Below are 57671 nucleotides of genomic sequence, written 5' to 3' on the forward strand. Positions count from 1 at the left end.
CCTTCGATCGCAATGCTGCGGCTTACTTGTTCGTCCCCGAGCAACTCGATCGCGCCGGACCTCTCGAAAAAGGACACGCTCCCTTTTCATCTAAGAACACCGATCCCAAGGCTTGCAGCTTGCAGATGATTCCCGCACCCGCCGATTATATACGAGGGGTCGAACAAGCGCTAGAACGGATTGAGCGATCGGAGTTACTTAAAGTCGTACTCTCTCGCTCCCTAGAGTTGTCACTTCCCGAAACCGTCGATTTGGGTGGGTTACTGTCTAACTTGGCACATAATAACCGTTATGGTTACACCTACCTGCTTAATTTGCCCCCATCCCCACCCTTTGGCTTAGCTGGGACGACCGACGTGCGAACGTTGATTGGAGCGAGTCCGGAATTATTAGTGCGCCGTCGCGGCATGCAGGTCGAAGCAAACCCCCTCGCGGGATCGGCTCCTCGCAGTGGCGATTTGGCAACGGATCGAGAGCGCGCCCGCGCCCTCATGCAGTCGGAAAAAGATCGCCGCGAACACGCCGTCGTGGTGGATGCGATCGCAGAGATATTACGACCTTTATGTTGCGAATTAGATATTCCCGCCAATCCTTGCCTCCTGCAAACCGATAGCATGATGCACCTTTCGACCTGCTTGCGGGGCAAGTTGCGCGATCCCAAGCCCTGTTCCCTCTCACTGGCTCTAGCTCTGCATCCCACCCCAGCAATCTGCGGCTCTCCGACCTCGAAGGCGTATTCGGCTATTCAAGAGATCGAATCGTTTTCTAGGCAGTATTTTACCGGCATAGTGGGCTGGGTCGATCGGCAGGGCAATGGAGAATGGGCGATCGCGATTCGCTGTGGAGAAGCGATCGGCGATCGCCTGCGATTGTACGCAGGGGCTGGTATTGTAGCCGGCTCCTCCCCAGAAAAAGAGCTTGCCGAGACCTCAGCGAAACTTCGCACCATGTTAAAAGCCGTGGGCTTAGAGCAGCTTTTGGAGGTGAGCGCATGAGCATATTAGCTTCCCCCATGCCAGACTGCCCTCTCTGGCCGTCGGAGTATGCCGATCGCTATCGGCGCTTGGGTTATTGGCAGAATCAGAACTTCGGTCAGATGCTACGCCAGCAGGCACGACAGCACGATCGGCGCATTGCCTTGGTTGGGAGCGATCGGCGTTGGAGTTATGAAGAACTCGATCGGCGTGCCGATGAATTGGCAGCAGGATTCCAGTCATTAGGCATTGAGGCAGGCGATCGCGTTGTGGTCCAACTGCCCAATATTCCAGAGTTTTTTGCCGTCTTCTTTGCCTTGGCGCGGTTGGGGGCTTTGCCAGTTTTGGCGCTGCCGGCCCACCGTCAGACCGAGATATCCGGCTTTTTCAGCCAAACTGAGGCAGTCGCCTACATCATCGCCGATCGCAGTAGAGGCTTCGACTATCGAAAACTGGCCCGCCAGATGCACCCTCAGATCGAGTCCTTGCAGCACATTATCGTAGTAGGTGAGGCGCAAGAGTTTTGTCCCCTCGATTGCCTCTATCTGACACCAACAATCCTGCCCGATCCCGATGCTGAGGCAGTGGCCTTTTTTCAGCTTTCAGGAGGCAGCACCGGGCTTCCAAAGCTCATCCCTCGCACTCATGCCGATTACCTGTATAGCGTGCGAGTTAGCGCCGAAATCTGTCAGCTTACCTCTGACAGCGTTTATCTGGTGGCTTTGCCAGTCTCTCATAATTTTCCCCTCAGTTCCCCGGGCAGTTTGGGGACGCTCTTTGCTGGGGGTCGGGTTGTGCTGGCCGGCCATCCCAATCCTGACGAAGCCTTTGCGCCGATCGCTCGGGAACAGGTCACGATTACCGCCCTCGTGCCGCCTCTGGTTCCGATTTGGCTGGAGGCGACGACAACACGCAGCCACGATCTTTCCAGTCTTCAAGTGTTGCAAGTGGGGGGAGCCAAACTCTCCGGAGAGGTCGCGCGGCGCATTACTCCGACATTGGGCTGTCGTCTCCAGCAGGTGTTTGGTATGGCAGAAGGACTGGTGTGTTACACGCGACTTGACGATCCCTTAGATATCATTCTCTCCACCCAAGGGCGACCGCTTTCCCCTGCCGATGAAATTCGGGTAGTTGACGATCGCGATCGACCGGTTTCCCTCGGAGAAGTGGGGCATTTGCTGACCCGAGGCCCTTACACGATTCGCGGCTACTATCGCGCTCCCGAACAGAATCAACGGGCATTCACCGCCGATGGGTTTTACCGCACTGGCGATCGCGTGCGCTTGACTCCAACGGGATACCTCGTTGTAGAGGGACGCGCTAAGGAGCAAATCAACCGAGGGGGAGAAAAGATTAGCGGCGAGGAAGTAGAGAACCATCTCCTCGCGCATCCCCAGATTCACAATGCTGCGGTGATTGCATTGCCGGATCCTTTTCTAGGGGAAGCGATTTGCGCTTGTTTGGTGAGTTGCGATCGCTCTCGCAACGAGATTGCTCTCGAACAAATAAGAGCATTTCTGCGCGATCGCGGACTGGCCGATTATAAAATCCCCGATCGCCTGACATGGTTGCCCGCTTTGCCTCAAACCGGTGCGGGCAAGGTCGATAAGAAAACCTTGCGCGCTACCCTAACGCAACCCCAAAAAGCCTCCCATAACTGATAACTGATAACTGATAACTGATAACTGAAATGACCATTCCTAAAATTTCACCCTACCCCATGCCCACAGAGGAAGTATTCCCCTTAAATCGGGTCGATTGGCAAATTGACCCCAGCCGCACCGCCCTGCTGATCCACGATATGCAGCGCTATTTTCTCAATTTCTTCGATGCGAATGCAGCGCCGATTCCCGATTTGCTCCAGAATGTCACTGCTGTGAGAGAGCTTTGCCGATCGCACGGTATGCCGATTTTTTATACGGCGCAACCGGCTCAACAATCCGAGACGGAGCGGGGTTTACTCAATGACTTTTGGGGACCGGGCTTGAGCGCTCAACCTCAGCAAGAAGAACTCCCAGAACTCCTCCAACCTGCTGCCGGCGAACGAGTATTGACAAAGTGGCGTTACAGTGGATTCCAGCGCACGGACTTGCAATCGTTGCTGCAACAGAGCGGTCGCGATCGACTCATTATTTGCGGGATATACGGTCACATCGGCTGTATGATGACCGCCTGCGATGCGTTTATGAACGATATTCAAGCGTTCTTAGTGGGGGATGCGATCGCGGATTTCTCCTTGAATCACCATCATATGGCGATGAACTATGTCGCCCAGCGCTGCGGGATGACGATAACGAGCCAGCAGCTTGCAACTATGCTGGCCGATGCCTCTGAGATTCGCGATCTCGACTCGATTTATGTTGCCGTCACCATGTCTCTCCGAGAACAATTGGCGGAGTTATTGCAACAACCCCCAGAAACTTTTGGAGCAGAAGAAAATTTGTTGGAGTGGGGTCTCGATTCGATTCGCCTGATGATGCTAGTAGAACGGTGGCGGTGCAAAGGTACAGAAGTGAGTTTTGCTGACTTGGCAGAGCAGCCGACAATCGCCGCTTGGTCGCAACTTCTCACTCGCTCGCAACCCAACGCTCAACTGGTCGCGAGCGATCGCGCATAGAGAGGAGGTCAATATGATTATCAGCGATCGACAACAAGGTCTCTGGCCGCTCTCTGCGGCTCAACAGGGGATTTGGTTCGGACAACTGCTGTATCCCGGGAGTCCTCTCTACAATACGGCGGAGTGCTTAGAAATTAAGGGATCTCTAGATCCGGTGTTGTTTGAGCGATCGCTAGGGCAAATGGTAGCAGAGGCGGAGACCCTAAATCTTCGTTTTTCGTCATCGGGGGAACAGCCGATGCAGTTCTTAGATACCGATCGACCTTGGCAACTGCAACATCTCGATTTTAGTACGGCGGCTCATCCCCACCAAATAGCTCTAGACTGGATGCAGCGCGATTTAAAACGAGCGATCGATCCAAGCACCGATAAACTGTTTTCCCAAGCCCTCATCTGCCTCGCGCCGGATTGCCACTATTGGTATCAACGCATTCACCATATCGCGATCGATGGTTATGGTACGTCGCTGTTGATGCGACGGCTGGCAGAAATTTATACCGCTTTCAGTCAGGGGAAATCCTTCTCTCCTAGTCCTTTTGGTGGACTTCAGACTTGGCTCGAAGAGGATAGCGTTTATCAAACTTCCGAGCAGAAACTGCGCGATCGCGCCTATTGGCTCGAATCTCTCGCGGGAGCGCCCGAGCCAGTTGGTTTCAGCGATCGCACTGCCCCAATCGCTGCCTCTAGCCTGCGCCACAGCGATGAGTTTTCCTCGGCAGCGTTTCTGGCTTTACAAGGCGTTGCCCGACAACTGGGGGCATCTTGGCCTGATTTCCTCTTGGCCGTGACGGCAGTCTACCTGCATCGCGTCACGGGAGCGAGAGATTTGCTCCTGGGCGTGCCAATGATGGGGCGCTTGGGTTCCGCAGCATTGCGGATTCCAGCGATGGTAATGAATATCGTCCCCCTAAGGGTGTCGGTGAGTCCTGAGGTTCAATTTGCTCGGGTCGTGGAACAGATCGGGGTGCGACTGCGGGAGATTAGTTCCCATCACCGCTATCGGTACGAGCAACTTCGCCGGGATTTGCAGCGCATGAGGGGCGATCGCCGTCTCTTCGGCCCGGTTGTGAATATCATGCCCTTTGACCAAATGTTCTACTTCGGTGATGCTCTTGGTCGGGTGCGAAATATCTCCGCCGGCCCCGTGGAAGACCTCGCTTTCAATATCCGCACCCAAGCTGGCGGTCAAGCTCTCAAGATCGCCTTGGATGGCAATCCCGCTTGCTATTCTCGCGACGATCTGGCTCGACATCACCAAAATTGGTTGGCAGTGTTACAAGCCGCTTTAGTACAGCCCGATTTAACGGTTGGGACGACATCTCCTTCGCGGGCAGTTGGGGAGCCAATCTCGAAGGCACTCATCCGAGGCAAACCTCTCACATCTCTCCCAAGTTGCATCCTCGATCGATTTGTGGAGCAAGCTCGCCGACAACCCCAAGCCCCCGCAATCATGGCGGAAAACTCGAGCCTGTCTTACGGCGAACTGCTGCACCGAGCGCAGGATCTGGCAGCCAGACTGGTAGCAGCAGGAGTGAAACCGGGACAACTGGTGGCAATTTGTTTGCCTCGTAGTCCGGAAGCGATCGCGGCCATTTTGGGAGTTTTATTCTCGGGAGCGGCTTATCTTGCTCTCGACCCGGAAGCCTCACCCGCTCGTAATGCCAGTTTAGTTAAAGATGCACGACCCGTTCTGTCGATCGTGCCAACCGCTTGCGAGCCATTATCCCAGCCCGACCTACCGCCCCTGTTCCGGTTGGACAATTTGCCTCCTCTTCTCGGAGCAGTCACGTTAAACTCGCCACCCGATGATGCACTCGCTTATATTATCTACACCTCTGGGTCTACAGGCAATCCCAAAGGGGTCATGGTAGAACATCGGGCTTTGGCTCACTTTGTGGCGGCGGCGCTACAGGAATACGGCATTCAACCCGGCGATCGCCTGCTGCAATTTGCCGCCCTGCATTTTGATGCCAGCATCGAAGAAATTTTCCTCGCTCTCTGTAGTGGTGCAACTTTAGTGCTGCGCGGAAAATCGATGCTCGAGTCGCTACCGGGTTTTCTGCGAACCTGCGAGGAGCAACAGATCTCGGTACTGGATTTACCCACGGCTTTTTGGCACGAATTGGCCTTTTGCTTGGGAAATGGTCGAGGGAGCTTACCCAACAGCGTGCGGCTAGCGATTATTGGTGGGGAAGCCGCCCACCCGGAACGGGTTCGCCAATGGCATGAGGCAGTGGGCGATCGAGTGAGGTTGCTCAACACCTACGGTCCGAGCGAGACGACGGTGGTGGCAACCTCTGCGACCTTAAAGCCCAACCCTGACGATCGCGGCACGATTCCCATCGGTCGCCCTCTACCCGGGGTCGATGTTGTCGTACTGGATCCGGAGAAGCGTCCGGTTTCCAGAGGGCAAGCGGGGGAATTGTACGTGCTGGGGCCAACCCTTGCTCGCGGCTATTGGGGGCGATCGCAGCTCACGCGCGATCGCTTTGTCCGCCTCAGCCAATTTCCCGGCCAGCCTCGGGCCTATGCTACAGGCGATCGCGTTCGTCTCGACGAAGCGGGCCAGCTCGTCTTTCTGGGTCGCCTTGATGATGGATTCAAAATTAGCGGTCACCGCATCGATCCTATCGAAATCGAGTCACTGCTAGCTGAGATTCCCTGCATTCGGGAAGTTGCGGTTATCGGTCTTAGCTTGTCGGCAGGGAATAAGCGCCTGTGTGCCTATTTGGTAGCGGATTCCCCTTATCCCTCGGCGCGATCGCTACGCCAACACCTCTCCCAAAAATTGCCCGCTGCAGTTATACCCACTGGGTTCAACTTTACCGATGCCTTGCCTAAAACCTCCTCTGGCAAAGTCGATCGCAAGGTGCTGCGCGATCTCCCTCCCACGGAGTTCGCCGAGCCGATTTCCACGACAGCATCGCCTCTAGAAGCCGCGATCCTGAACATTTGGGAAGACATTTTAGGGCATCGAGGTATAACCGTGCAGGATGACTTTTTTGCCTTGGGAGGACAGTCCCTACAGACGATTCAGGTCGCAAATTGGCTCGGGACGCAACTGGGGCGCGAAATTCCCATCGCTACTCTCTTTCGCCATCCCACAGCAGCCCAGCTTGCTCGGGCGTTAAGCCAACAAGCCGAATTTACTCCAGAGCAACTAGACTCACCCACTGAAATCCCTTCCCGATCCGGGCCTTTCGCCCCTCTGCTGGCGATCGCCGATGGACAGAACCTACCGCTATTTTGCATTCACCCCGTTGCAGGCCTCAGTTGGTGCTACTTAGGGCTGGCTCGATATCTCGACACCTCACATCCTATTTATGGCTTACAGTCACCCTATTTGGAGACAGGAATTCCAGTTTCTCAGTCGCCTCGAGCGGGTTGGGGACAGATCGTCACTCAGTATATCGAGCTAGTGCGTCAAGTCCAGCCTCGGGGGTCGTATCGTCTCTTGGGTTGGTCGTTGGGGGGAACGATCGCCCAAGCCATGGCCGCCCAACTCCAAGCGGAGGGGGACGAGGTGGAACAGTTGATCCTGCTGGATGCCTATCCGAGTCTGGCTTTCAAACAGCGCAGTTCTCCCAATGAAGCAGAGGTGATGGCGTTCCTGTTACAAGCAACGGGCGTGGGGGATACCGATCTGAGTCTGGTTCTGCAAAGTCCCGAGAGGGCGATCGCGCAGTTGCGTCAAGGGGCTTGGGGGTCACAGTTCGATCGCTCCCGGTTGCAAGCATTGCAAGCGATCGTTCGCTATCACCTCGAGTTGATTCGCCAAGCTCCTTCTCCGCGACCCTACCTTGGCGATCTGGTCTTTTTTACGGCCAAGCAGGGGCAGAGGGAAGCAAACCTCACTCATACAGTATGGCAACCTTTTGTGAGCGGTTCGATCCGGAATTACGACCTCGATGCAGAACACAGCAGAATTTTGACCGGGGACTGCTTGCAAACCGTCGCTCGGGCGATCGCGACCCACCTCCAAACACCGAACAGTAACTTCAATTAACAATCAAAAATGACTACAACATCCTTGAACTGGAGTCAGATCGACACGGCAAAATCCCAATCTTTTATTGATTACTTGGACACCGCTACGGCGCAAGCCGAAATGCAGAGGTACAAACGAAAAACCTACGATCTCGTCGGTGCAAAATCTAATGCTGTGCTGTTGGATGTTGGCTGTGGCACGGGAGAGGATGCTTTGGCTCTGGCGGAACGAGTCGGAAGTGGCGGGCGCGTAGTTGGTGTAGACTATAGTGCGACTCTCATCGAAGAAGCCCACACTCGGGTTACATCCAGAGACCTTCCTCTCACTTTTCAAATTGGTGATGCACATCATTTGGCGTTTAGCGATAATCACTTCGATGGTTGCCGCAGCGATCGCCTATTTATGCACTTGGAGCAGCCGCAACAAGCTCTGGCAGAAATGATCCGCGTGACTCGTCCGGGGGGACGTATTGTAGTGCGGGAGCCAGATTGGGAAACGTTGACGATCGATCATCGCGATCTCACTCTGACACACCAAATTCTCACTCTGCATTTCACACAAGCCATCCGCCATCGGGCGATCGGACGGGAACTCTATCGTCTTTTTCGCCAAGCCGGACTCGCAGGAGTTGCCGTAGCCGACGCATCTACCCTGATCCTAACGGATTTTGCGACGGCTAATCGCCTGTATGGTTTGGAGGATGCGGCGACCCGAGCTAAGGCGCATTTGCCGGAGTTAAGCGAGCCGATCGCGGCTTGGCTGGGGGATTTACAGGAAAGCGATCGCGATGGGACGTTCTTTAGTGCCGTCACTGGCTTTACAGTTGTGGGCTGTAAACCGATGAAAACCGATTGAGCATTTTTTGAATAATTTTGAATTGACCTAAGATTCTGGGTTAGTTGCTCGATCGTGTGGCTTTGTTGAAGATTTTGGCTGTTGCAGTATTTTAGAATCTCTATACTAGAAATTGGAGTATCGAGACAAAGGAGAACTTATCTCATGGAGCTAATACTCGCAGCAGCTTTAGCCACATTTACAGTTATTACGACGAAGGCATTAGAAAAAACTGGCGAACAACTGGGAGAGACGGTTATCGATAAAACGGGTCAATTTCTGGCTTCATTGCGGCAGAAATCGCCAGAAACGGTGAACGCGATCGAAGTTGCTCCACAAGATTTAGATTATGGGAAAACGGTGGAAATCGTGAAGGAGTTTGCAGATCGCGATCCTCAATTCGCTCAACTTCTGCAAGAGTTGATTGCAGTCGCACAAACCGATCCGAATCCCAAACTTTCTCATTTTATCTCTCAGCAACCGACGGTTTACAATGCTCAAAAGCTGGCGGAAAACATTAAAAATGTTTTTCAAGGCAATACAATTATCGGCGGTAACTTTTGACTGGAGTCGCCCGCAGGTAATCGGGTCAATTTTTTTCCGATCGAACAATGGCGAGAAATCTGTAAAGCGAATCTTGCCCAACAAAAGCAGCTAACCACTAATCCTTTTACTAATGCTTCGGGGATTGCACCGCAGTTGGATGAGGTTTATGTCCCTTTGGCAATTTTAGAGCGCAAAAAATCCAAATCTCGGTTAATGGGGCAACCCGAAGAAGAAAAGGAGGAAGAAAAACTCATTCCTATTGCCGAAGAACAGTTTTTTGAAGAGGTGTTGCGACAAGGGAAAAGCGAAATCAGTCAAGGGCGCAGAATCGCGATTATTGGCGAACCGGGATCGGGGAAAACCACGCGGTTGCAGAAGATCGCGGATTGGATTTTAGCGGAAAATTTGGGGTTGCCGATCTGGATTTCTTTGGCAGATTTGCAACAACCCACCATCACTCACTATATCGAGGATTGCTGGCTCAAACAAACGGGACAAAATCTCGCCATTGATGCGATCGCTCAACACAAAAACCGGATTTGGCTGTTGTTGGATGGGTTGGATGAAATGACCTCGCGGCTGGAAATGCGCCATGTTTCGGCATTGTTGGGGGGATGGGTGCGAGATGCGCGGGTGGTAGTGACTTGTCGGGTGAATGTTTGGGAGGGCGATCGCAATGCTTTTTCGGGGTTTGATGTCTTTCGCAATTTGGAGTTTAACTCGGAACAGGTGAAGGATTATATTTGCCGTTGGTTTGTGGGAATGGGAGATGCAAGGATGGGGGAGAGTTTGGAGACGGCATTGGCAGAGTCGGAAAATGCCCGTTTGACCGCGTTAATTCAGAATCCTTTGCGGTTGTGGATGTTGTGTCAAATTTGGCGATCGGGGGGCAGTTTGCCGGAAACACAGGCAGGATTATACGGGCAGTTTGTGGATTGGGTGTATCGTTGGAAGGCGGATGAGGAGATTTTAGATCGACGAGAGGATATTGATAAGGCGTTAGGGCGGTTGGCGTTGGCGGTGATGGAACAAAAAGATGAGTTTTCGCGGTTTCGCTTGCGGGAAAGTTGGGTGCGAGAGGTTTTGGGGAGTCGCTTTCCGGTGGTGATGCAGTTGGGGTGGTTGAATCGGGTGCAACGGTCTCCCGAGGCGATTTGCGTGTTTTATCATGCCACGTTTCAGGAGTATTTTGCAGCGTTGGCGGTGGCAGATTGGGATTATTTTTTACCTCGCGATCATCGTAATTTTCCGGTGGTAGGGAAAGAATATCGGATTTTTACATCCCAGTGGAAACAGGTGATTTTATTGTGGTTGGGGCGTGTAGATATTGCGGATGAGCAGAAGGAGGGGTTTATTAAAGCGTTGATGAATTTTGATGATGGATGTCGTGGTTTTTATTACTTTCGTGCCTATTTTCTCGCTACTGTAGGGATTAGTGAATTTAAACGTTGTTCTCTTGGGGATGCGATTGTGCAAAAACTTGTCAAATGGGGATGTGACTATTTTTTTGAAGAAAGAAAAGAATGGTACGATTTTGTCAGTCCTATTGGAAATGCTGCAAGAGACACTATTTTCCAAACCGAACCAGAACGTGCAATTCAGGAATTATGTTTCATTCTAAAAACTGCTAAGAATGAAGATACTTGTAGACAAGCAGTCAAGATTTTAGGAGAAATCGGACAAGGAAATGAACAGGCGATTTCCGTATTGACCAATATTTTTTTTAAGTACGAATGGGTTGATTGGAAAACTGCCTATAGTTTAGCAAAAGTCGATCCCAAAAATGAACAGGCAATTGTGGAATTAGTCGATCTCTTTACAAGTAGTTTTTATGATGCTCTTGAATCTCCAATTGTTAATGATGCCTATAAGCAAATAGCTAATAGCTTAGAAGAAATCGGGAAAATTGGTCTAATAATCGCCGTGTTGGTTAATATTCTTGCCACTTGTAGAGATGAAGAAACTCGTTTACAAGCAGCCGAAAGTTTAGGGAAAATTGATCCAACAAATAAAAAAGCAATTATGACATTAGTTCGTCTTTTCGTGACCTCGAAGAATCAAAATATCTGTTTGCAGGCACTTGGAAGTTTAGAAGAAATTGGACAAGGAAATGAACAAGCGATTGTCGCGTTAGTTGAACTTCTTACCAACTCTAAAGATAAATGGATTCTTATACAGATCGCTAAGACTTTAGGTGAAATTGGACAAGGCAATAAACAGGCGATCTCTGCATTAATCAATTTTCTCAATTCCTCTGAGGATAAATGGATTCGTATACAGATCGCTGAAACTTTAGGCAAAATTGACCTTGGAAATAAACAGGCAATCGCTGTGTTAGTCGAGCTTCTCAATAGTGCTGAGAGTGAAAATGCAGCTAAGAGTTTAGGAGAAATCGGACGAGGAAATGAAAAAACAATCGCTGCGTTAGTTGAGCTTCTTATCACCTCTGAAAGTGAATATACTTGCAAGAACGTGGTTTGGAGTTTAGGAAAAATCGGACGAGGAAATGAACAGGCAATCTCTGCATTAATCAATTTTCTCAATGCCTCTGAAAAAGAACAATATCATGAGGAGGTGGCTTGGAGTTTAGGGCAAATAGGAGAAGGAAATAACGAGGTAGTTGCTGCGTTAGTAGATATTCTCACCACCTCCAAGAATAAATATATTCGCTTGCGTGCGGCTGTTAGTTTAGAGAAAATCAACCCCGGAAATAGAAAAGCAAGTGCTGAGTTTATCGATTTTGTCACCAACCCCAAAAATCAAGATAATTGGCTTGTGAATTATATTTTAGAGAAAATCATTACCCTTGATGAACAACTAAAAGATGTCGTTTCTGCTCTTCAACCCCACTTTAATATTGAAGTCTATGAAAACAACCATGAACTCTATAAACACTATTACACAATCCTCTGGAACATTGCCCAAGACCTTTCATATCCTGATTTTTACCAAGCATGGCATGGTGTAATTGAATATATTAACCTTCCCCAACTTCCCCAACTTCTGCAAACACAACTCACTGAAATTGACCTCTTTCAAACCTTCAAACTCCTCACTATCGACGGCAGCAAATTCGCCGATCGCAATAATCCCACCCGTCAAATCTATCGCCAAATGACCCAACAAGGTTGCCCAAAAAGTAACGAAAAACCCAAAACTATCGCAGACTTACAAGACTATTGGGAAGATTTAATCGCAGAAAGCGACCATACTATAGCTCTCCTCTTCTACGAAAATCCCGAAACTGCAACCTCTCAAGGTTTTAGCGAAACTTTTCTCGATGCTCTTGCTCGTTTTGGAGGCGCGATCGCACTCATTTCAGACCCCTCTCACTCAACCTTGCAAACCTTTTCACCTCAAGATCCCCATCTCGTGCGATCTATCATTAACTGGTTGCAACAAAATCTTAGCGATTGACAATAAACTCACGATCGCCTTAACTGTTAATATTCAAAACAATAGCTAAAGCCTCGCTGATTTCTTCCATGACGCGATCGCTTAACGTTCCCACTTTCTTGATTAATCTTTGTTGAGAAACAGATCGGCACAATAGAGCCAAATTTCACCTCTACGCATAGTCTTGATACTCATAAAAATCTTCAGGACAGCCATCAACAAACTCAGTAAAATTGCTCCCTTCTGCGTAATAAAAACGCATCATTTCTGCCGCATCTTTTAAACTGAGTTTTTCATTTTCTTTGATATTTTGGCGCTCATTACGACCTTCTGTATCGTTTTCTCGTTCTAATAAACTCATTAACTTTTGAACTGCATCACTATAATCGTAAGGCGACCAAACGCGATGGATTGTATCTGAATCGAAGGATGCGATCGCCTCTTCCTTCGCTAACTCGGCAATCAAAAATTGCATCATTTGCAACTTCTCCGCACGGGTTAACTGCTGGAGTTGTTCTAATAATTCAGAATGTGACATAAATAGCCATTGAATTCATCTCACTATTTTATCGCGAAAAATCGCACCTCTCAAATCAGAAAAGCCAGCAACGCGATCGCCCTTCGATATATCTAAACAATCTTAGGCGGATCGCTTCTTAACTACTAACGACTGCATTTCCCGTGCCTTGGAACATGAGCCAAGAGAGGAAAAAGTTAATAATAAAAATGGCTAAAAGCGACGTGACAACTGCTGTCGTCGTTGATTGTCCCACGCCTTTTGCGCCTCCAGTAGTTGTCAATCCCCAACTACAGCCAATTGTTGCTACCATGCCTCCAAACACAACCGCTTTGAGGATGGCACTCACAAGATCCCAAACCCCTAAAAAACTTTGAATCGATTCGAGAAAAATAGATTGAGAAATGCCGTAAAGATTCGTGGCAACCAATAATCCTCCCGTTAATCCCACCAGCAAGGATAATAGCGTTAATACGGGAAGCATGAGACAACAGGCAATAATTCGCGGCACCACCAGATAGTCAATGGGATCGGTTTTAAGAATGTAGAGTGCGTCGATTTGTTCTGTGACTCTCATTGTTCCGATTTCGGCGGCAAATGCCGAACCCACTCGTCCTGCTAAAACGACGGCGGTGAGTGCGGGGGCCAATTCTCGTGCTAAAGCTAGCGCCAAAACGCCCCCAACGGCACTTCCCGCCCCAAAATAAATAAATTCCCGCGCGACTTGAATGGTAAACACCATGCCGACAAAACCGGCCGTTGTCAGTGCGATCGTCAGGGATCCCGGCCCGACGGAACTACACTGTTCGAGGGTATTGCGACGATTGATTTTCGCTTTGAGTAAATGCAGGATGACTTGACCGCCCAAAAATATGGCGGCAATCAGACGTTGCAGCCAACGCCGAAATCCTGTATCTGAAGTAACTTGACTCACCATAAGAAAAAATAATAATTAACCAGTAAAAAATAACCCATTACAATTACAATCTTTTTAAATATGCTAATAAATCGGCCATATCTTGAGGTCTGGGCTGAAATTTGGGCATCGGGGGGGTCGTTCCGTCAATCACTTGTCGAATCACTTGCATATCGGATTTGCGATCGCTTAAATGTTCGAGACTGGGGCCGACATATCCTGTGGCATAGACTCCATGACAACCAGCACAATTAATCGCAAAGATTTCCTGACCTCGTTCGATATCTTTGTCTAATGCGAGAACGTTTTGAATGTAGGGATCGAAGCCATAGTAATAGGAGAATCCCATGATCCCGATCGCCATTAATAAGACAAATCCCAACACGAAGAGCGCGATTTGTCGAGCCGGGATTTGAAGTTGGGCTTCTGAGTTAGTCACGGATTTATAATATTGCTTGCGGAAAAATATCGGGATAGAAGAATCAAGCCCAACCGTTCCGACGGGACTCTTAATTATTGTGCCAAAATATTGCAATAAATGAAAATATCTTAAGATTTATCTTAATTTATGTTAATTTCTGGTTTTCTTCTGTTGCGAGCGATCGCTTTTCCGCATTTTCTTGTCGGCTTTGAGCCGTTGCCATTGTGCGGAGTTCCCAAACTTTCAGCAGAATAAAATATTCGTAGAAAGATTGCAGAACGCACCAAACCCAACCCGAACGCCCATCCCAAATTCCGCCCAAAAGGAAATACATATACACAAATCTTAATAAAGGTCGGAAGGGAAGGCGTAGGGAAAGATCTTTGAGGGCGCGGCGTTTTTCCACTTCCGATCGCCCCCAAAATAAGTCTTGCCAACGAACATCGCCTTCTTCGAGTTGGCGTAGGGTTTCTTGGGCTTCATCGGTGGAATAACGATTGTGTTTTTCCAGCCAACGACTGAATCCTTTGCCACTGGTATAGTGAGGATAGGTTTCTTGTAAAAAACTGGTCGTGCCGTCGCACACTTCGCGTTCGGTGTGGCCGTAATCATCAAACCAGACTTTTTCTTTTCGGAAGAGCCGCAATTGATAGCGAGGATACTGGGTACAGTGACGAATCCAGCGATTCATGAAAATAACCCGTTCGGCTACGTAGTAACCGATATATTCATCTTCATTTTGAATGACCTGACAACATTCCGCGTGTAGTTCTGGGGTCATGCGTTCGTCGGCTTCAAGGATGTAAACCCAGTCATATTCAACGGGAACTTCTTGTAGCATCCAAGTGCGTTGCTTGCCGTGGCTTTCAAAGGTATGCTGAACGATGCGAACGTTATAATTGCTAGCAATCTCTGCGGTGCGATCGCTACTGTAAGAATCTACAATAATAATATCATCGCACAAAGGAATAATCGACTCGATACAAGCTGCAATTTCTATTTCTTCGTTGTAAGTCAGGATATAAGTAGAAAACATTAATGAGTTGTTGATTATTAGTTATTAGTTGTTGGCGGTTTGTCGTTTATTGTTCATCCCACCCGGCAATAAGAGTGGGATGAAGGGAAATTCCGCTCGCTAATACTTTGATATTAGACTGCCGAATCTCAATTTAAAGAATTTTTTTTCAACTAGACGCGGCGGCGACTGGGAGCGCCTCCACCTCCTGCTAATCCTCGGAAGCCCATTGCACCAATGACACTATAGCCAATGGCGAGTAATAAACTGCTAACTCCGGTGCGAATTCCCGACTTAAAGGCATTGGTTTTAGCTCGCTGTTCTGCTTCTTGGCGGCGTTCTTGGAGTTGAGTGTTAGCGGCATCTAATTGTTCTTCGAGGGCGGCGGGATTGTCTTTCAATGCGTCGATCTGGCCTCGGATGGTTTGTAATTGTTCGAGACGAGGCCCTGTCACTTGGCCGCTAGCAATCGCTTGATCGAGCTGGGCAATGCGAGCATCATCGGTCAGGAGTTGATTGATTTGGTCGAATTGGGTTTGAATTTGCTGTTCGGCTTGGGTTAAACCCTGTTCGATCTGTTCGGTTGCCTGTCTCATTTTATAACGGAGATTCCCTAAATGTAAGGGAATAAATAACAAGAACATGAGTCCGAGAACGCAAGCAAAAAGAAAAGACCAGAATCTTAAATCCGTGACAGAAACGCCGCGATCGCCATTTCCTAATGATTCGCCGATCCAATATCCCACGATGAGTAAGGCAATGCCCACCATCGGAATAATGCCGCGATCGACAATACTGCTGGCTAAGTTGAGTTGCCAGTCTTTGTCGGTAATTTGAAAGGGAATCGCCAGTACAATGTAGTCAAGCAATGACGAAACGATCAGTATTACCCCGACAACTTTAAGGGCTAGAGAAGAATAAGCAGAAAAGGCTGAATTGTTCATTGTTTTTGATCTGATTCAATCGATAGAAAGTGGCAGGATGCAGGATGAAGGCTGAAAGTTGCTCTTGTCAATCTCTTTCTTCATCTTGCCCGAACTCGTCGGGATAGGGGAAGAGAGCCGCCCCCTGCGAGACCTCGCAAGCCAGTCCAGCCAATGATAATGTAACCAATGGCGAGGAGCAAGCTATTGACTCCAATGCGGAAGCCAGATTTCAAAACATTGGTTTTGGCTTGGTTTTCGGCTTCTTGACGGCGATCGCGGAGTTGGGTTATGGCTTGGTTATACTGCTCGTCGAGGAGTTGGGGATTTTTTCTCAACTGTTCGATCTGGTTGCGTATTTGCTCTAACCTTTCTAGGTGCAGCCCGGTAATTTGACCGCTTGGATTAATATCCGCAAGCTCCTCAGGGGATTCGATAACTTGACGAATTTGGTCAGTTTGATTTTGAATTCGTTGTTCTTCACTAACAAAACGTTGTTCTATTTGCGCGATCGCTCGGCCGCGAACGAGACTGAGATTGCTAAGGTGCAAGGGGACGAGCAAAAAGAAGATTAATCCCATCACACTTGACAAAATCAACGTCCACAAGCGCAAATCTTCGAGGGAAACGCGCTGACTTTTTCCCGTCCAATATTCTTGTAGCCAATATCCGGAAATGAGAAAGGTAATTCCGATCATCGGGACGATCCCGCGATCGACAATTTGATTGGTAAATGTAATTTGCCAGTCAGGATCGAGAGGTTGAAAGGGAACGGCAAGAATGATGTAATCAAGAATCGAGGAAACGATAATAATAATCCCAACAACTTTTAAGGCGAAGGAAACATAGGCAGAAAAAGCAGGCTTATTCATGGTTTTAAGCTGAATTCGATTTTTCTGTGAATGCCAACCGAATTGGCTGCGTTTCCGATCGCAAAAATGCCCGTCAAACAATATCGGACTGAAATCACTCTAGCTCTAGATTTTCCATCCTAACTCACAATTGCTTCAAATCAAATCTCTTTTTGCCAAGATTGACCGCCATTCCCGACTTGTGGAGAAAATGTAACGTTAAGTTACGAAAGGAGGGGAAGCGATCGCTAAAAATTCAATAAACTTTTCCAGCAAAAGCAGGATTTGCCCCTTTAACTGGAAGATAACGCGATAAATTTAGAGGATTTCATGAGTAATCAATCGATCGAAGTTTTAGCCGATAAAAGTGCTGTTGTGGAGCGGGCTACCGTTCTCGTGCTGGAGAAAATTAAAACCGCCCTGCAAGAGCGAGGACAATGCGCGATCGCCCTTGCTGGGGGCAGTACCCCCAAACCGCTTTACGAAGCGATCGCCGTTCAATCTCTGCCTTGGGAGAAAATCCACGTTTTTTGGGGAGACGAACGCTACGTCCCTCACGATCATCCCGACAGTAACTGTAATATGGCACGGCAGGCATGGTTGGAGCGCGTGGATTTTCCCCCCGATAATATTCATCCCATGCCCACAGAAGCGGCCGATCCTGCCGCCGATGCCGATCGCCACGATCGCGAATTGCAAGATTTTTTTGGGGTAAAAGCGGGAGAATTTCCCCGTTTTGATATTATTTTGCTGGGCATGGGAGATGATGGGCATACGGCTTCCTTATTTCCGCAAACTGAAGTTCTACAAGTTAGCGATCGCCTCATTGCTGTCGGCAATAAATCCGGTCAACCCCGGCTAACCTTTACCATTCCTCTGATCAATCGCGGGCGTTGCGTTATCTTTTTAGCAGCAGGAGCCAACAAGCAAAACGCCCTTGTCAACGTTTTGGGAGATTCTGCCGATCCCAAGGATTATCCTTCTCGCTTCATCCAACCCGAGGGGGAACTTTGGTGGTTCGTGGATGAAATGGCCGCCAAAACCCTTGAAGCAAAATAAACAATGACTGATAACTGATAACTGATAACTGATAACTGATATGATCGTTTGCCCAAATTGCAATCACCAAAACCCCGACGGCGCAACCCAATGCGAAGCCTGTTATACGCCTCTCCCCATGATGACCGATTGCCCGAACTGCGGGGCGACGGTTCAAGCCGATGCCAGTTTTTGCGGACAATGCGGCTATAACCTACAAGAAACGAGCATGACGGTGGCTGAAGCCGGGGAAAATAACGGCATCGAACTGAGTAAACCCGATGTCAGCATGCCTCCATCCAGTTCTACGGCAGCAACGGTGGTGGAAGAAGAAAGTTCTACACCTCTGCCGCCAACTCCCGTCCCCATGGGGAATGCCTCCACGCAACTCCAAGTCAAAACGGCGAGCCTGCTGCACCTACAAACGGATACTTCCTTGGAATTACCTCAAAATCTACCGGTCATTCATCTGGGCAAACCCGGGGGACCCATTCCGCCCGATATTGACGTTTCTGGGTTTCCCGACTCGGCGATCGTCTCTCGGGTTCATGCAGATATTCGCGTCGAGGCGGATGTGTTTTTCATTGAGGATATGGGCAGTTCTAACGGTACGTATATCAACCATAATCCTTTACCTCCAGGCAATCGTCATCGCCTCAGAGCGGGCGATCGCATTGCTTTGGGCAAAGAAGACAAGGTGACATTTATTTTTCAGCTTGCTTAGGAGAGGGTGAGATTGTACTAGAATTGGGTGTTTCGTCTGGCATTCTTTCTTCCAAGATGCGATCGTTCGGCTTCTTTGCGGCTATTTTCTGGCGATCGCGCAATTTCGCTTCTGCGACTTCCCGTTCCCTTTGTTTGGCGGCTTTGGCTTTCATGGCTTCTCCCACAGTGACGTTAATCACGCCGCCAATGAGGAGGACGAGGGAGGTTAAATACAGCCAGAGCATCAGCACGATAACGGCTCCTACTGCGCCGTATACTTTGTTATACGCGCCAAAATTATCGACGTAGGTGCGAAATAGCCAAGAAATTCCCGCCCAAGAAAAGGCGGCGAGTATAGCTCCTGGGAGAATTGGAGTGCCTTTGCGCCAGTGACTCGGACCCAAGCGATAAATCAAAGCAAAGGCGACGATGACGATACTTAGGGCAAAAGGCCAGTTAAGTTGCTGCCAGAGTTTGAGCAGCCAATAGCCGCCAATTTCTAATTTCTCGATGGGTAAGTCCTCAATTTTGCGAACCGCAAATTTTACGAGGGCATCACCGATGAGGACGAGGAAGGAAGCAATGAGAAGCAAGCCGATACTGCCGAGGGTGAGGAGGAGAGAAATAAATTTGGCTTTCCACCAAGGTCGTCGCTTACGTCGGGGAATTTCGTGGATGCGATCGAGGGCATTCATGGCGGCTCCGATCGCGGCGGAGGAGATCCACAGGGCGGCGGCAAAACTGAGGGAAAATAAACTGGTGCTGCGGGTGCGAGTAATTTCTTTGACGAAGTTGGAGAGGAGCTTCCAAACTAAATCGGGGGCGACAATTCTCAGGTTAGCTGCCAATCCTCGCACGGTGGAATTAAGGGATTCTTCTGGGATAAACCCGAATTGTTCGACGATCGCTTTAAAGAGGGTGGCGAGGGAGTCTTCAAAGAGGGCGATCGCGGTAATGAGTGCCAAAATTGCGGGAAATAATGCCAGCAGGGAGTTATAGGCCATTTCTGCGGAAAGACCGGCTAAACGCTGGCGAAATATGCGACCGATGATGGTTCGCACAACGGACCAATTCAGGTGAGTGAAGAAGCGAAAAAAATGCGGGAAGGGCATGGGGAAAGCAACGGGCTATTCTTAATCTAGCGTAGTGGAGGGTATCTTACCCCTGCGAGTGAAATACGGTATGAATTAGGGTAGATTTTTGTAGGGAACGATCGCGGCGATCGCTATTTTTTTAGTTTGGAGGGCGATGTTATGAGCGAAGAAGTCATGCAATGGCTGGCGGAAATTCGGACGTTAAAGCAAGAGTTGGCGCAGGCAGAGAGCGATCGCAATGCGGCGATGGAAAGTGCGGCGCATTGGCGCAAACTCTACAATATTGAGGCGCGACAGCGACGGGAGGAGGCGCAGTCGGCGCGAGAGGAGAGTCGGCAACTACAGGCGCGGCTGGAGGAGTTTGTTGAGGAGGCGCGATCGGTGTCGATAGCGGATATCGATGCTTCTCTGCGGGCAGAACTTGCGGCGCTGAAGACTCCGGAAGCTTTGCAGGAGAGATTAATTGCCGCCATTCAGGAGCGCGATCGGGCATTGGAGGCATTAAAAACCGAACAGGACAATCATATTGAAACTCGTCGCAGTTTAACGGCGGTGATTGGCGATACGATCGATCAGTTGACTCGGATGCGAAATGAGAAATAGCGATCGCATTGCTTATTTTCGGATCTATTCTGAAAGTGTAATGTTTCGAGTTTGGATCTCTTCGATAAATTGTTTTAAACTGGGATTTTTAGGATAATATTGGGTGAATTTTTTGGGGTTTAAATAATAATTTTCGGATAGGCGATCGTATGTTCAAATTGATGATAAAATGTTTCGCCGATGAGTGTTTGGAGTTTGTGGATAACGCGATCGCCAATCACAAGAAAAGCGATCGCTTATAAAAACTAATCACCAATGAGTTTTTCTAAATACTGCTGTGCTTCCTCTGGTGGCATCATTTTAGCTTCTCCATCTTGTAAGATTTCGTATTGACCGCCCCGAAATCCGTGTCCGGCAATTAAGCCTTGTTTAATCGCTTCATTCCCCAGTTCATTTAAACGATTGAAACTCATGATATCGAGTTCGTTATCGAGTTTTTGTCTGAGTTTTTCTTCTTCATTCATTAAATTTACCTCAAATTTATTCAATAGATAACATTGGATGGATAAACAAACCAGAAGTCGGGCTATTGAGATTGTTATCTCGCTCTAATTTACTTTCAGCCCCATCAACCTGCAAGCGAATTAAGTAATTGCCAGCTTTCACCCCCTTAATTGGAAAAGAAATAATGTTAGTCTCGCCTTCAAAATCATCCGCTTCAAATAGATAGGCTTGAGGATCGTCTAGCGAACTTTCATTGAGAGCCAAAACAACTTTTTGAGTGGGTTTAATCTGCAAATTACTCTCAAGAATAACAGTTGCATTGCGTAATTGCGTACCACTTCCGACAATATTTTCAATGGAAAAGTCAACAAGAGTCGGTCGCACAACCAAAGGAATAATATTCGATTCAACATTACGAAATTTTTCAATCGGATCTTGGCTATTATTAGCTTGACCATTGCTATCTTGACTGGCTTCAGAACGAAAAGAGAAACGATGAATCACTTGTAATTGTTGTATCCCTGCTTTTAATTGTTCTTCAGGGAAAGATGATAAAGGGAATATAATTTGATTTTTCTCTACATTTTCTGCTCTTGCTTCTATTTCTCCAATCCGTACCCAGACATTTTCTTCCTTTAGATTTCTGCCGCGAATCACGATCGCACTATCGACTTCAATCGGCACAAAACGACCATCTTGATGAATGACATCGATAACCGTCGGTTGATTGGCAAAAGTACCAATACCGCCAAATCTGTCTCCCATTGGCAAAGGTTTCGATCCGACTTCTTCCCCTTCAATCATCACTACGCTTGCTTCATAAGCCATCGATAAATTGTAGGCTGTTTGGAAAAAGACCGACCAGACTTTAGATAAATCTTCAATCGTCAAATCGAGAGGTTTAAAAGATACGTTTTCGATTTGATTGGTAAGCGTTGATTCAGAAAGATAGCCGAGGTTTGAATCTGTTAATGTGTCAGCAATCATATCTCGAGTTAAGCTGGAAGTATCAGTTAAAGTACGAACGACACTCCCGAGTAAACGTTGAGGTTCAAGTTCAGTATCATTGCCATAAAAACTAATCATATAGTGCATATCTAAAGCCGTTCTTGCTTTGTTGGCTGCAACTCCTTTACGGTTGCGCCGTTGGACATCAACACTATTACCCCAAATATAATTCATGGGAAGATGATACAAATAAAGATTTACACCAGTCTCTGGAGTCGCAGTCCCGATCGCATCCGGTCGTACAGTTGTCACCCTAGCCCCTTCTACATCGCCTTGAATGGCAGATTGTAGTAGTCTTTGCAGAGTGGCGGTAACAGTAGCGATCGCGAGATGGTTGCTCATAAATTTAGTTGTTAGTTGTTATTGGTTAGTGGTTAGTGGATTTCTTATTAATAACTGTTCCTTGTTCTTCAACTGATAACTGATAACTGATAACTGATAACTGATAACTGAATCTACGCTTGCACTAATCCAAGTCGAATCGCTCTAACGATCGCTTGGGTACGATTTTTAACTTCGAGTTTAGCAAAGATTGAGGATAAATGTGCTTTGACAGTAGCCACGGTAACATAGAGTTTTTTGGCGATCGCATCATTAGATGCCCCTTGTACCAACCACTGTAAAACCTCCTGCTCTCGTGCGGTTAATTTTAAAGATTTGGCAATAGGAAGAGAATGTCCGGCATAAACTTGAAATTGTCGAAAAAATCGCGTAGCAACTTCTGGAGCTAGATAGATTTTATCATCAATAACCGTCGCGATCGCATCGTGTAATTGCTCGGCCAGACAGTCTTTAAAAACATAACCCTTTGCACCTCCCTGCATAGCGCGAAAAATCCAATTTTCATCTTGATGGGAAGACAAAACCAAGACTTTCCCGTTGTATGATAATTCTTGCAGGCGAATTAAAGCATCGATACCATTATTTTCTACCTTGTTTTCTGAGAGTTCTAAATCCAAGAAAATGAGGGTAGGGTGCTGTTGTTCGAGAATTTTCAGCATTTCCGACAACGTTGCAGCTTCTCCAATAATCTCAAAATGAAGTTGTCCGCGATCGCTATAAAAATCAAGTAGAGTTCGCAGTCCTTGACGAAATCTTTGTTCGTCATCCACTAATAAAATAGAAATTGTTTCAGTTGTATTTATCATTGTTTCGATCGTAGTCTATATTTTAAGTTAAAACTTTAGTTAAAGACAAAATTCTCCCAAAACCCCGATCGCACTTTGGGATCCCTGACGAGGTAAGGTAAAGCAAAAACGCGCCCCTCCTTCCGGACAGTTTTCCCCCCAAATTTTACCTTGATGGCGATCGATAATATCTTGAGCAATTGCCAATCCTAACCCTGTCCCTCCAACACGCCGAGAATAGAAGGGTGAAAAAGCACTCTTGATATCTTCTGGCGATAATCCCACACCGCGATCGCAAATTTCAACTAAGACTTCATTGGCTAAAATTTGCCAGTCGATCTGTAGTTTCTCCTCTTCTGGACTAAAACTAATTGCATTGCAAAGTAAAACCTCAAATACTTGTTTGATTTGCCAGCGATCGACTGCTAAAATAATACCTTGTTCGGGATAAATAAACTGCAAGTTTTTTTGTTCTAATCGAGGAGATAATAAGGTTAAAACTTCCTGTAAAATTTTTCTTAGATCGTAGAGTGCCGGATAGATTCGCATTTCGCGATCGCTATTGAGCAATCGCTTTAAACTACGGCTTAATTCTTTTGCACTGTCTCGAATACCTTGTGCTTGTGTTTTATATTGTCCTGCCGATAAACCCAAACATAAATTTTCTGCATACAAACCAATTAACGCTAAAGGTTCTCGTAATTGATGCTTTCCTCGTTGGATAAGTTGTTCTAGAAATTCAATTTCTTCCCTCTGTTGGGTAACGGTTTGCATCAATGTCATATAATTTTGCAGCAAGTTAATTTGTTGTTGTAAATACTTATATTCTTCTCCTGATAAAGGCTGTTCTCTCCAGAGTAAAAAATATTCATCTGGCTTCTCTTGTCCGTCGAAACAGTAAATATAAACAAACGTCTCTTTGTTTAAACAATCTCGAAATAAAGCTATATTTGAAGATTCGATCGCAAGTAATTGAAGAGTCGGATTATCTTGTAATTGCCATTGTGTCCATTGCAATTCTGGAAAATCGCGATCGAGCCATTTTTCCTCTTCTAAATAACTTAAAAGTTCTCGATTTGTACCTTCGCTTTTCTTTTGAAAAAAGCGTAAGGATTTACGTTCGTCTCCTGCTTGTTCTCGATAAATGAGCCAAGCCGTGATACAAGGCAAACAATACACAATCTGTTCGATTTGTTTTTGACAAACCGAACTTAAATCTGAAGAATCTGAGGTTAGAGAGAGTTGATTTAACAAGCGATCGGAGATGACTTGCCTCATCTCTAGACTAAACTGTAGGTTAGAAAATAACTCAAAAAACGAGAGTTATCTCTATTAAAGACAAAAAAGAAACCAATCGGGGAAATTTTAGAATTTTTTACAATTCTTCAACCTGTTAATTGATTGATTTGCTCTATCCAGCGTTGTCGTTCAGCGTGTTCTAATTGAAGAATATCGTCTAACGGCCAGTGAAAATTGAGCGCAATATAGGCTATCTCTTGGTACAAGCGATCCAAGGGATAGCCTATGACTCCCCCACTGCTAACATTTCGCCTCCCCAGCCATTAATTTGATTGTAGAAAATTTGTAAATAATCGGCATCTATCAAAAATAAATCTTCCAGAATATCAATCGAAATCGTCGATAATTCTTCTAACTGAACGATCGTGCGCGAGAGAATAACTAAAGTTCGATAAGCAGAGTTTTCCAAAACAAGGGGATGTTTCTGGATGCTAATTTCATCAGCCCCCGTTGCAAGGCGCATGAGTCCATTGCGATATAAGTTGCCCTCTTTATCGATTAATCCTTTTGGCAGGGTAAAACTGTATTGTGTTGGCATCATATCGGCGATCGCTGAGTCATTCTAAAGTTACAGATTATTAAATATGAGTGATGTCAAAAAATAGATAACATCAATTATTCTTCATTTTCCGATCGCTCTTCATCTTTCTCTGGGGCTTCTTCTTCCTCCTCTTCCAATTCGTTGATTTTGCGATAAAACTTTTGTAAATAATTCAAATCTGCAACAAAAAGTCCCTCGATAATAGCAGGAGAAATGTTATCTAACGCCCCTAAACGGACGATAGTGCGCGATAAAATAATTGCTGTTGCATAAGCTGGGTTGGTTTTTACCCTCGGATCGCGCATGGGAACGATTTCGTCGATCGCCCTCGCCAAGCGCATGACCCCCGTGCGATGAATATTACCGTCACCATCAATATATCCTTTCGGAAGCGCAAACTCAAACTCGGTTTGTATCATTAATCAGCCTTGTTACAATAACTTGAATATTGGACGCGATCGCTATTTTTAACCCAACTCTATAAACTAAAAAATTGAGCCGATTTATAGGTCAGATCGCTCGCTTCTGCGGAATATTCACTCGATAACTCGGTACGATAAAATTCATCGACCGCTAATTCAAGTTCCTCAATCACAAAATCATTGGTATTGGCATTTAAAGAACCAATCGTGTAACTGACCGGCCAAGCCCCCGTAAAGCTATAACGAGCCATTTCTGTGCCCCATTGATTATAAATTACAATATCGCCATCGCGGTATTGCTCCCCCCATTGCCCCTCTTCTATTGTCTTAAACCAATCCCATAACGTTGTCGTTAAAGTCAGACCTCGTTTGAGTGTAATATTTTCGCTCTTAGTATTTCCGGGGATTTTTGTTCTCACGACCCGACCGTAACTCGTTCCATCTGCTCCCCATTTTTGTGCGGTGACTTCAGCAATTTCAACAACATCATAACTGCGCTTAAATCCCGAACATTCGGTGAAAAAAGCATCCACGAGTCCCGAAGCATCCACGAGGAGATCGACGTAAAAACGATTACTCGTCAGAACTTCTGGTAAAGCATATAATCCTGTGAGCAAAGAGGATTCTTGGGTATTACTTAATGTCATAATTTTATAGTTAGTTATTCGCGAATTAGTTATTAACTGTTTTACAAAACTCGTTTCATTGTTTCATAAGACAATTCTAGCGTTTCTTCATAGAGATCGGTACTATCCACCGAAAATTGAGAGCATTTGTAACTAACAGGAAAAAGCCCATTCAAATCCCAACGCGCTCCTTCACGTCCGCCTTGATCGTAAACAACAATACTTGCACTTTTTTTGGTACCGCCCAGTACAGTCATCCCTCCAATAAACTTAGAAGAATGAGACCACTTATACCAATTATAGAGACTACTATCATCTGCTGTTCCCACAAAAGCTATTGTTATATTGTTCGTATTTACCCCCGTAACAGTAGCTTGCATGAAAGTCATAGCATATTTGCTCGCCCCATGAGCATTACTGTCTTCTGTGGCTTCTAGAGAAGAACCAAGACCGCTTATACTCTTAATAATTAAATCTGAATAGATACCATCAATATCGACATAAAATCGAGAATTGGCTAAAATTTCCCCGGTAGAATCTTGAACTTTATTGGGAGTATAGGTTCTTCGGATACTCGATTTTTGAGAACTTAAATTTTGATAACTCGAACCATACTTTTGATAGCTTGGAGTTGAACTTGTATAAGTTCTTCTTGTTTTTCTGAATACCATAAAACTTTACTCCTACCTTGAACTCGAATCCAGAACGATAATAGTTTAAAATTAATAGTTTAAAATATTGAGGCTGGGTCAACTCTTTCAATATCTTCACAGACAATATCAAAAGTTTCCTTAATAAATTCATTCCCATCTGCAGCTAGATCGGAAACAGAATAACTTTGCGGCCAAGCATTCTTAATATTCCATTGCAAGACGGCTTTATCAGAACTGTTATAAGCAGTCAGCGTTCCACTCTTACGATACAATCCCCAAAAACCCGAACCGCCTTCGCTGCTTGGCATACACCTTTTATACCAAGTGTACCAATCCATATCTCCTTTAACCAAGTATACCTCAATCGAGATATTGGGGTTATTTTGGCGGCCGGCTGTGGATTGCCAGTAATTCATCGTATACTTTGAGGCCGAGAAAGGCTTATCTTGTCCTGATATTTCCCCCTCAAAAGTAATTTCCCCAACACTAGCGACCATTTTTTCTGTCAGTCCGTCAAATTCAATATAGAATCTGCTGGTAGGAATGGGTTTGAGTTCTGTCATCCTGTTCTCCGTATTGGTTATTGGTTATTCCTCAAGTTTAATGAATAACCAATAACCCATTACAAATTAAGTTACCCGAGCCAAGTTTTCGTAGCAAAAATCCAGCGTTTCTTCATAAAGTGCTGCATCTTCTGCTGACAGTTGAGAGCCTTTGTAACTTACGGGGAAAACTCCCGTACAGTTCCATCTGGCGGCCTCGTCTCCCCCTTGATTGTAGAGAACGATACTGGCGGTTTTGCGTTCCCCACCGCTTTCACTACCTCCCCCACTATACTCTGTAGAGTGAGAGGCGTAGTACCAGTCATATACGCGTTTGTCTTCAGCAGTCCCCACAAAAGTAATGGTCAGGTTTGAGTTACTAACTCCAGTGACTGTTGATTGGACGGCACTTTTACCACCTTTCGTTACACCGTAGGACGCATCAGATCCGGCTAATTCGATCGTTGCACTAATGCCGCTAATGCTCTTAATAATTAAATCCGAGAGTCCGTCAATTTCGACGTAAAACTTGGAACATGCGAGAATTTCTCCGGATGCCATTGTCTTGCTCCTCGTTCTAGAAAATGAGAGAAAAAGTTAATCGATAACATTGGATTGTCTGCTGGTCTAATACATATAGGGAGTTTGCGATCGCACTCCACAGCATTTTAAGTTGTTCTGACAACATCTTCGCAGACGATTTCAAAAGTTTCTTTACATAATTCGCTACCATCGGCAGACAAATCAGACAAGCTATAACTCTTTGGCCAGCCATTGGTAACTGTCCATTCCAAAACGACTTCATCACTGCTGTTGTAGGCTGTGAGTTTGCCACCTTTGCGACCTGCCAAACCGACCCCGTCGCCGCCTTCGCTTTTGGGTGTTATCGATTTAAACCAGTTGTACCAGTCCATATCGCCTTCAACCAAGTACACTTCAACAGAGAAATCCGGGTTATCGGCAAAACCGGTTGAAGTACTTTGCCAAAGCGTTTTACCATCTTTGGTGGATGCGATGGGTTTTTCGTGACCTGCAGTTTTTCCTTCAAAGGACATTTCGCCAACACTGGCCACCATTTTTTCGGTTAAACCATCAAATTCAACATAGAATCGACTTGTTGGAATTGGAATTACTTCTGTCATTGTTTTTAGGTAATAAGTAATGGGTAAGTAGGTGTAATAACTAACAAGTAACAAGTTGAAGAAGAGGAGATAAAGAGAAAAATTCACCTCTTCTCAACTGTTAACGATCGACGATTAATTAGCCTCCAGGAGCCCACTGGCTGATCCGGAAGATGACAAATTCAGCCGGACGGACGGGACATACGCCAACTTCGACGTAGAGACGACCCATCATCATCGTTTCGTTGGTATTGAGGTCGCCATCGCATTTGACGTAGAAGGATTCTGCGGGAGAACCTCCTTGTAATGCACCCGCACGCCACAATCCTTCGAGGAAGTTGTTCACAGTACGCTTAACTCGCGCCCACAAATCTTGATCGTTGGGTTCAAAGACGACCCATTGCGTACCGATTTCAATGGATTTCTCAATGTAGCTCATTAAGCGACGAACCGAGATATAGCGCCATTGAATATTAGTGGGATCGACGAGAGTACGAGCGCCCCAAATCAGATAACCGCGATTGTAACTGGCAAAGTTACGGATGCAGTTAATACCTTTGGGGTTGAGCAGTTCTTGCTCGCGCATATTGGTTTCGTAAGCCAAGCCTAAAACGCCGCGCGGGGTTTCGTTAGCAGGGGCTTTAAAGATACCTCGGCTTTGGTCGGTGCGACACCAAACTCCCATCATGTGACCGCAAGGAGGAACTAAAATGGGTCGGCCGGCGTTGGCAGGGTTGGCCACCTTAATCCAAGGGTAGTACAACGCGCCAAACATGGAACGGCGGTTGAAGGAGGTCAGCCAAGCGTCAACATCTTGAGGTTTCTGGGTTTCCGGGGGAACGGGATCGTTGCTCTTACCGGGTTTTACGGGTGGGGAATCGAGAACGGCCATGCGATAGGCGGGTCCGGGGAAGGAGTTTTCGCACATACTGACCATCATTTCCATGACCCCGTGAACTTGGTCGAGGTCGAGGATTCCGGTTTGATACAGGAGCATTAAGTCGGGGAAAGCAACCATTGCTACTTCATCGACTTCAAATAACCCTTGCATCCCTTTGCGATCGTTGCGACTGCCGGCGATATCTCGGGTGGCGTTATCCACGGGAGAAATGTAAGGCGGTGGTGCAATTTCGTAGAGGCCGTTGCCGGGTCGTCGGGATAGCGCTTGTCCGCTTACGGAAATATCGGCAAAGGTTAAGTATTCCGATTCTGCTACAGCCGTGACAGCGTAATCGGCGACGGCGGTTTCGGCTTCGGGGTTCATGGTGAGGTTATCGTATTCCTCGAGAACCTGCTCGCCGAGAACAACTTTGAGATTAAAGTATTGTCCGTCATCAATGGGGGGTTCGGAGTCGTCTTCCGGCGCTTTGGGAGTACTTTCGGAAATGACGATCATCATGCGAGCTGCATTGCCGGGGGGAAGTGCGGGTGCATCATCCCCTTCAGGGAGTTTGAGGTTGGCGCTTAAAGCCGGTTTGCCGCCTGCGGTGAGGAGCTTTGTGGCGGTTTCCTCTGCCGGTGGGGGTTCGGCACCGGGGAGCTTGGTGCCGATACTTGTCACCCAACACCGTCCGCCACCGTTAACAAACCAACCTTGAACGGCAAAGGGAAGGTAGGGATAATAAGTTTCGTCGTCTTTTGTATATTCGGTAAAGCCATCGGAATTGGGTTTGCCGAAATATTCGAGGTACTGTTCAAAGTTGGTAATCATGATGGGTTTGAACAGTTCGGCATCGCCGCGCACGTCTTCGGTGAAGCCGATAAACCCGGCAATACTCAAGCTAATGCCCTCAATTGGGCGACTCCCTCGGTCTACTTCTTCAACGTAGACCCCAGGAGCGAAGTAATCTAATGCCATAAGCGGCTATCCTCCTTGGGATATTGGGTTCTGAGTTAGTAAATATAAGGTCTAGACCATCTGACCTCTAGCTTAGCCCGAGACTGGCTTTGAGGTTATTAGACTTTAGTCTAGATTCGCTTTGGGGAAGTTAAAGGGGATTCGATCGCATTTCTTAATCAGTGCTTTCTTTTTGACTGATTATTGAGTTTGTTTGCAAAATATTAATTTTTGAACAGAGAATAAAATTCTCTCCGTATGCAGATATTGTTAGTTCGAGGCGCGATAGCGAATATTGGTGTAGAAGGTTCTGTTGCGACTTTGACATTGGAAAATAAGACAATAATAAATGGACTATCACGATCTTATTTTTACGGTTGATTTAGTAGCTTAAAATCATCTCAATTATGTTTTGCCTTCACATTGCAGCGCATTGCAAGGGAAAATTGTCTCGATCGCTTTCGGGTTAACAACTATCCCGAAACTGCCGAAATTCAGTTAGTATTAAAGCGATCGATTGAGAAGCGACGGAAGAAAAATCGGCATGATTTCCCTACACTGCTCCAAGAGCAATACTTTGCAACATTCTCTATCAAAAACCCGTTCCGCACCGGGAGAAGGGGTGTTAGTCATTATCGATCGCGGTGTCGATCGCTATCCCCTGTTAGCGGAAGGCACGATCGCGGGGGCAGAAGTCCTTCTCCTCGAGCCGACGCGAGATGGGATCGAACAAATTAGCCACGCGATCGCGAATTTATCCCCTATCCGCAGCCTGCATATTATTTCTCACGGTGCGCCGGGTACCTTATCTTTGGGTAAAACCCAGCTAAGTTTAGAAAATTTAGCGGCTTATGCGCCTCTCCTACAACAATGGCGATTGCAGCTAGATTCCCCCACGTTAGAGATTCTGCTGTACGGTTGCCAAGTTGCCCAAGGCGATCGAGGGCGAGAATTTGTCGAACAGTTTGGGCGTTTGACTGGAGCGAATATTGCTGCCTCGACGACTTTAACGGGAAATACCGCTTTAGAGGGCAACTGGCAACTCGATTATAAAATAGGTCAATGCGGCTCTCCCCTCGCCTTTAAATCGGAAATTCTGGCAGAATATCCGGGAATTCTGGCCACCTTTACCGTCAATGCTGGCGATATTTCCAATACCGGCTCGGGAACGACAGGAGGATTAATTTGGGCGATTAATCAAGCCAATGATGAAACGACCAATCCGGGATCCGATACGATTATCTTAACTAACTCTACATTTTCTTTAACGGCTTCAGAAAATAGCAGCAGTTCCTTTGGGCTGACCGGACTGCCGGTTATTACTTCCGAAATTATTATTGATGGCACGAGTTCGACTATCGAACGCTCTGCTTCTGCAACAGAAAATTTTCGTTTATTGGTTGTTGATTCTACCGGAAATTTAACCTTAAATACCCTCACCCTACAAGGTGGATATGCTGCCGATACAGCAACCAGTTTAGGAGATGATGGGGGCGCATTATTGAATCATGGCGGCACGGTTGCGATTAATAATTCCACTATTGCTAATAATACCGCCGCCGATGATGGGGGAGCCTTATCTAACGTCGGCGTTGGTGGCTCTGCGGCCAATATGACGATTACAAATACCACAATTAGTAATAATATCGCGCAGGGAGATGGTGCGCCAACGACCGATGGTGGCGGCGCGATCGACAATGATGGCAATCTAGATAGCGGCGGCGCAGGAGCAACTTTAACGATTACGGGAGGATCGATTACAGGGAATACAGCAACGAGCGGAGAAGGCGGGGGAATTCGCTCTAAAGATGGCTCAACTGTAACGATTAATGGCACTTCAATTACTGGAAATTCGAGTTCTAATGGGGGAGGCATTGCAACAGATAGTTCAACCAATCAAGTTACAATTTCTCTTACGGGGACCACGGTAACGGGAAATACGGGTGGCTCGGCTGTTGAAGAGATTTCCGGTACGTCTCCCAGTGCAACTGATGGTGGAACAAATAGTATTGGTTCGAGCAATATTCCCGAATTTCAAGCTAATTTTTCAGTTATTCGCACGGATACCAGTGCCACTATTTCTCCGAGTGATGATGTTAATTTAGGCACGCTTCTGGTTGGAGTCGCTCCCGTTGTCACCACTTTTAGCATTACTAACTCTGGTGCTACGGATTTAAACCTGACTACCATTCCCAATTTATCGGGAAGTTCCTTTTTTACCATCGATACCTCATCTTTGACCACTCCCATTACCTCGGGCAGCAGTACGACATTTGATGTCACTTTCGATCCATCAACTTTGGGAGCTTATCAAACGACTGTTTCTTTTGTCACAGATGATTCATCTCTGACAAACTTTAGCTTTACCATGAGCGCGACGGTAGCGGATACGACAACAATAACGCCAACCCCCACAACCCCGACCGATACCCTCAGCGTTGATAGCAGCACCAATGCGTTTACCACGGGCAATGCGGGAGGATCAAATCTGGATGTGACGTTAACTGGAGCGGCGATCGATACTCTGTCCACGATTAAATTATTGCGTTTGGATGGCAGCAACCAAACAACAAGTACCTTTGCGCTATTTTCTGCCCTCCCCGATAGTTTTCGTCCCACGGGTTTTGGCATCGATCTGCAAACGCATATTTCCGGTACATTTGCTGCGGGCGATCGCTTTTCCCTCGAACTGGAGAGCCTTGATGGTTCTACAGTCAGTTTTAGTCCGGGGCAACTCACCGTGAGCGATCGCGGCAGTGGGGCATTCGATCTGAGTTTCGCCAATGGCGTAACGGTACAAATTCAACAAACCACCACTAGCGCCCCGATCGGGGTGGGAACGAGTCAGGCAGTAGGTTTTGAGGTTATCGACCTATTGAGCGTATCCGGGGGTGTGCAGGCGAATTTTAGCGCTTATCGAGAGGCGGCATTTGATAATGTGGTAGGACTGTATAAAATTGACGATGCAAGTGGTACTGTTGGCGGCATTGCTCCGGGGGATACCGGTTACGCAAGGGCGGCGATCGAAAATCGCGTCGGGAACATCGAACTCAGCCCCACAAACCAAAGACAGGTTAATCTCAATGCAACCTTAGATGGCGGTTCTCTTTATGCTCCCTTTATTCTGGTTGATTCTTTGCCCCTCGTTTTTCTCAGCCAGAATCCCACAAATGCAGTCGGACCCGGACCGAATGCTTACTTCCTCTTTGGGGCAGCCAACCCCGATAGTGTCGATCGCGTGGTCTTGTTGGGCAATAATACTTTTGGATTTGAAGATTTACCGGGAGGGGGCGATTTTGACTACAACGATTTGATTTTCACAGTCGATCTAACGGTATAATGGGGGACAAGATAAAGCATAGTGACCCAACAATGATGGAACTAACAGAACTCAAACGAGAAATTCAAATGCTATCGAGTCGCCTGGGGAAAACCCAGGAGTATCTTTGACTTACCCGCTCTTAACGCTAAAATTCACGATTTAGAACAATTGGCCGCCCAGCCAAATTTTTGGGAAGATCGCGCCCGCGCTGAAAAAACCTTACAACAATTAAACGACCTCAAATCCACTTGCGATCGCTATCTCTACTGGCAGAAATCTTGGGAAGATGCCGGGGCGATCGCAGAACTTCTCGAACTCGACGATGATGAAGGATTATTACTAGAAGCCAGTCAAACTGTCACAGAACTTAATCGAGAGTTAGATCGCTGGGAATTACAACAGTTACTTTCAGGAGAATACGACACTGAGGGAGCCATTCTCACCATTAACGCCGGAGCCGGTGGCACGGATGCCCAAGACTGGGCGGAAATGTTGCTGCGAATGTATGAGCGTTGGGGAGAAAAACAAGGCTATAAGATTAACACGCGAGAACTGTCTCGCGGCGAGGAAGCGGGCATTAAATCCGTCACCCTCGAAGTTTTAGGGCATTACGCTTATGGTTACTTGAAGGCAGAAAAAGGGACTCATCGTTTAGTTCGCATTTCTCCTTTTAATGCCAATGGCAAGCGCCAAACCAGTTTTGCGGGCATTGAAGTCATGCCGGCATTGGATGAGTCTGCGATTCAGTTAGAAATTCCCGAAAAAGATTTGGATATTTCCACCTCTCGGGCAGGAGGAAAAGGCGGACAAAATGTGAACAAGGTCGAAACTGCCGTGCGGATCGTGCATCTTCCTACTGGGGTTGCCGTGCGCTGTACCGAAGAGCGATCTCAGTTGCAAAATAAGGAACGGGCAATGGCACTCCTCAAAGCTAAATTATTAGTGATTGCCGAAGAGCAACGCGCCAGCGAAATTGCCGAAATTCGCGGTGATATGGTGGATGCAGCTTGGGGAAATCAGATTCGCAACTATGTTTTTCACCCCTACCAAATGGTCAAAGATTTACGAACGGGAGAAGAAACCACCGCGATTTCCGATGTCATGGATGGCGCTCTCGAACCGTTTATCGAGGCATACTTGCGTCAGGAGAATCAGTTAGTTGTCAAACATTCTTAGTTTCGCGCGATCGCTTCCCGCAAGGGACGGTGCAATGAGAGTCCCTTCCCAAACAAGTTCCTCGTTTTCCCAACCCCAAGAAGTCAATTTCAACAAGCACCACCAGCAGGTGTATGAGGTGTTGTGAATCTGCATAGAGCAAGTGATTCTCTAGTGCTTATAAAGTGAAAAATCGTGGTCAAACCACAATACAAAAAATACATCTCTTTGGCGATAGCCAACCATAGGATGTAGTTTATAATATCTAAAAACTAAAAATTCTTTCAAATCCTCAGTGATGAATTTAGGGATTTCTGCTTTAATAGAAGATTTCGGAATTTTTTCTGTACCTAGTCCATGACGATCCAATTGTTTTATTGTATTCCATGATAGAGATTTCCGACGAAATATTGCATTAGCAAACATTGCCTGATGTATTTGGTCAAGACTAGAAAAACAATATTTACCCGATTGCAACCTTTCTAGGGAAAATAATGGTGTATGGTTGTCATAGTTAAGAGGTTCTTGTGATTTAACTAAATTTCCCTGTTTTGATTTATTGCGTTTTATCCTTTTATTCATTTAGTTTATTCTGGTTTTGAAGTACTCAGTAATTTCATCTAACGGAATATTATCAGCCTGATTTTCATGGTTAAACCATGGCGACTCTTCATGAGTCATGTTCCGCAATTTCCAAGCCGAAAATTGTCCAAATACTTCAAATACCTCCTCAACTAATTCAAATTCGTCTTGAGTTAAAGAAGATTTGTCAAAGTTAATAGGAATTGGAATTCGATTACTTTCATATTGCTTGTATTCACGATAAAGTTCTGGTACAACAGGACCATGTACCCAAGCAGAAATTTCATTATCAAACAATGGCTTATCAAATATTGCACTATAGAAACCTTGTGCATAATATACAAGTTTCTGCAATTTTAGGTTTGATATACCGTCCCCTTCCTTTGTATTATCTAAATAAAGGAAGCATCTGGCTATATCATGCACGTTAGCCATAATAACCTCTTTAAGATGATTTATCCTTCTCCTAGTTTAACATATTCTGCTTGAAATTTATCGAGTAAACTTTGATAAATAGGGAGGATTTTTTGATAAATTTCTACATTTTCAGGAATAGGGAAATGTTGCTGCGTTTCCTTAGTCATTGTTGCAACAATTTCTAAACTGGAAATATATTTTAAGGCATATAAACCCAAAATCGCTGCCCCAAAACAAGAACTTTCTTGTCGATCGGGGATAGCAACTTGGCAATTTAAAATATCAGCCAGCATTTGTCTCCAGAGTGGCGATCGCGTAAACCCACCACTAGCAATAATTTTTTCGCTCTTACCCGCAAACTTTTCTAAATTCAACAAAACTACCGATAAATTATAAATAACACCTTCTAAAACAGCACGAATTAAATGATCTTTAGTATGGTTCAAAGTTAAGCCAAAAAAGCTCCCTCGGGCGTTGCTGTTCCAAATTGGGGCGCGTTCTCCAGTTAAATAAGGATGAAAAATTAAGCCCTCCGAACCTGCGGGGATTGTTTGCGCGATCGCATTTAATCGATCGTATCCTTCAACACCTTCTAATTCCATTAAATTCTCTTTCAACCATTGCATCACAATTCCGCCATTATTGACCGCACCACCAATAATCCAATGATTTTCGATTAAAGGATAGCAAAAGAGTTTATTTTGTTCGTCCAGTTGTAAGCGATCGCTAACCGTTCTTACCGCACCACTGGTTCCAATTGTAATCGCTATGGTTTTAGGAAAAACTGCCCCGACTCCTAAATTTGCTAACACGCCATCACTAGAACCAATAACAGTAGGAATACCTTCAGGGATACCGATCGCGATCGCTCTTTCTCGATTGAAAGAAGGTAAAATATAAGTAGTCGGGACAACTTCCGAGAGTTTATCGGGAGTAATTCCAGCAATAGTTAAGGCTTCATCAGACCAAGTTAAAGTCTGTAGATTGAGTAATCCCGTTGCGGCAGCTAAAGAAGTATCGATAACATAGCGATCGAACAGTTGAAAAATAATATATTCTTTAATAGAAATAAACTTAGCTGCTCGTTCGAAAAGATCGGGATATTCATTTCGCAACCAGACTAATTTAATCAAAGGAGACATCGGATGAAACGGAATTCCTGTCAAACGATAAATTTCGTTTTCTTTTCCTTCTTCTTTGAGCAAATTCGCCCATTTTTCCCCGCGTCGATCCGCCCAAGTTATACTTTGAGTCAGTAAATTTCCTTTATTATCAACAGCAATTAACCCGTGCATAGCACAACTAAAAGACAAGCAGAAAATCAATTTAGGATCGATCTGACTGGCAAGAATAATAGTAGAAATTGTTTGCAGGACTGCTGAAAAAATTTCTTCAGGATTTTGTTCGGCGGTTAAAGGGGTTGGAGAATATAAGGGATAATTAATCGTTGCTTGTTGCAATACCGCACCTGTTGCCGAAAAGAGAACCGATTTTGTGGAAGTCGTGCCGATATCGATACCGATGACATAGTTTTTTGCTTGCATTTTGTTTTAAACTCGATCTAAATCGCGAGATCGCGATCGCAGTACAATTTAACAATGGAGAACAGTTATGATTGACCTCTATGTCTATGCTACGCCCAACGGACGAAAACCTGCAATTATGTTGGAGGAAGTCGGGCTTCCTTATACGGTCAAAAAAATAGATATTTCCCAAGGCGAGCAATTCAGTCCGGAATTTGTGGCGATTAATCCTAATAGCAAAATTCCGGCAATTACCGACCTCGATACGAATATAACCGTGTTTGAATCCGGGGCAATTTTAATTTATCTGGCTGAAAAAACAGGGCAGTTTTTACCGACAGATACCGCAGGACGAATTCAGGTCATTGAATGGCTTATGTTTCAAATGGCCAGTGTGGGACCCATGTTCGGTCAATTGGGACATTTTCGCAGGTTTGCTCAAGAACAAATTCCCTATGCGATCGCACGTTATGAAAAAGAAACCTTGCGCTTATTCGGGGTGTTAGACAGTCAATTAGAGAAACATGAATTTATAGCTGGAGACTATTCTATTGCCGATATAGCAACTTATCCGTGGGTTGCAGCTTATGAATATTTAGGTGTAACATTAGATGAATATTCCCATCTCAAACGCTGGACGGAAACCCTGCAAAATCGTCCAGCAGTCCAGAAAGGAATGGCAATTTTGAGTTAGTTATTCGGTGTTGGTTGTTATTCAAATCGATAACTGATTCAATCTGTTTTGCGAAACCGGATTGCAGACAAGATAATACAGGCAACTCCAAAGGCAAAACCAACTCCTGATAGAAGAAGAATGCGATCGCTAATGGACTGATAAGCCGTGACTAAAAAGTTGGCAATGAGGGTTTCAACAATCGGATCCATATTGGTAGAAGATTCTTGAACCAGTGCTTCCATAAATGTCAAAGCAAGAGGTTTAGATGTTAAAGCGATCGCACCGATAAAAAATGTACTGGGAAGCCAAGTCAGTCCGAGAATAAGTAAGCCTTTTTTTATTGGTCTGGGGGTAACGACAAGAATAATAGTGGAAAATAAAAGAATTAAGCCATAGGAGATAAGTGGGATCGATTTGAGAATCGCAAATACTCTCCGTGCTGGCTGCAATTCTTCATAGCTAATGTTTAAATCTTCTTCCGTTAGATCGGGATCGTCAAATATTATTTCATTTTGTATTGAATCGTCGATCGCTTGATATATTTCTTGAGTATCGACTTCAGAAGGCAAGCATTCCCCTCGTTCAAATTTTTCATAGTCTTGTTGACTATTTCCGGGACAAGATGGAAGGGCTGCAATCGTTTCTTTTAAGAGCTTGGGGACATTTGTTTGTAGATTTTCTTCAATTTCAATTAAACTAATATTAAATTCAATTCTATCTTGACGACCTTGAAAATAATTGTAATACGCATCAATAATTGTTTCAAAAGAATCTTGAATAAAGCGATCGGGAAGCGAGCTTTGAATTTCGTCAAAGACTTGGCGATCGGAGATTAAAGGAATGTTTTTTTCGGCGGAAAAAACATCTCGGGCGAGTTCCTGAAATGTCGCAGTGAGAAAGTCTTCATAAAAATTACTTTCTTGCAACCAAATTTTAATGGTTTGCGTGCTGGTAATTTTTTGGATGGTTGCAGTTGTGGGAAGAGAAATAATCAAGACAATGGCTAAAGTAAGAGCCATGAATATAGAGAGAAGCCAACGAACGACACTCATTCAAGATATTCCAATACTAAGATTTTCCGCTCCATTTTCTCATTTGAATCTCTCATTCCTAAAGTCATCTCAAAATTGTAGTAAATCTTAACGTTTTGGTGCGATCGCTTTTTTTGCGATCGCGCAGATGTATTTGATAGGCAAACGAATAAAGCGCAGCAGGTAATATAAAGGGAAAAGCGATCGCGGTAAGATAATTAGCTCCAAATCTCGTTCGTTAATTGGTAGAAGTAAATTAAAGCAATAATAAAGTTTATTTTTTAAGCCTCGTTGCAATTGTAAAGGAAAATAAGCGCGTTTTAGCACGGAATAGTCTCGCTCTCTATTATTGCTCAAACGCTCATAAATTTGTTGTCCTATTTTTTTAACCGTTCTATCTCTTTCGATTTCTTTTCTAATCTGTTCGGGAATTGAAATCTGAAAAAATAATCGAGCAAGTTCGAGACCTAATAATAATATTCTCGCACAATTAGAGCAAACGGATCTCTGCCAAAGTTCCTGCCAATCTAAATCCGGATGAGTTTTTAAAAACTCAGTAATATCGCAAACTCGCTGAAGTTCAAACCAACCATCTTTCGCGCCATTTAAACATAAAACCAATAATAGATCTTCTGGAGCCAGATCGGGTAATTCGATTTGACCAATTTCGATTGTTCTCCCACGTTGAAAAATATCATCAATAGGAATATTGCCAGCAAAATAAGGCGGATTAAAGCCCCAATGAATATCAATTTTTATTCCAGTTTCAGAATTGACTAAAGCATCCTCATAGTTGGTTTGCAAGCGCAATTTTTCTTGTGCGAGATTTAAGCGATCGTAAGGATAATACCCTCGTTTGATGAGAAGTTGCTTAACTTGCAAAAAATCTTCTTTTCTAACCAATAAATCAACATCTCGGATGCGACGCAAGGCAATATTGTGATAAATTTTTGTTGCTAACAGTGAACCTTTAAATGGAATTGTGTTAATATTATTTTCTTGTAAATACTGGTAAACTTTAATCAGAGTAGATGTTACTAAAAAATTATGGTTAAGATTAGCTTGAAAGGCAAGAGATAACTGCGATCGCATTTCATCGGGTACGCCTTCCCAGTTCAGTTTATTGAGATTCCAGTATAATAGAGGCGCAATATTATGATAGTGGGCGCTATCGATTAATACTTGCCAATTTAAAGTAGAGTTACCAAGAAGTTTACATATCTTTTGCTCTTGTTGTTGGGTAATTTCGGCGCGACTACAGCATAACAATAATTCAATTTCTGGAATCATATAATATAGTTGACATTTGGAAGTTAATAGTTTTCGCCATTTTTATGAGTAAATTGCCAGCCTTTATCTCCCATTTCTGCCCGCAAATCTTCATCGGGATAAGTCACGGTATCACCCGGAGTGCGATCGCCAATTTCTAGATAAATTGCATCGCGATCGCTGCGGTTGAGTAAATGGTGTCCGTTGGCTTCTCCTGCGGGAAAACCGACTGCATTTCCGGGTGTTAAAACTTGTTCTCCTGCATTAGTAACGAGAGTGATTTCGCCTTCAATAACATAAACAAACTCATCTTGTTTTGTATGCCAATGACGCACCGAAGAAGCGCTTCCGGGTTCGAGACGGACTAAATTCACACCAAAGTTTTTTAATCCGATAATATTCCCCAGACGCTTTTTATAACGCCCTGCAACCATACTTTTAAATACTTCTGGATAACCCGATCCAGAAGTTTCTGAAATCGTTTGAGGATCGATAAACATCTGTTTTAAAGTTCCAAAAAGTCTTTAATATATTTAGAAAATTCCGGCGTTCTCAAATAGCCATAAGATTTATGATAACTCGGCCAGCCATTGGGTAAAATATAATCATTTGCGATCGCGTCGTCAACGACTTGTATTCCCAACTCATTCGCTTCATAATCATCTGCTAAATGAGCATCGAGGGCAATAACATCGCGTTTATCGGCATAATTAACCCAGCTTTCTGTGACAATGGAAGGGGTACGAACCCGAGGATCGTAACCTCGCTCTTTAATGATTTTACTTTTAACATAGGGCAAACCTAAAGGCGCACCAATCGTAATCAAATGAGCAACTTTTAAATCGGGGTCGCTTTGCCCCAAATCCCGTAAAGCATCATAGGCAATAATCGATCCCATTGAATGACCAATAACGGCAATTTTACGATCTTTCGCTGCTCGAATTGCTTGTTTTAATTCATTAAGTACGACTGTCCGCATAAGTTCCGGTTGATTTTGTCGATTTTTGATCTTATGCTCGCTATCATAATAAAAATGTAAATCTCGCATTAAATTACTCAAGAGAGGATTGGAAAGAACCCCAACTTCAAAACGCAAGCGAAACGAATCAAGAGACTTGCCAATAATTTCTAAAGGCTTCCGTTGTAACTCATCTCGCCAACCCTCTCGATATTCCTTTAAAGACCCCGATCGCGCCTCGATATAAGGTTCTTTATTATACAAAGAATCAAAAGGAAAATCTTCATCTTCATGCAGGCGATATTTATACATTAAATCCGCCCAATAAATCATTTCATAATCAAAGGTCGGAGCAGAAATTTTACAATTTTTAACTAATCCTTCCATGATGGACATTTTCCACCAAGCCGCAAGAGTCTCTTTTGCGGGTTTATTTGCCAGTCCGTGTATGCCAAAAATTAGAGGTTTCATTGCAGTAAACAGTTATCAGTGAACAGTTATCAGTCAGGCAGAAAATATGCTTATTCTTCGTCTTTAGGTTGGGGTTTGGAGCGGCGAATTTCTGAATAAAAAGAGGTTTGTATAAATTCTTGACCATTATTCACTAATAATGTTCGCAAGCGTAAATTTTCGCTAGCAAACCAAATACGCTCTTCTGTACAAATATTATTCTCTTTGATGGTTAATGTTAAAGCGTCATCTGCACCAATCGCATAGACTCCTTGAGAATTAGGATTTTGTAATCTTCCCGATCGCAAAACCTTGCCAATTTGCGGATTATTTTCATCGGGAACGATCGCCCAAACACTCGCGCCGATTTGCTTGGCTTTTCCCCAGTCCACGGAAGTATCCCAACTGGTTTTAAGTCCAAACCAAATCCTAGGCGCATTGATTTTGTATTGTTGGCAAAGCCGTACGATCGCCGGATCGTCCTTCAGCAATTCTATTGTTAGATTTGATTTACTATTGTCGGGTTCTTTGCCGACAACTTGATAGCGAGTGCGTTGAGAAAACCACTCTCCTTCAGATTGGGTTACAAAAGTTTTAATATCCATGCAAAACGAGGCTACAAACAACGGGAGACGATCGCGATCGCCAAATATGTATTGTATTACGATTCGGCACGGGAGCGATCGAGAGCGATCGAAGCCGCTTCTCGCACTTGAGAATGACGATCCTTTGTCAGGTACTGAAGAGCAGAAGCGCTTTTTTTGCAAGCGAGGTGTCCGAGGGCTTCCGCCAGACGTTGACGCACCAACCAGTCCTCAGAATCGATAAATGAGAGAATATCCTCGAGGGCATCCATTGCACCAATTTCCCCCAAGGCAGCGATCGCAGCTTGTTCCATGACGGATTCTTGGCTGTAGAGAGCTTCCATCAACACTTCTCGGGCGCGAATGTCGCCGATATTCCCCAAAGCAACCGCCGCACTAAAGCGCACTAACCATTGCGTTTCCTCATAAAATGCTCGCACCAGAGGCTCAAAAGCACGCTTATCTTCCAAATATCCTAGCGCCCCCGCCGCATCAGCACGAATCCCATAATCGGGATCGGTTTGCAAGCATTTGACCAACATGGGATATGATTCTGCTGTCGGCTTAACTCCCAAGGCAAACACCGCCATCGATCGCACCTGTAAAACCTTATCGTTGAGAACTTTTTTAATTAAAGGAACCGCCTCCTCGGGGGAAACCTGACGCAAATCAACAAGAGCCAGCATCCGATCGCGAGAATCTTGGCTTTCCAGTTGTAAGGCAATTTGTTTTAAATCGGGTTGAATCATGCCGTTTTATCTTTAGTGCCAATTTTAACGCGAACGCGGGCGGGATACACCGATCGGGAAATCCCCTTGCGATCGCGGTGGTGGTAAGATACAAAAACACCATTAGCCTCAAGATATCTCGTTCATGGACATTGAAGCGTTTAGCGAGCTTTTTCCTCTCTTCAATACAGCCAGTCCCGAAACGTTGCAATGGCTGCTCTCAGTTGCTGTCGAACATTCTTACCCCAAAGAGCGAGCGGTTTTGATGGAAGATGCTTGGGGTAATGCCGTTTATTTTATTGTTTCGGGATGGGTCAAAGTTCGTCGCTTGTCTGGAGAGAGTGCCGTTACTCTTGCGGTCATGGGACGAGGGGATTTTTTCGGAGAGATGGCCATTTTGGATGAGTCGCCGCGATCGACGGATGTGGTGGCCTTGTGCAAGGTAGAATTACTCAGCGTCTCTGCTCAGCGTTTCATTCAAACCCTATTCAAAGATCCCCAATTGCACCATCGGATGTTGCAACTCATGGTACAGCGATTGCGGTATTCCAATCTGCGCTTTCAACTGCGCGATCGCCCTCCTGCGGTGAAGCTGGCAAAAACATTAGTTTTATTGGCCGATCAATACGGACAAGTAACCGAAGAAGGCAAAGAAATTCTCTTCATTCCTTATAACGATCTGTCACAAATTTCTGATATTCGCGTCGAAGAAACGCAAAAAATCATTGAAAAACTGGCGGATCGCGGTTGGGTAAATATCAACAAATCTCGTCAGAGTTTATCGTTAATCAATCTCCGACAATTAACCCATTTAGCAGGAAGAACTTGAGATCTCAATCAATGGGGAAATATTCTCTCTAAATCTAAATTAGAGGCAATTTGCACGAGTTTGCTTTTATCTTTAGGATGGGAAAGATGGGGAATGATTCCCAAAATCGGAAGATGGGTAAGAGATTGGATGAGATTGACAGGAGTCCAATTATTTAACTGTTCCTCCGTAACGGGTTGAGAACAGTTGAGGATAATGCCTTTGAGATTTAATTTGACCTGACAAGCAAGGGCCGCATTAGCAACGGTTTGCGCGATCGCACCCAATTTGACCGGTACGACTAATACGGCATTTAAGCGCCATTGTGCGGCAATATCAGCAACGGTTAACTCGTGAGTTACAGGGGAACCCAACCCCCCCAAGGCTTCCACCAGAACGAAGGGATAATGTTGTTGTAGGGTTTGATAGGTTTGCCAAATTTTCCCTAAATCGATCGCTTTTCCTTCTCGTTCTGCGGCGACGGGAGGGGCTACAGGTGTTTTAAAGCGAACGGGGACGAGGGTTTCAGGCGGTTGAGGCAACTCAAATAACTCTCGATATAACTCCTCGTCTCCTGCTCCGGTTTGCAAGAGTTTCATTAACGCGAATGTGAGGGGCGATCGGTAGGTTTGCCAATAAGCCGCTAATGCCGTCGTCACAACCGTTTTACCCACATCCGTATCCGTACCCACAATTAACAAATTTGGCATTTTTTTCTAAATTGCATTCTTTAAGTTAGAGATGAAAACTGAAAAAATGAGGATTGCAAGCATCGCGTGTTTTTTCTCTCCGCAATCCTCCCACGATCGCACCCGGAAATCAAGATTGCGATCGCACGGGGTTACACCGATTGGCGATCGCGAGGTTTTTTGCAGAGATAGCGATCGTGGAGTGCGATCGTTGCATTGCTTGCCAATATAACAGCGATCGCGTTTTTGGTTTTATTGGGTTATCACTTAAATGTATTTCCATTTCCTTAGTAAGCGATCGCGCAACCATCTCCTCGGGGTTCCGAAGCCGCGACAAAAACGTCTTCTTCTTTTAAAATCGCCTGACCTTTGCCAAAATTCGCCGCATTGTTAGTGACCGCAACTTGATGTCCTTTGCCTTCTAATTCTGCCGCAACGTTTGAAGACACCCCCGACTCTAAAATGACATGATTTTCGCGTAAAAACCGCCATCTCGGGGCATCTAAAGCCGCTTGAGGATTCATGCCATAATCAACAAGATTCGTGACAAATTGTACATGGCCTTGGGGCTGCATTTGTCCTCCCATCACACCAAACGATCCCCACGGTTGGCCATCTTTGCTTAAAAAACCGGGCATAATCGTGTGAAATGCACGTTTGCGAGGTCCGACTCGGTTGGGATGATCTGCTTCTAAGGTAAAACAACTCCCTCGATTATGTAAGGCAATGCCTGTATCGGGAACCAAGAGACCGCTCCCAAATCCATCGTAATTCGATTGGATTAAAGACACCATGAGATCTCCATCCGACGCGCAAAGGTAAACAGTACCGCCTTGGGGAAATCCGGGTTTGGCACAAGCTAAAGCGCGATCGCCGATCGCTTCCCGTCTTTTTGCCGCATAATCTTTAGCTAATAATTCCTCAATAGGCATCTGCATAAAATTGCGATCGCTAACATGGCAATGGATATCTGCAAAAGCCAATTTCATCGCTTCAATTTGCAGGTGATAGCTTTCTGCGGAGTCCCGAGGCCACCGTCCCAACTCATATCCTTCTAAAATATTTAAAGCCATCAATGCGCCCAAACCTTGAGTATTGGGCGGCATCTCCCAGACCGTGACATCGCGATAAGTCGTCTGAATGGGATCCACCCACTCCGCCTCGTGAGCGATTAAATCCCCGAGATTGATAATCCCTCCCGTATCGGCAGCAAAATGAGCGATTTGTTCCGCCATCTCTCCGCGATAAAATTTTTCATCGCCATGTTTGGCAATACTTCTCAAAGTGTAACCGTGAGCATCACTTTGCCATGTTTCTCCGGCTTTTGGAGCGCGGTTGTTGCGAAAAAACATCTTTTGAAAAGGGCGGTATTCTGGGGCGGTCAGAGGGAGATATTTACGTTCTGCTTGCTGCCATGCCAAAGCCGTTCGCGGCGAGACGGGAAATCCCTCTTCCGCATAGCGCACGGCGGGTTCAAATAAATGCTCGAAAGATAGCCGTCCCCAACGTTTCCAGAGTTTCTGCCACCCCGATACCGCCCCGGGAATCGTCACGGTTAACCAGCCGAGATCCGGCACTTGGGTCATTCCTTCAAAGCGATCGGGAGTAAACCGGAGGGGACTTTTCCCCGAAGCATTGAGACCGTGCAGTTTTCCATCCCAAACCAAAGCAAAAAGATCGCCACCGATGCCATTGGCGGTCGGTTCTACCACGGTCAGGGCGATCGCCATGGCCACGGCCGCATCAACGGCATTTCCTCCCGCCAGCAACATTTCCACCCCAGCTAAACTGGCGAGAGGTTGACTGGCGGCCACAGCCCCTCGTTTGCCCATCATGACTGTTCTGGAGGAAGGATAGGGATAAGACGTAAGGTTAGCATCTCGCATAATATTTCTGGGAGGAAAACGGTGATTAACGATCGACAAGTTGGATATGGTGAATTCGTTACTCTCTAGGGGGAACATGGAGCATCTCCGGAGGAGTTATCGCCGTCCCTCAATCTCAATTATCAACGATCAATTATCAAGTGGCACGCCCTCGAGTAATTTTCGGAAGGCGGCAATTTCAACTCGCTTACCCATAACGAGGAGGCGATCGCGGCATTCGAGAACGGTTTGACCGGTAGGATAATAAACTGTATCTTTGGCTTTTTGCATCACTAAAATGGTTGCCCCCGTGACCTTCCGGATATTGGCATCGGCAAGGGTCATACAATGTAACGGGGAAGTATCGGGAACCGATAACCATTCATTATGCAGGCTGGTGACCACTTTACTCATATCCTGACGAATAGCTGTATTACTCCGTTCCGGTCGGATGCTCGTATAGCGATCGCTGCGGATATCTTGAATGGTTCCTTGAATTTCGCTTTCGCTTTGGCCGAGAGTGGCCAGAAGGTGGGACCCCATTTCCAAACCCGCCTCAAATTCCGGTTGTACTACCTCTCGAGCGCCGATGTGAGTGAGAATGTCAATTTCTTCATCTCGATGCGATCGCGCCACAATGTCCAAATGGGGCGCAATTTCAAGGGCGTGTTTGACTAATAAACGTGTACTGGCAGCATCAGGAAGAGCGATGGCCAAGGCAATGGCATCTTCCAAACAAGCCCTTTCTAAAACCCATTCCGAATCCCCATCCCCAAAAAGATAAGGAATATCTTCCTGTTTCAAGCGTTGAATAGCGGCTTCGCTATTTTCGATCGCCAGCACTGGATAGCCGCGATCGCGCAAAATTTTCACAATGACTCGTCCGACGCGGCCATATCCAGCCACAACGATATGACCGGAAATTTTTTTAGGTTTCGCAAAGGCTTGCCGTCCTTTTAATTTCCGCAAATAGTATTTAATTAACGGCACGGTTAAAAGTTTATCAGCCAAACGAGGCGCAAATTTCATCCCGATAGGAGTTAGCACTAAAGTAATGGCAGTTGTCCCTAAAAGGAGAAGATATTGTTTTTCTGTTAATAAGTTGAACTTCATGCCCGTTAAAGCAAGAACAAAAGAAAATTCACCAATTTGATTCAAACCAAAACAAGAAATAATTGCCGTTTTAAAGGAATAATTGAAATTGAGGACGATCGGAAAAATAATTAAGGCTTTGCCAATCATCACTAATGCAACCATCCCTAAAATCGTACCAATATTCTCGGTGATAACTTGAGGATCGATTAACATGCCGATGGAGGCAAAAAACAAACTCGCAAACGTATCTCGTAAAGGAACGATACGAGTTAAGGCTTGATCGGAATGTTCGATTTCTGCAACCATTAAACCGGCAACAAATGCGCCCATTTCAATAGATAGTCCTAAGGCAGCAGTGGTCAGCGCGACACCTAAACATAAGGTAATGACTGCAAGTAAAAATAGTTCGCTGTTTTCCGTTTCGGCAACTTTTCGGATAATAGGAGGGACGATCCAATGGCCAGAGATAAGGGCAACGGTAAAAAAGAGAATGGCTTTGAGAATAGAGAGAAAAAGATAATAAATTAAATTCTCGGGGCGATCGAAAGCCGGTAAAATTGCCAGCATAATTCCCAATGCCAAGTCTTGAGCAATTAAAATTGCTAGCATGACTTGACCGTGTTGAGTATTTATTTCTCCTTTTTCGGTAAGGGTTTTCAGAACGACCGCCGTGGAAGACAAAGAAAGAATCGCACCGACAAAAATTCCTTGCAGAATGCCTTGCACCAAACCCAATGCAGTGGTCGTTATCGTAACAAGAATGAGAGTGCCACCGATTTGCAATAAACTGCCTTGAATCGCAATTTCTTTAACGCGCTTGAGTTCGGCTAAAGAAAATTCTACCCCTAGAGTAAAGAGGAGAAAGGCAACCCCAATTTCTGCGAGAGCTTTAATTTCGTTCAGTTCTTTGAGAAGTCCCAGCCCAAAAGGACCAATCAGAAACCCGCTAAAAAGATACCCCAAGAGGACGGGTTGCCTCAAGCGATTGGCTAAATAGCCGACCATCGCAGAAGCGCATAAAACCGCCGTTAAGTCAAGAATGAATTTATGTTCTGCGATCGCCATTTCAATGAACAATGAACAGTAAACAGTGAACAGCGAACGATAAAGGGTAAACGGTGAAGAACAATCTTCCTGACTGATAACTGATAACTGTTCTTACCGTTGTCCTTTTTGCCAACGAGCGATCGCTTTTTGAGCGCCCTCGTAACTGGAAGTTCCCTCGGGGACTAAATTTGCCGAGACGATCGCTTGTTGATAACGGCCTCGGGCGGCACGAGAATTGGCAATTAAATAAATTTGCCGACTCCAATTCTCGGTTAAATCCCGTGCTTGTAAGTACCCGGGCTGACCGTTGGGAATTTTTTTCAGTTCCTTAATGGCTTTATTGTAAGACGAGGCTTGAGTCGAGCGAATCATTCGCCGCGCCAAACGAATAATTTCATTATTCACCTTTTGTTGCTCTTTTTGTTCTGTCCAGAGCGTGATACTTTTTTGGGATTCGGCGTAAGTGGAGGCAATTTCTGGCGGCACTAAATTCGCCGCCGCGATCGCCGGAGCAAAATTTCCTTTCGCAGCACGACCTCGAGCGATATCTAAAATCACCTCACTCCAGCGAGAAATATCCCCTTGCGCCTCTTCATAGAGCGGGGCTCCCGGTTGAATTTTTTGGGCTTCTTTAATAGCGCGACTGAAACCCGAGGCTTGGTTGGTTTGAATATACGTTCTCGCTCGCGCCAAAATCGAGCGGCTGGATTCTATTGTTAAGGGTGGAGAGTCTGTTTCTGCCGTTGACTCGGTGGAATTTTGCGGCGAAGAAGTCGCAACATTTTGCGGTGCAGTCGCAACAGGAGGGGCTGGTGTGGGTGTTGCGCTTTGATTGGGATCGGCAGCCTCGGAAGCTGAATTTGTGGGGGGCGAATTTTCTGCGATTTCCTCTTGCGGTCGTCCTAACCACAGAAAAGCTAAAACTGCAAGAAAAATTGCTCCGGCTGCCGCCAAAATTGACCAATTCTTCCGCTTGGGCGTTTTTCGCTCTGGGGGAGGGATCTGCGGCATATTGTCAGGATGAGTCTCCTTGAAGCCTTCCCCATTGTTACTGTTATCGGCAGTTGTTTTTAAGGGCGGTAGATCGGGCAAACTGGGAATTTTGGCTGTTTCTAATTCCTCGGTCGTCGTTGCTTTGCCATTTTCGGCGATCGCGTCTTCTGCGCCCTCTGCCTCCTCTACTTCCTCGCGAGTAGGAAGGGGAGCCACGACCGTTGCGGCCTGTGCTTGCGTCCCACTTTCGGGCAATAAGGCTTGCTGGGCTAATTCCACTTCGGGAATAATGATAAGAGGGTGTTGAATGGGTCGCCAGTGATGCTCGCTCAGTTCTGGCAGGCGATCGTAAAGATAGCCGCTTAAATCGTGGAGAACGATATCTCGACCAAAATAGCGCAAGGCTTCTAAAAGAGCGGCGGAAAATATCCCGTGACCCAAGGCAACGGCTTCGTGAGATGATTCTGCCAATTGACTCGAAAGAATGAGCGAGATGCCCATTTCTGGGGCAAACTGAGCGATTTCTGCCCCTACTGCTTCTCCCGCAATCACCCCGGGAGAGCGGTTAATATCCAACAGGGCTAAAATGCGATCGAATCCTTTTTGTTTGAGATGTTCAAAGAGTTCTCGTGCGGGAATCCCCGTATTGGGAATGTCGGCGGGGTTGCCGTCAATGGGCATGAGATAGTCCGTCCCTTGCCAACTGACACCATAACCGCTAAAGAAAAACCATAACAGAGAGGTCGATTGTTTATCGAGCCAAGTGTCGAGCCAATAGAGAAGATTCTCTTTGCTCGGTTGTGTGGAGCGATCGCCGAGCCATGCCGAACTATCGGTCATGAGTAGGGCTTGCTCGGGGGGAAGCCCTGCCTCTTCGAGCAAAAGATGCTGAACCGCCCGAGCGTCGTCTTGAGCGTAACTCAGGGGTTGAATGAATTGGTAGCGATCGATCCCGATTGCGATGGAGGTGTAGTCTGCCATTTGCCCTACTTTTTGGTTTGTTGAATTTTAACCTAAGAGTGAAGCTAGATTATATTTTAGGGTGAGGATCGCCTTTTCAAGCTCTCAAATTTTTGCAAAACGATGAAAATTCTTGCTCGATCGCTCTCTATTTTACGCAAAATGTGCCTCACTCTCGGGATTTCGTTGAGTTTAGGGGTGAGTTTCTCTCTCGGACGTTCTGCGATCGCTCCCCAACGAGCATTAGCTTATACCGATGCGACAACCATAGAACTTTACTTGCGAGCCGGAGAATCTTTTCCTATTCTCCTGCGTCGGGCGGAAGTTGTCGCCCGAGCCGCCGCTCAACGCAGTTTTGATCGCGATATTCTCGTCACTTCTGTTTCCATTGATGTCGTGGGCAAAAATAATGGCGCGATCGCTCCCCTTCTCCGCTTGCACGTCAATCGCCAAATCTGGCAACGACAACCCGATCCCCAACTTTGGGCAACTTATTTTCCCAATGCGCCTTTTCTCTTGGGGGTTGAAGAATAATTTGCCGCCAAAATCCAGAAAATTTGACAAAAACGTAACAAAAATACTTTTTTTGCAAGTAATTACTGCTTCTCAGATTAGAAATTTCTCTTGTTTTAAAGAAATATTTTCAGTAGATTCTACACCTTTTAATCCCGATCGATATTCATTTTTATGTTATCTATCTCTGTATTTTTAGTGAATTAAAAATTAGATTTTTTTTATAAGTGTATTTCTCTCTCTAAATCCTCACGCTCTTGAGTATATTCCTCAGTGACCAGTCAATAATTATAACCGATACCATTTTTACCTTTCTTAATATTTATTTACATAATGTTGAATGAACTGAGGGAAATCCGTACCATTTCTGCATTAAAATTTAACTAATTTAAGAAAAAGTTATTACTTGAAAATTTGGGGGTGCCTAGTGCGAGGTACTACAATCGAGCCAAAACGGCAAGACAATTTAAAGAAACCGGAAAGTTTGCGATCGGCTACTTCTACAACCCATCAGAATCACCAACCTTATTGGGATGAAATAGATTGGGATGAGAAAAAAATTGCCAAAAAAGAAGACAATAGTTTCAAAGCTCAATTAAAATGCTTGCAAAAACAGCATTTTACCGGGCGGCTGGATATTGACGTTCAAGGGAAAAAATGGAGTTTGTATCTCTCCTTGGGGCGTTTTGCTTGGGCATCGGGAGGCTCTCACCCGGGACGGCGATGGCGGCGACAGTTAATTCGCACGGGAATCTCCAAACGCATTCAAGGGAAAAGTAAAAACCGCTTTGAATGTTGGGATTACGAATTATTGACCTTGTTATCCCAAAGAAAACTCATTAATAAAGACCAGCAAATTACAATTTTGCGAGGGACGGTAGCAGAAATTTTATTTGAGATCGTGCAGGCGATAAGATTGGCTTCTCTCAGTCAAGCGGCGGCGCATCAAAACCTAGAAGTAGCCCAAAAACCTCATGCAGAAAAGAGCGATCGCACGTTTACCCTAACCCCTCGTTTGGGGGTGCGCCCTTCCAACAGCGATACAGGAATCTTCCCCAGAGACTGGACATTAGAAGTTGAATTGGCTTTAGCAATGACGGAAAAAGCATGGGAAAGGTGGGCAAAATCAGGCTTAGCATTGTGTTCGCCCAATTTAGCACCCATGCTCAAGAATACTGAGAAATTAAAAGCACAGGTTTCCCCCAAAACCTATGAAAATCTTGCCGATCTGATTAACGGCAAGCGGACGTTAAGAGATTTAGCGATCCTGATGAAAAAAGATATCTTGGGGTTAACTAAATTACTGCTTCCCTATATTCGCAGCCAAGCGATCGCCTTGATAGAACTTGAAGATTTACCCCTTTCTCCGACGGCAACCCAAGGAGATAAAGAGAACAGAGCAACCCCCGAACCCCAAAAAAGCGATCGCGGCACAATCTTGTGTATTGATGATAGTTCTCAAATTCGTCGTTTAATGGAAACTTTATTAACGAATGCGGGTTATCGCGTCGTTACCGTTGGGGAAGCCATTAAAGCCTTACCGACCCTACTCGAATGTAACCCCGATGCCATCTTCCTCGATCTGATGATGCCCATCGCCAATGGTTATGAAATTTGTACGCAAATTCGCCGCATCGATCGCTTTAAAAATACCCCCATTGTCATTTTGACAGGGAATGATGGTCTCGTAGACCGAGTGCGGGCAAAAATGGCCGGAGCGACAGATTTTCTCGCCAAGCCCGTCAATCGCGATCGCATTTTGGCCGCAGTAGGTAAATATATTAAAGCGTAAAGAATAATACCTGCCAGAGAAACCATGAACGAATCCTACGAGATCTCCATTCGCGATCGCGCCACAGGAAAAGAATATTGCGCTCGAGTGCCAAGCGATCGCTACATTCTCCAGAGCTTGGAAGAGCAAGAAATCGAGCTACCTTTTTCCTGTCGCAATGGGGCTTGTACCACCTGTGCAGTAAGAGTTCTCTCGGGAGATATCGACCAACCCGAAGCCGTGGGACTCTCCCCAGACCTGAGAAAAAAAGGCTATGCGCTATTATGCGTAGGCTATGCGCGATCGGATATTCGGGTAGAAACCCAAGACGAAGATGAAGTCTACGAACTACAATTCGGGCAGTATTTTGCCAAAGGACGGGTACGCTTTGGTTTTCCCCTTGACGAAGACTAACTGGTAACTGATAACTGGTAACTGATAACTGATAACTGATGACAGTTCGTGGGATATTAAGAACAGAAACCTCTTTTAAGGGAAAAAATCCGTGCAGTCAACTTCCGCCGAACAACTGCAAATCTTCCTCGATATTGCCACAGAAGCCGCTCTCGCTGCCGGAGCAATTCTGCGGGACTGTTGGGGTAAAATCGAATCCATCGAAGAAAAACGCCCCGGAGATCTTGTCACTGAAGTTGACAAACAATCTGAAGCTATCATTCTTAAAATACTCAATCGCCACTTCCCCGATCATCCCATCCTAGCGGAAGAATCGGGCATCATTGGCGGCAGTCAAGAACAATATTTATGGGCAATTGACCCCCTCGACGGCACCACGAATTATGCCCACGGCTACCCGGCTTCTTCCGTTTCTATCGGTTTATTAATTGACGATATTCCTCATGTTGGCGTAATTTACGATCCCGTGCGCGATCTCCTCTATCGTGCCGCCAAAGGACTCGGGGCAACCTGCAACCGCCGTCCCATCCAAGTCTCATCAACAACCGATCTGCGTCACAGTCTGCTCGTGACGGGTTTCGCATACGATCGCCGCGAAACAGCAGATAATAACTACGCTGAATTTTGCTATTTAACGCATTTAACCCAAGGCGTTCGTAGAGGTGGATCGGCCGCATTAGATTTAGCCCTCGTGGCTTGCGGAAACCTCGATGGTTACTGGGAAAGAGGGTTGAAACCTTGGGATATTGCGGCGGGAATCGTTCTTCTAGAAGAAGCAGGAGGAAGCGTGACAGCCTATGATGAAAGTCCTCTCGATCTCAAATCCGGTCGCCTCTTAGCGACGAATGGTCATCTTCATGAGGCGCTATCGCGATCGCTTTTAGCGACCCCCCCCATTCAAGTTTGGTCTAACTGGGAAACCATGCAAAGTTTATAAGCAAAATCGAGGAAAAGCCGGCTATCTTCTCTGGGAGAGAAAAATCAGACAATGAGGGCTACTCCCCGCAAATCTAGGACATACTATAGTTAATTCCGTTCGTTAATTCCCTTCCTACTCGAGCCAATTATGTCTTTTAACATTCAACGCGGACTTTTTAAATATGACATCACCGACCACTATGCTATTTTGGGCATTCCCTTAAATACGAATGCCAAAGCTATTCGCAAGCAATATCTCAAACTCGCTCATAGTTTGCACCCCGATAAGTTAAGAGGTGCCAGCGATCGCGAACGCCAACAAGCGAATGATATTTTATCAAAACTGGTTAACCCCGCCTACGAAACCCTCAAAGATAAATCGAAAACCCGCAAGGAATATCATATCGTTCTCGAACAGACGGGGAAGCGTTTGGCAGGAGAAGGCTTACCTACTCTCGAAAGCGAAGCCGCCAAGAAACTCTCTCAAGCAAGCGGGGATATTGATTCGGCTTATAAACGAGAACTCTCGAGTTTAGCTTCCGGTCAGTATCAAGCGATCGCACAAGCCGTTGAACAAATTGCCGCGATCAGTGAATTAAATATGGTTTACTTGATGCGAAAAGAAGGGCAAGGCATGAGACCAGCGACCAGTTCCCCTCCCCCAAAAGTTGGCTCTCCGCCCCCAAAAAGTCAAAAACCGGGAGTTTCTCAACCGCCTCAGCCGCAAACTTCTCCGATCGATCCCTACCTGCGTCGGGCGCGAGAATATATTGAAAAAGGAAATTTTGCCAAAGCCATTCTCGAATTACGGGATGGTCTCAAACTCGATCCCAAAAATAGTGCCTGTCATAGTTTAATGGGATTGGCCTATTTAAAACAAAATCAAGTCAGCATGGCAAAAGTGCATATCACGAAAGCCTTGCAATACAATCCCCAAGATGAGCTCGGACTCAAAGGCAAAGCCGCCCTCGATCGCCTTGCTGGTAAAACCGGCGGAAAACAAACCGCCACAACTGGAAAAGGAAAATCCAGCAAGTCCAATCAGAAATCGGGAAGCGGCGGGATGTTCGGGCTATTTGGCGGCAAGAAAAAGTAACTAATATCAACATGATTCACCAACCTCCAGCCGGAACTCGAGATTTACTTCCCCTTGATGTCGCCCAAAAACGCTGGATCGCCGATCGCTTGCGGCACGTTTTTCATCAATGGGGATATCAACGCATTATTACGTCCACTTTAGAGCGGATGGATGCGCTCACTGCAGGCGGCGCGATCGATCCCGCAACAGTGATTCAAATAGAAGAAACCCCCGAGGGTCGTTTGGGGTTGCGACCGGAACTCACGGCATCGATCGCTCGGGCTGCCGTCACGCGCATGGCAGGGAGTACCTATCCCCAACGCTTGTATTACAATGCCAATGTTTTTCGCCACTTTGACCGGGGACACCACGGCAAACAAATGGAGTTCTATCAAACCGGGGTAGAACTATTACACGCAGGTGGAAGTTTAGCCGATACGGAAATTCTCCTCTTGTTGGCACAGAGCTTGCAAAGTTTGGGACTCGAAGAATGGCATATGATTTTAGGAGAAGCAGAACTGACGCGATCGCTACTTTCTCTCTTTCCTGAATCAATCCGCACCAAAGTGCGTCACTGCATCGCCAATCTAGATCGCGTAACCTTAGAGTCTCTAGAACATCCAGACTTATCGGATGGTTTACGAGAGCAAGCATTAATGTTATTTGATTTGCGAGGAAAACCTGCGGATGTTTTGCAAGCAGTGTCGAATTGGGACTTAGATTCACGATGTGAGAAAATTGTCAATGAGTTAAAAAATCTTTTCCATCGCTTAGAAAGTAGTTCCCCCAATCTCCCCATCGTTCTCGATTTGAGTTTAATCCAAACTCTTGATTACTATACGGGGATTGTGTTTGAGGTGGTTTCCACTAAAAATAATCAATGCCGAATTTTAGGAAAAGGCGGACGCTACGATCGCCTGCTCGAACTCTATCACCCGGAAGGTAAAAGCTCTCCCGGGATTGGCTTTGCCTTGAATTTAGAAGAATTACACGCTTGTTTGCTCTCTTCGGAAGAATTACTGCGATTGACCCCTGCGAGTGATTGGTTGGTCATTCCTGCAAGTCCCCAAGCCGAAATTGCGGCTATTACTTACGCCCAAACTTTGAGAAATTCGCAACAGTTGGTGCGAGTAGAATTGGATTTGGGGGGACGTTCCTCGGAAGGAATTCGCGAATATGCTCAGAGTTCTCGCATTTCTCGCTTAGTGTGGATAGAAGCAGATGGAACGTCAAAAATTGAAAATTTAGAGTCGCCAGACGAGGAAAAATAATGCCGTTGATTCTTTATGCAAAACCGGACTGTCATTTATGCGAAGGATTGCAAGAAAAGTTAGAACAATGCCTCCGTCAAGATGATTTTCAAGAAGTAGAATTAACAGTTCGCGATATTACCACGCGAGAGGATTGGTTTAATGCCTATCAATACGAAATCCCTGTATTAGCGCAAGAAATAGAGGGGAAAGAGCAGATTTTACCACGTCCTTCCCCGCGTACTTCAGTTCGTCAACTGGCGAAGTTCTTGCAGAAATACGGATTTTGATCGCATGCGAAAAATAGGGAATTTAGAATTGGCGCGATCGCTCAAAAACCTCTGCTGCCAACTCAATCTCATCTAATTCTCTGCGATCTTGCAATCGTCGTAAATGTTCTTTGGGAATCTCGTCAACCTTGGGTAAAAGCGATCGCAACACTTCAATAACATCTTTGTGAGCAATAAAATATTTTAAAGGTTTGGTATAGGGTTCGATCTGCGATCGCTATCTCTAATACAACATTTTCTCACTAATCTATGCTTATACTAACTGAGAAGACAAGGAAAAGAGAAAAAGTAAAATAAGCTCTTTTCCTTGAAACTTTAACTACACCGATCTTTCAATCTTCAATATTCCCCAAAGGAATAGCAATACGAAACTCCGTCCCGCGCCCACTTTCCGAGAAACAGTCTAATGTTCCGCCATGTTTCTCGACAATAATTTGATGGCTAATGGATAATCCCAAACCCGTTCCTTTTCCGACGGGTTTGGTCGTAAAAAAGGGATCGAAAATTCGCGATCGCGCCTCATTGGGAATTCCCATTCCATTATCTTTAATCAAAACAATCGCTTGCTCTCCTTCAATCTGCGTTGTAATCTCAATTTGAGGATTTTCGCTATTTTCTAAAGCATCGATCGCATTACCAATAATATTCATAAATACCTGATTGAGTTGCCCGGCGTAACAATCAATCGGGGGTAAATTGACATAATTTTTCTTGACTGTAATGCCTTTTTTTAATTTTCCTTGTAGAATTGCGAGGGTACTGTCAATTCCTTGTTCGATCTCGAAAGAAGTCGGACAATCGATATCTCCACGAGAAAACAAACGTAAAGAGTTGACAATATTACTCACGCGATCGCACCCTTGTTTCATGGAATTAATAATTTTCGGAAAATCCTCAATTAAAAAATCGAGATCGATATTTTCGATATAATCTTGAACATCTGGAGAATTACAGCGATCGCGGCATAATTCAGCAAGGGTGAGAATATCTTGACTGTAATCAGAAACCGGGCTGAGGTTAGCGGTAATAAAATTGAGCGGATTATTAATTTCATGGGCAATTCCCGCAACTAATTGTCCGAGAGCCGCCATTTTTTCTTGTTGAGCAATCTGATTTTGCGCTTCAATGCGTTCCTGTACTAACATTTCAGCTTGTGCGGCAATCGTTTTCTCAATCGCGCGATCGGTTGCTAATAAATTACTGCGATCGATCGCGGCTGCTAATGTC

58 protein-coding genes (2 of these 58 cut by a window edge) are annotated in these 57671 nt (G+C 45.7%); 21 read left to right on the top strand and 37 right to left on the bottom strand.

The genetic code is table 11. From position 1 onward, the window contains the following. The 7 genes from AC6RV6_RS05270 to AC6RV6_RS05300 all read left to right on the top strand — a co-directional run. Positions 1-995, top strand: the 3' portion of a protein-coding gene (locus AC6RV6_RS05270) for an isochorismate synthase (RefSeq protein ID WP_500239509.1). It extends 250 nt beyond the left edge of the window; 995 of the gene's 1245 nt are visible here — the last part of the coding sequence; the start codon falls outside the window, past its left edge; it ends in the stop codon at positions 993-995. Beyond that, positions 992-2635: a (2,3-dihydroxybenzoyl)adenylate synthase gene (locus tag AC6RV6_RS05275; RefSeq protein ID WP_500239511.1), complete on the top strand. Its 1644-nt coding sequence runs from the start codon at positions 992-994 to the stop codon at positions 2633-2635. Before AC6RV6_RS05270 ends, AC6RV6_RS05275 begins: the two co-directional genes overlap by 4 nt. Before the next feature lie 29 nt (positions 2636-2664). Then, on the top strand, positions 2665-3591 hold the full coding sequence (locus AC6RV6_RS05280; protein ID WP_500239513.1) for an isochorismatase: 927 nt from the start codon (positions 2665-2667) through the stop codon (positions 3589-3591). A gap of 13 nt (positions 3592-3604) precedes the next feature. Next, positions 3605-7597: an amino acid adenylation domain-containing protein gene (locus AC6RV6_RS05285; protein ID WP_500239516.1), complete on the top strand. Its 3993-nt coding sequence runs from the start codon at positions 3605-3607 to the stop codon at positions 7595-7597. 9 nt (positions 7598-7606) lie between these two features. Beyond that, positions 7607-8434, top strand: a complete 828-nt coding sequence (locus tag AC6RV6_RS05290; protein WP_500239518.1) for a methyltransferase domain-containing protein — start codon at positions 7607-7609, stop codon at positions 8432-8434. Between the two features lie 144 nt (positions 8435-8578). Then, on the top strand, positions 8579-8977 hold the full coding sequence (locus tag AC6RV6_RS05295) for a hypothetical protein (RefSeq protein WP_500239520.1): 399 nt from the start codon (positions 8579-8581) through the stop codon (positions 8975-8977). A 135-nt stretch (positions 8978-9112) separates the two neighbouring features. Then, positions 9113-12376, top strand: a complete 3264-nt coding sequence (locus tag AC6RV6_RS05300; RefSeq protein ID WP_500239523.1) for a HEAT repeat domain-containing protein — start codon at positions 9113-9115, stop codon at positions 12374-12376. Positions 12377-12395: 19 nt separating this feature from the next. On the opposite strand, the gene AC6RV6_RS05305 is transcribed toward AC6RV6_RS05300, so the two are convergent. From AC6RV6_RS05305 to AC6RV6_RS05335, 7 genes are all read right to left on the bottom strand, one after another. After that, on the bottom strand, positions 12396-12518 hold the full coding sequence (locus tag AC6RV6_RS05305; RefSeq protein WP_500239525.1) for a type II toxin-antitoxin system PemK/MazF family toxin: 123 nt from the start codon (positions 12516-12518) through the stop codon (positions 12396-12398). A gap of 9 nt (positions 12519-12527) precedes the next feature. Then, positions 12528-12893, bottom strand: coding sequence for a hypothetical protein (locus AC6RV6_RS05310; RefSeq protein ID WP_500239527.1), 366 nt, complete (start codon positions 12891-12893; stop codon positions 12528-12530). A gap of 118 nt (positions 12894-13011) precedes the next feature. Continuing rightward, a complete protein-coding gene (locus AC6RV6_RS05315) occupies positions 13012-13809 on the bottom strand; it encodes an MlaE family lipid ABC transporter permease subunit (RefSeq protein ID WP_500239529.1) in 798 nt (265 codons plus the stop codon). Positions 13810-13852: 43 nt separating this feature from the next. Beyond that, positions 13853-14227: a c-type cytochrome gene (locus AC6RV6_RS05320; protein WP_500239532.1), complete on the bottom strand. Its 375-nt coding sequence runs from the start codon at positions 14225-14227 to the stop codon at positions 13853-13855. A gap of 127 nt (positions 14228-14354) precedes the next feature. Continuing rightward, positions 14355-15245 carry a glycosyltransferase family 2 protein gene (locus AC6RV6_RS05325; protein ID WP_500239534.1) on the bottom strand — a complete coding sequence of 297 codons (891 nt, stop codon included), beginning with the start codon at positions 15243-15245 and terminating at the stop codon, positions 14355-14357. A 152-nt stretch (positions 15246-15397) separates the two neighbouring features. After that, a complete protein-coding gene (gene hpsJ-B, locus AC6RV6_RS05330; protein ID WP_500239536.1) occupies positions 15398-16168 on the bottom strand; it encodes a hormogonium polysaccharide biosynthesis protein HpsJ in 771 nt (256 codons plus the stop codon). An 80-nt stretch (positions 16169-16248) separates the two neighbouring features. Continuing rightward, a complete protein-coding gene (locus AC6RV6_RS05335) occupies positions 16249-17019 on the bottom strand; it encodes an HpsJ family protein (RefSeq protein ID WP_500239538.1) in 771 nt (256 codons plus the stop codon). A gap of 309 nt (positions 17020-17328) precedes the next feature. On the opposite strand from AC6RV6_RS05335, the gene pgl reads away from it, so the two are divergent. Both pgl and AC6RV6_RS05345 read left to right on the top strand, forming a co-directional pair. Continuing rightward, positions 17329-18057 carry a 6-phosphogluconolactonase gene (gene pgl / locus AC6RV6_RS05340; protein WP_500239539.1) on the top strand — a complete coding sequence of 243 codons (729 nt, stop codon included), beginning with the start codon at positions 17329-17331 and terminating at the stop codon, positions 18055-18057. 40 nt (positions 18058-18097) lie between these two features. After that, positions 18098-18760, top strand: coding sequence for a double zinc ribbon and FHA domain-containing protein (locus tag AC6RV6_RS05345; protein WP_500239541.1), 663 nt, complete (start codon positions 18098-18100; stop codon positions 18758-18760). On the opposite strand, the gene AC6RV6_RS05350 is transcribed toward AC6RV6_RS05345, so the two are convergent. Further along, a complete protein-coding gene (locus AC6RV6_RS05350) occupies positions 18741-19802 on the bottom strand; it encodes a YihY/virulence factor BrkB family protein (protein WP_500239542.1) in 1062 nt (353 codons plus the stop codon). The two genes, AC6RV6_RS05345 and AC6RV6_RS05350, sit on opposite strands and share 20 nt — an antisense overlap. Positions 19803-19994: 192 nt before the next feature. On the opposite strand from AC6RV6_RS05350, the gene AC6RV6_RS05355 reads away from it, so the two are divergent. Then, positions 19995-20438: a hypothetical protein gene (locus AC6RV6_RS05355; protein WP_500239544.1), complete on the top strand. Its 444-nt coding sequence runs from the start codon at positions 19995-19997 to the stop codon at positions 20436-20438. 245 nt (positions 20439-20683) lie between these two features. Here the strand turns inward: AC6RV6_RS05355 and AC6RV6_RS05360 are convergent, their stop codons facing one another. From AC6RV6_RS05360 to AC6RV6_RS05420, 13 genes are all read right to left on the bottom strand, one after another. Next, complete coding sequence (locus AC6RV6_RS05360; protein WP_500239546.1) at positions 20684-20902, bottom strand: hypothetical protein; 219 nt, start codon at positions 20900-20902, stop codon at positions 20684-20686. A gap of 16 nt (positions 20903-20918) precedes the next feature. Beyond that, the gene (locus tag AC6RV6_RS05365) at positions 20919-22232 is read right to left on the bottom strand and encodes a Pvc16 family protein (RefSeq protein ID WP_500239548.1); all 1314 of its coding nucleotides are present in this window, start codon (positions 22230-22232) and stop codon (positions 20919-20921) included. Between the two features lie 113 nt (positions 22233-22345). Then, positions 22346-23038: a response regulator gene (locus tag AC6RV6_RS05370; protein ID WP_500239550.1), complete on the bottom strand. Its 693-nt coding sequence runs from the start codon at positions 23036-23038 to the stop codon at positions 22346-22348. Between the two features lie 39 nt (positions 23039-23077). Continuing rightward, the gene (locus tag AC6RV6_RS05375; protein ID WP_500239551.1) at positions 23078-24295 is read right to left on the bottom strand and encodes a sensor histidine kinase; all 1218 of its coding nucleotides are present in this window, start codon (positions 24293-24295) and stop codon (positions 23078-23080) included. A 107-nt stretch (positions 24296-24402) separates the two neighbouring features. After that, complete coding sequence (locus AC6RV6_RS05380; RefSeq protein ID WP_500239553.1) at positions 24403-24531, bottom strand: DUF6760 family protein; 129 nt, start codon at positions 24529-24531, stop codon at positions 24403-24405. Between the two features lie 8 nt (positions 24532-24539). Further along, entirely contained in the window at positions 24540-24857 is a 318-nt protein-coding gene (locus AC6RV6_RS05385; protein WP_500239555.1) for a hypothetical protein, read from the bottom strand. 74 nt (positions 24858-24931) lie between these two features. After that, complete coding sequence (locus AC6RV6_RS05390; RefSeq protein WP_500239557.1) at positions 24932-25276, bottom strand: hypothetical protein; 345 nt, start codon at positions 25274-25276, stop codon at positions 24932-24934. Positions 25277-25335: 59 nt separating this feature from the next. Next, the gene (locus AC6RV6_RS05395) at positions 25336-25926 is read right to left on the bottom strand and encodes a phage tail protein (RefSeq protein WP_500239559.1); all 591 of its coding nucleotides are present in this window, start codon (positions 25924-25926) and stop codon (positions 25336-25338) included. A 41-nt stretch (positions 25927-25967) separates the two neighbouring features. Then, positions 25968-26576 (bottom strand): phage tail protein, encoded by a 609-nt coding sequence (locus tag AC6RV6_RS05400; RefSeq protein ID WP_500239561.1) that lies wholly within the window; start codon positions 26574-26576, stop codon positions 25968-25970. Positions 26577-26635: 59 nt separating this feature from the next. Continuing rightward, the gene (locus AC6RV6_RS05405; RefSeq protein ID WP_500239563.1) at positions 26636-27121 is read right to left on the bottom strand and encodes a phage tail protein; all 486 of its coding nucleotides are present in this window, start codon (positions 27119-27121) and stop codon (positions 26636-26638) included. A gap of 66 nt (positions 27122-27187) precedes the next feature. Beyond that, on the bottom strand, positions 27188-27661 hold the full coding sequence (locus AC6RV6_RS05410; protein ID WP_500239565.1) for a phage tail protein: 474 nt from the start codon (positions 27659-27661) through the stop codon (positions 27188-27190). 107 nt (positions 27662-27768) lie between these two features. Then, positions 27769-28242, bottom strand: a complete 474-nt coding sequence (locus AC6RV6_RS05415; protein ID WP_500239566.1) for a phage tail protein — start codon at positions 28240-28242, stop codon at positions 27769-27771. Positions 28243-28360: 118 nt separating this feature from the next. Then, positions 28361-30079 carry a phage tail sheath family protein gene (locus tag AC6RV6_RS05420; protein ID WP_500239567.1) on the bottom strand — a complete coding sequence of 573 codons (1719 nt, stop codon included), beginning with the start codon at positions 30077-30079 and terminating at the stop codon, positions 28361-28363. 523 nt (positions 30080-30602) lie between these two features. Between AC6RV6_RS05420 and AC6RV6_RS05425 the strand changes: the two genes are divergently transcribed. Next, positions 30603-33398 carry a DUF4347 domain-containing protein gene (locus AC6RV6_RS05425; RefSeq protein WP_500239568.1) on the top strand — a complete coding sequence of 932 codons (2796 nt, stop codon included), beginning with the start codon at positions 30603-30605 and terminating at the stop codon, positions 33396-33398. Positions 33399-33433: 35 nt separating this feature from the next. Further along, positions 33434-34556, top strand: a protein-coding gene (gene prfB, locus AC6RV6_RS05430) for a peptide chain release factor 2 (RefSeq protein ID WP_500239632.1) whose coding sequence is annotated in 2 segments (ribosomal slippage) — positions 33434-33505 and positions 33507-34556 — 1122 coding nt in all. Because the reading frame shifts where the segments join, the coding sequence is not laid out codon by codon here. A 150-nt stretch (positions 34557-34706) separates the two neighbouring features. On the opposite strand, the gene AC6RV6_RS05435 is transcribed toward prfB, so the two are convergent. From AC6RV6_RS05435 to AC6RV6_RS05445, 3 genes are read right to left on the bottom strand one after another with little or no spacing between them, the layout of a single operon-like run. Further along, positions 34707-35117, bottom strand: a complete 411-nt coding sequence (locus tag AC6RV6_RS05435; protein ID WP_500239569.1) for a hypothetical protein — start codon at positions 35115-35117, stop codon at positions 34707-34709. Then, positions 35118-35552: a Panacea domain-containing protein gene (locus tag AC6RV6_RS05440; protein WP_500239570.1), complete on the bottom strand. Its 435-nt coding sequence runs from the start codon at positions 35550-35552 to the stop codon at positions 35118-35120. 20 nt (positions 35553-35572) lie between these two features. Continuing rightward, positions 35573-37078 carry a gluconokinase gene (locus AC6RV6_RS05445; protein WP_500239571.1) on the bottom strand — a complete coding sequence of 502 codons (1506 nt, stop codon included), beginning with the start codon at positions 37076-37078 and terminating at the stop codon, positions 35573-35575. Positions 37079-37145: 67 nt separating this feature from the next. On the opposite strand from AC6RV6_RS05445, the gene AC6RV6_RS05450 reads away from it, so the two are divergent. Then, positions 37146-37751, top strand: coding sequence for a glutathione S-transferase N-terminal domain-containing protein (locus AC6RV6_RS05450; RefSeq protein WP_500239572.1), 606 nt, complete (start codon positions 37146-37148; stop codon positions 37749-37751). A 38-nt stretch (positions 37752-37789) separates the two neighbouring features. Here the strand turns inward: AC6RV6_RS05450 and AC6RV6_RS05455 are convergent, their stop codons facing one another. The 6 genes from AC6RV6_RS05455 to AC6RV6_RS05480 all read right to left on the bottom strand — a co-directional run bounded on the left by AC6RV6_RS05455 (position 37790) and on the right by AC6RV6_RS05480 (position 42774). Then, entirely contained in the window at positions 37790-38785 is a 996-nt protein-coding gene (locus AC6RV6_RS05455; protein ID WP_500239573.1) for a hypothetical protein, read from the bottom strand. An 87-nt stretch (positions 38786-38872) separates the two neighbouring features. Beyond that, a complete protein-coding gene (locus AC6RV6_RS05460) occupies positions 38873-40054 on the bottom strand; it encodes a nucleotidyltransferase domain-containing protein (RefSeq protein WP_500239574.1) in 1182 nt (393 codons plus the stop codon). Positions 40055-40077: 23 nt separating this feature from the next. Then, positions 40078-40533 (bottom strand): cupin domain-containing protein, encoded by a 456-nt coding sequence (locus tag AC6RV6_RS05465; protein WP_500239575.1) that lies wholly within the window; start codon positions 40531-40533, stop codon positions 40078-40080. A 5-nt stretch (positions 40534-40538) separates the two neighbouring features. Next, positions 40539-41462: an esterase/lipase family protein gene (locus AC6RV6_RS05470; protein ID WP_500239577.1), complete on the bottom strand. Its 924-nt coding sequence runs from the start codon at positions 41460-41462 to the stop codon at positions 40539-40541. 50 nt (positions 41463-41512) lie between these two features. Further along, positions 41513-42046, bottom strand: coding sequence for a phycobiliprotein lyase (locus tag AC6RV6_RS05475; RefSeq protein ID WP_500239578.1), 534 nt, complete (start codon positions 42044-42046; stop codon positions 41513-41515). 56 nt (positions 42047-42102) lie between these two features. After that, positions 42103-42774 carry a HEAT repeat domain-containing protein gene (locus AC6RV6_RS05480; protein ID WP_500239579.1) on the bottom strand — a complete coding sequence of 224 codons (672 nt, stop codon included), beginning with the start codon at positions 42772-42774 and terminating at the stop codon, positions 42103-42105. Between the two features lie 124 nt (positions 42775-42898). Here AC6RV6_RS05480 and AC6RV6_RS05485 point away from each other — a divergent pair, with 124 nt between their 5' ends. Next, positions 42899-43582, top strand: coding sequence for a Crp/Fnr family transcriptional regulator (locus tag AC6RV6_RS05485; RefSeq protein ID WP_500239581.1), 684 nt, complete (start codon positions 42899-42901; stop codon positions 43580-43582). Positions 43583-43590: 8 nt separating this feature from the next. Here AC6RV6_RS05485 and bioD read toward each other — a convergent pair whose 3' ends face one another. The 5 genes from bioD to AC6RV6_RS05510 form a co-directional block, all read right to left on the bottom strand. Then, positions 43591-44271, bottom strand: coding sequence for a dethiobiotin synthase (gene bioD / locus AC6RV6_RS05490; RefSeq protein ID WP_500239582.1), 681 nt, complete (start codon positions 44269-44271; stop codon positions 43591-43593). 109 nt (positions 44272-44380) lie between these two features. Further along, positions 44381-44533, bottom strand: coding sequence for a hypothetical protein (locus AC6RV6_RS05495; RefSeq protein WP_500239583.1), 153 nt, complete (start codon positions 44531-44533; stop codon positions 44381-44383). Positions 44534-44537: 4 nt separating this feature from the next. Continuing rightward, on the bottom strand, positions 44538-46136 hold the full coding sequence (locus AC6RV6_RS05500; protein ID WP_500239584.1) for a gamma-glutamyltransferase family protein: 1599 nt from the start codon (positions 46134-46136) through the stop codon (positions 44538-44540). 129 nt (positions 46137-46265) lie between these two features. Further along, positions 46266-48275, bottom strand: coding sequence for a monovalent cation:proton antiporter family protein (locus tag AC6RV6_RS05505; RefSeq protein WP_500239585.1), 2010 nt, complete (start codon positions 48273-48275; stop codon positions 46266-46268). A gap of 93 nt (positions 48276-48368) precedes the next feature. Further along, on the bottom strand, positions 48369-50231 hold the full coding sequence (locus tag AC6RV6_RS05510; protein ID WP_500239586.1) for a caspase family protein: 1863 nt from the start codon (positions 50229-50231) through the stop codon (positions 48369-48371). A 102-nt stretch (positions 50232-50333) separates the two neighbouring features. Here AC6RV6_RS05510 and AC6RV6_RS05515 point away from each other — a divergent pair, with 102 nt between their 5' ends. The 7 genes from AC6RV6_RS05515 (at position 50334) to AC6RV6_RS05545 (ending at position 56444) form a co-directional block, all read left to right on the top strand. Beyond that, positions 50334-50744, top strand: a complete 411-nt coding sequence (locus AC6RV6_RS05515; protein ID WP_500239587.1) for a hypothetical protein — start codon at positions 50334-50336, stop codon at positions 50742-50744. Between the two features lie 406 nt (positions 50745-51150). Next, the gene (locus AC6RV6_RS05520) at positions 51151-52515 is read left to right on the top strand and encodes a response regulator (RefSeq protein WP_500239589.1); all 1365 of its coding nucleotides are present in this window, start codon (positions 51151-51153) and stop codon (positions 52513-52515) included. Positions 52516-52539: 24 nt separating this feature from the next. Next, the gene (locus AC6RV6_RS05525; RefSeq protein ID WP_500239590.1) at positions 52540-52908 is read left to right on the top strand and encodes a 2Fe-2S iron-sulfur cluster-binding protein; all 369 of its coding nucleotides are present in this window, start codon (positions 52540-52542) and stop codon (positions 52906-52908) included. 91 nt (positions 52909-52999) lie between these two features. Next, positions 53000-53845, top strand: coding sequence for an inositol monophosphatase family protein (locus tag AC6RV6_RS05530; protein WP_500239591.1), 846 nt, complete (start codon positions 53000-53002; stop codon positions 53843-53845). Between the two features lie 129 nt (positions 53846-53974). Beyond that, complete coding sequence (locus AC6RV6_RS05535; protein ID WP_500239592.1) at positions 53975-54922, top strand: J domain-containing protein; 948 nt, start codon at positions 53975-53977, stop codon at positions 54920-54922. An 11-nt stretch (positions 54923-54933) separates the two neighbouring features. Continuing rightward, complete coding sequence (locus AC6RV6_RS05540; RefSeq protein WP_500239593.1) at positions 54934-56175, top strand: ATP phosphoribosyltransferase regulatory subunit; 1242 nt, start codon at positions 54934-54936, stop codon at positions 56173-56175. Then, a complete protein-coding gene (locus AC6RV6_RS05545; protein WP_500239594.1) occupies positions 56175-56444 on the top strand; it encodes a glutaredoxin family protein in 270 nt (89 codons plus the stop codon). Before AC6RV6_RS05540 ends, AC6RV6_RS05545 begins: the two co-directional genes overlap by 1 nt. Positions 56445-56466: 22 nt before the next feature. Here the strand turns inward: AC6RV6_RS05545 and AC6RV6_RS05550 are convergent, their stop codons facing one another. Both AC6RV6_RS05550 and AC6RV6_RS05555 read right to left on the bottom strand, forming a co-directional pair. After that, positions 56467-56595, bottom strand: coding sequence for a hypothetical protein (locus AC6RV6_RS05550; RefSeq protein ID WP_500239595.1), 129 nt, complete (start codon positions 56593-56595; stop codon positions 56467-56469). 181 nt (positions 56596-56776) lie between these two features. Then, positions 56777-57671: the 3' end of a sensor histidine kinase gene (locus AC6RV6_RS05555; protein ID WP_500239596.1), read on the bottom strand. Its footprint extends 899 nt past the window's final position; 895 of the gene's 1794 nt are visible here — the last part of the coding sequence; the start codon falls outside the window, past its right edge; its stop codon occupies positions 56777-56779.

It is taken from the genome of Spirulina sp. LEGE 11439 (genome assembly GCF_059821285.1).

What these genes read in the sequence shown, in the direction of transcription:
- AC6RV6_RS05355 (WP_500239544.1), top strand. Translation starts at nt 19,995, where the DNA reads ATGAGCGAAGAAGTCATGCAATGGCTGGCGGAAATTCGGACGTTAAAG.
- AC6RV6_RS05460 (WP_500239574.1), bottom strand. Translation starts at nt 40,054, where the DNA reads ATGATTCCAGAAATTGAATTATTGTTATGCTGTAGTCGCGCCGAAATT.
- AC6RV6_RS05425 (WP_500239568.1), top strand. Translation starts at nt 30,603, where the DNA reads ATGATTTCCCTACACTGCTCCAAGAGCAATACTTTGCAACATTCTCTA.
- AC6RV6_RS05365 (WP_500239548.1), bottom strand. Translation starts at nt 22,232, where the DNA reads ATGAGCAACCATCTCGCGATCGCTACTGTTACCGCCACTCTGCAAAGA.
- AC6RV6_RS05480 (WP_500239579.1), bottom strand. Translation starts at nt 42,774, where the DNA reads ATGATTCAACCCGATTTAAAACAAATTGCCTTACAACTGGAAAGCCAA.
- AC6RV6_RS05385 (WP_500239555.1), bottom strand. Translation starts at nt 24,857, where the DNA reads ATGATGCCAACACAATACAGTTTTACCCTGCCAAAAGGATTAATCGAT.
- AC6RV6_RS05500 (WP_500239584.1), bottom strand. Translation starts at nt 46,136, where the DNA reads ATGCGAGATGCTAACCTTACGTCTTATCCCTATCCTTCCTCCAGAACA.
- AC6RV6_RS05390 (WP_500239557.1), bottom strand. Translation starts at nt 25,276, where the DNA reads ATGATACAAACCGAGTTTGAGTTTGCGCTTCCGAAAGGATATATTGAT.
- pgl (WP_500239539.1), top strand. Translation starts at nt 17,329, where the DNA reads ATGAGTAATCAATCGATCGAAGTTTTAGCCGATAAAAGTGCTGTTGTG.
- bioD (WP_500239582.1), bottom strand. Translation starts at nt 44,271, where the DNA reads ATGCCAAATTTGTTAATTGTGGGTACGGATACGGATGTGGGTAAAACG.
- AC6RV6_RS05535 (WP_500239592.1), top strand. Translation starts at nt 53,975, where the DNA reads ATGTCTTTTAACATTCAACGCGGACTTTTTAAATATGACATCACCGAC.
- AC6RV6_RS05360 (WP_500239546.1), bottom strand. Translation starts at nt 20,902, where the DNA reads ATGAATGAAGAAGAAAAACTCAGACAAAAACTCGATAACGAACTCGAT.
- AC6RV6_RS05395 (WP_500239559.1), bottom strand. Translation starts at nt 25,926, where the DNA reads ATGACATTAAGTAATACCCAAGAATCCTCTTTGCTCACAGGATTATAT.
- AC6RV6_RS05345 (WP_500239541.1), top strand. Translation starts at nt 18,098, where the DNA reads ATGATCGTTTGCCCAAATTGCAATCACCAAAACCCCGACGGCGCAACC.
- AC6RV6_RS05525 (WP_500239590.1), top strand. Translation starts at nt 52,540, where the DNA reads ATGAACGAATCCTACGAGATCTCCATTCGCGATCGCGCCACAGGAAAA.
- AC6RV6_RS05325 (WP_500239534.1), bottom strand. Translation starts at nt 15,245, where the DNA reads ATGTTTTCTACTTATATCCTGACTTACAACGAAGAAATAGAAATTGCA.
- AC6RV6_RS05465 (WP_500239575.1), bottom strand. Translation starts at nt 40,533, where the DNA reads ATGTTTATCGATCCTCAAACGATTTCAGAAACTTCTGGATCGGGTTAT.
- AC6RV6_RS05410 (WP_500239565.1), bottom strand. Translation starts at nt 27,661, where the DNA reads ATGGCATCCGGAGAAATTCTCGCATGTTCCAAGTTTTACGTCGAAATT.
- AC6RV6_RS05495 (WP_500239583.1), bottom strand. Translation starts at nt 44,533, where the DNA reads ATGGAAATACATTTAAGTGATAACCCAATAAAACCAAAAACGCGATCG.
- AC6RV6_RS05335 (WP_500239538.1), bottom strand. Translation starts at nt 17,019, where the DNA reads ATGAATAAGCCTGCTTTTTCTGCCTATGTTTCCTTCGCCTTAAAAGTT.
- AC6RV6_RS05505 (WP_500239585.1), bottom strand. Translation starts at nt 48,275, where the DNA reads ATGGCGATCGCAGAACATAAATTCATTCTTGACTTAACGGCGGTTTTA.
- AC6RV6_RS05450 (WP_500239572.1), top strand. Translation starts at nt 37,146, where the DNA reads ATGATTGACCTCTATGTCTATGCTACGCCCAACGGACGAAAACCTGCA.
- AC6RV6_RS05455 (WP_500239573.1), bottom strand. Translation starts at nt 38,785, where the DNA reads ATGAGTGTCGTTCGTTGGCTTCTCTCTATATTCATGGCTCTTACTTTA.
- AC6RV6_RS05475 (WP_500239578.1), bottom strand. Translation starts at nt 42,046, where the DNA reads ATGGATATTAAAACTTTTGTAACCCAATCTGAAGGAGAGTGGTTTTCT.
- AC6RV6_RS05545 (WP_500239594.1), top strand. Translation starts at nt 56,175, where the DNA reads ATGCCGTTGATTCTTTATGCAAAACCGGACTGTCATTTATGCGAAGGA.
- AC6RV6_RS05405 (WP_500239563.1), bottom strand. Translation starts at nt 27,121, where the DNA reads ATGACAGAACTCAAACCCATTCCTACCAGCAGATTCTATATTGAATTT.
- AC6RV6_RS05400 (WP_500239561.1), bottom strand. Translation starts at nt 26,576, where the DNA reads ATGGTATTCAGAAAAACAAGAAGAACTTATACAAGTTCAACTCCAAGC.
- AC6RV6_RS05370 (WP_500239550.1), bottom strand. Translation starts at nt 23,038, where the DNA reads ATGATAAATACAACTGAAACAATTTCTATTTTATTAGTGGATGACGAA.
- AC6RV6_RS05290 (WP_500239518.1), top strand. Translation starts at nt 7,607, where the DNA reads ATGACTACAACATCCTTGAACTGGAGTCAGATCGACACGGCAAAATCC.
- AC6RV6_RS05375 (WP_500239551.1), bottom strand. Translation starts at nt 24,295, where the DNA reads ATGAGGCAAGTCATCTCCGATCGCTTGTTAAATCAACTCTCTCTAACC.
- hpsJ-B (WP_500239536.1), bottom strand. Translation starts at nt 16,168, where the DNA reads ATGAACAATTCAGCCTTTTCTGCTTATTCTTCTCTAGCCCTTAAAGTT.
- AC6RV6_RS05295 (WP_500239520.1), top strand. Translation starts at nt 8,579, where the DNA reads ATGGAGCTAATACTCGCAGCAGCTTTAGCCACATTTACAGTTATTACG.
- AC6RV6_RS05470 (WP_500239577.1), bottom strand. Translation starts at nt 41,462, where the DNA reads ATGAAACCTCTAATTTTTGGCATACACGGACTGGCAAATAAACCCGCA.
- AC6RV6_RS05510 (WP_500239586.1), bottom strand. Translation starts at nt 50,231, where the DNA reads ATGGCAGACTACACCTCCATCGCAATCGGGATCGATCGCTACCAATTC.
- AC6RV6_RS05485 (WP_500239581.1), top strand. Translation starts at nt 42,899, where the DNA reads ATGGACATTGAAGCGTTTAGCGAGCTTTTTCCTCTCTTCAATACAGCC.
- AC6RV6_RS05420 (WP_500239567.1), bottom strand. Translation starts at nt 30,079, where the DNA reads ATGGCATTAGATTACTTCGCTCCTGGGGTCTACGTTGAAGAAGTAGAC.
- AC6RV6_RS05315 (WP_500239529.1), bottom strand. Translation starts at nt 13,809, where the DNA reads ATGGTGAGTCAAGTTACTTCAGATACAGGATTTCGGCGTTGGCTGCAA.
- AC6RV6_RS05515 (WP_500239587.1), top strand. Translation starts at nt 50,334, where the DNA reads ATGAAAATTCTTGCTCGATCGCTCTCTATTTTACGCAAAATGTGCCTC.
- AC6RV6_RS05440 (WP_500239570.1), bottom strand. Translation starts at nt 35,552, where the DNA reads ATGGCTAACGTGCATGATATAGCCAGATGCTTCCTTTATTTAGATAAT.
- AC6RV6_RS05415 (WP_500239566.1), bottom strand. Translation starts at nt 28,242, where the DNA reads ATGACAGAAGTAATTCCAATTCCAACAAGTCGATTCTATGTTGAATTT.
- AC6RV6_RS05280 (WP_500239513.1), top strand. Translation starts at nt 2,665, where the DNA reads ATGACCATTCCTAAAATTTCACCCTACCCCATGCCCACAGAGGAAGTA.
- AC6RV6_RS05435 (WP_500239569.1), bottom strand. Translation starts at nt 35,117, where the DNA reads ATGAATAAAAGGATAAAACGCAATAAATCAAAACAGGGAAATTTAGTT.
- AC6RV6_RS05540 (WP_500239593.1), top strand. Translation starts at nt 54,934, where the DNA reads ATGATTCACCAACCTCCAGCCGGAACTCGAGATTTACTTCCCCTTGAT.
- AC6RV6_RS05285 (WP_500239516.1), top strand. Translation starts at nt 3,605, where the DNA reads ATGATTATCAGCGATCGACAACAAGGTCTCTGGCCGCTCTCTGCGGCT.
- AC6RV6_RS05310 (WP_500239527.1), bottom strand. Translation starts at nt 12,893, where the DNA reads ATGTCACATTCTGAATTATTAGAACAACTCCAGCAGTTAACCCGTGCG.
- AC6RV6_RS05445 (WP_500239571.1), bottom strand. Translation starts at nt 37,078, where the DNA reads ATGCAAGCAAAAAACTATGTCATCGGTATCGATATCGGCACGACTTCC.
- AC6RV6_RS05275 (WP_500239511.1), top strand. Translation starts at nt 992, where the DNA reads ATGAGCATATTAGCTTCCCCCATGCCAGACTGCCCTCTCTGGCCGTCG.